48 protein-coding genes and 5 pseudogenes (1 of these 53 running past the window's edge) are annotated in these 57,671 nt (G+C 64.7%); 41 read left to right on the top strand and 12 right to left on the bottom strand.

All coding sequences use genetic code 11. The features are described 5' to 3' along the window. The 8 genes from AC2W7L_RS12770 to AC2W7L_RS12735 all read left to right on the top strand — a co-directional run. Positions 1-345, top strand: partial view of a hypothetical protein gene (locus AC2W7L_RS12770; RefSeq protein ID WP_486004761.1) — the 3' portion only. Its footprint begins 276 nt before the window's first position; the window shows 345 of its 621 coding nt (coding positions 277-621); its start codon lies off the left edge, out of view; the stop codon is at positions 343-345. Beyond that, entirely contained in the window at positions 335-706 is a 372-nt protein-coding gene (locus tag AC2W7L_RS12765; protein WP_486004760.1) for a hypothetical protein, read from the top strand. The genes AC2W7L_RS12770 and AC2W7L_RS12765 overlap by 11 nt, the downstream gene beginning before the upstream one ends. Before the next feature lie 90 nt (positions 707-796). Then, positions 797-1,318 (top strand): adenylyltransferase/cytidyltransferase family protein, encoded by a 522-nt coding sequence (locus AC2W7L_RS12760; RefSeq protein ID WP_486004759.1) that lies wholly within the window; start codon positions 797-799, stop codon positions 1,316-1,318. Further along, the gene (locus AC2W7L_RS12755) at positions 1,281-1,733 is read left to right on the top strand and encodes a riboflavin kinase (protein ID WP_486004766.1); all 453 of its coding nucleotides are present in this window, start codon (positions 1,281-1,283) and stop codon (positions 1,731-1,733) included. Before AC2W7L_RS12760 ends, AC2W7L_RS12755 begins: the two co-directional genes overlap by 38 nt. A gap of 91 nt (positions 1,734-1,824) precedes the next feature. Next, complete coding sequence (gene rpsO / locus AC2W7L_RS12750; protein ID WP_039210907.1) at positions 1,825-2,094, top strand: 30S ribosomal protein S15; 270 nt, start codon at positions 1,825-1,827, stop codon at positions 2,092-2,094. A gap of 392 nt (positions 2,095-2,486) precedes the next feature. Then, on the top strand, positions 2,487-4,709 hold the full coding sequence (locus AC2W7L_RS12745; RefSeq protein WP_486004758.1) for a polyribonucleotide nucleotidyltransferase: 2,223 nt from the start codon (positions 2,487-2,489) through the stop codon (positions 4,707-4,709). 62 nt (positions 4,710-4,771) lie between these two features. Then, the gene (locus AC2W7L_RS12740) at positions 4,772-6,085 is read left to right on the top strand and encodes a M16 family metallopeptidase (RefSeq protein ID WP_486004757.1); all 1,314 of its coding nucleotides are present in this window, start codon (positions 4,772-4,774) and stop codon (positions 6,083-6,085) included. Positions 6,086-6,162: 77 nt separating this feature from the next. Further along, positions 6,163-6,750, top strand: coding sequence for a TetR/AcrR family transcriptional regulator (locus tag AC2W7L_RS12735; protein WP_486004756.1), 588 nt, complete (start codon positions 6,163-6,165; stop codon positions 6,748-6,750). A 105-nt stretch (positions 6,751-6,855) separates the two neighbouring features. Here AC2W7L_RS12735 and AC2W7L_RS12730 read toward each other — a convergent pair whose 3' ends face one another. Then, the gene (locus tag AC2W7L_RS12730; RefSeq protein WP_486004755.1) at positions 6,856-7,521 is read right to left on the bottom strand and encodes an SDR family NAD(P)-dependent oxidoreductase; all 666 of its coding nucleotides are present in this window, start codon (positions 7,519-7,521) and stop codon (positions 6,856-6,858) included. 115 nt (positions 7,522-7,636) lie between these two features. Here AC2W7L_RS12730 and AC2W7L_RS12725 point away from each other — a divergent pair. From AC2W7L_RS12725 to AC2W7L_RS12690, 8 genes and pseudogenes are all read left to right on the top strand, one after another. Beyond that, positions 7,637-8,532, top strand: a pseudogene (locus AC2W7L_RS12725) (Glu/Leu/Phe/Val dehydrogenase dimerization domain-containing protein); the annotation flags it as partial. Positions 8,533-8,616: 84 nt separating this feature from the next. Next, positions 8,617-8,796, top strand: coding sequence for a hypothetical protein (locus tag AC2W7L_RS12720; protein WP_486004767.1), 180 nt, complete (start codon positions 8,617-8,619; stop codon positions 8,794-8,796). Positions 8,797-8,830: 34 nt separating this feature from the next. Then, the gene (locus AC2W7L_RS12715; protein ID WP_486004754.1) at positions 8,831-10,462 is read left to right on the top strand and encodes a thiamine pyrophosphate-binding protein; all 1,632 of its coding nucleotides are present in this window, start codon (positions 8,831-8,833) and stop codon (positions 10,460-10,462) included. 201 nt (positions 10,463-10,663) lie between these two features. Further along, on the top strand, positions 10,664-11,290 hold the full coding sequence (locus AC2W7L_RS12710; RefSeq protein WP_039210893.1) for a superoxide dismutase: 627 nt from the start codon (positions 10,664-10,666) through the stop codon (positions 11,288-11,290). Between the two features lie 132 nt (positions 11,291-11,422). Further along, complete coding sequence (locus AC2W7L_RS12705; RefSeq protein WP_486004753.1) at positions 11,423-11,716, top strand: GNAT family N-acetyltransferase; 294 nt, start codon at positions 11,423-11,425, stop codon at positions 11,714-11,716. A gap of 6 nt (positions 11,717-11,722) precedes the next feature. Then, the gene (locus AC2W7L_RS12700) at positions 11,723-12,001 is read left to right on the top strand and encodes a GNAT family N-acetyltransferase (protein WP_486004752.1); all 279 of its coding nucleotides are present in this window, start codon (positions 11,723-11,725) and stop codon (positions 11,999-12,001) included. A gap of 199 nt (positions 12,002-12,200) precedes the next feature. After that, a complete protein-coding gene (gene dapB, locus AC2W7L_RS12695; protein WP_486004751.1) occupies positions 12,201-12,947 on the top strand; it encodes a 4-hydroxy-tetrahydrodipicolinate reductase in 747 nt (248 codons plus the stop codon). Then, the gene (locus AC2W7L_RS12690; RefSeq protein ID WP_486004750.1) at positions 12,947-13,405 is read left to right on the top strand and encodes a tetratricopeptide repeat protein; all 459 of its coding nucleotides are present in this window, start codon (positions 12,947-12,949) and stop codon (positions 13,403-13,405) included. Before dapB ends, AC2W7L_RS12690 begins: the two co-directional genes overlap by 1 nt. Here AC2W7L_RS12690 and AC2W7L_RS12685 read toward each other — a convergent pair. Beyond that, complete coding sequence (locus AC2W7L_RS12685; protein ID WP_486004749.1) at positions 13,368-14,648, bottom strand: heparan-alpha-glucosaminide N-acetyltransferase domain-containing protein; 1,281 nt, start codon at positions 14,646-14,648, stop codon at positions 13,368-13,370. The two genes, AC2W7L_RS12690 and AC2W7L_RS12685, sit on opposite strands and share 38 nt — an antisense overlap. A 68-nt stretch (positions 14,649-14,716) precedes the next feature. Here AC2W7L_RS12685 and ypfJ point away from each other — a divergent pair, with 68 nt between their 5' ends. After that, positions 14,717-15,598 (top strand): KPN_02809 family neutral zinc metallopeptidase, encoded by an 882-nt coding sequence (ypfJ, locus tag AC2W7L_RS12680; protein ID WP_486004748.1) that lies wholly within the window; start codon positions 14,717-14,719, stop codon positions 15,596-15,598. Positions 15,599-15,612: 14 nt separating this feature from the next. Here the strand turns inward: ypfJ and AC2W7L_RS12675 are convergent, their stop codons facing one another. Both AC2W7L_RS12675 and AC2W7L_RS12670 read right to left on the bottom strand, forming a co-directional pair. Beyond that, positions 15,613-17,673, bottom strand: coding sequence for a GmrSD restriction endonuclease domain-containing protein (locus AC2W7L_RS12675; protein ID WP_486004747.1), 2,061 nt, complete (start codon positions 17,671-17,673; stop codon positions 15,613-15,615). A 1-nt stretch (position 17,674) separates the two neighbouring features. After that, positions 17,675-19,111: a DUF262 domain-containing protein gene (locus AC2W7L_RS12670; protein ID WP_486004746.1), complete on the bottom strand. Its 1,437-nt coding sequence runs from the start codon at positions 19,109-19,111 to the stop codon at positions 17,675-17,677. Positions 19,112-19,164: 53 nt separating this feature from the next. On the opposite strand from AC2W7L_RS12670, the gene AC2W7L_RS12665 reads away from it, so the two are divergent. From AC2W7L_RS12665 to AC2W7L_RS12655, 3 genes and pseudogenes are all read left to right on the top strand, one after another. After that, the gene (locus AC2W7L_RS12665) at positions 19,165-21,183 is read left to right on the top strand and encodes an oxidoreductase (RefSeq protein WP_486004745.1); all 2,019 of its coding nucleotides are present in this window, start codon (positions 19,165-19,167) and stop codon (positions 21,181-21,183) included. Then, a pseudogene (locus AC2W7L_RS12660) lies at positions 21,180-21,359 on the top strand (TetR family transcriptional regulator); the annotation flags it as partial. The gene AC2W7L_RS12665 and the pseudogene AC2W7L_RS12660, both read left to right, overlap by 4 nt. An 89-nt stretch (positions 21,360-21,448) precedes the next feature. Next, a complete protein-coding gene (locus AC2W7L_RS12655) occupies positions 21,449-21,802 on the top strand; it encodes a TetR family transcriptional regulator C-terminal domain-containing protein (protein WP_486004744.1) in 354 nt (117 codons plus the stop codon). 9 nt (positions 21,803-21,811) lie between these two features. On the opposite strand, the gene AC2W7L_RS12650 is transcribed toward AC2W7L_RS12655, so the two are convergent. Continuing rightward, a complete protein-coding gene (locus tag AC2W7L_RS12650) occupies positions 21,812-23,125 on the bottom strand; it encodes an ATP-binding protein (protein ID WP_486004743.1) in 1,314 nt (437 codons plus the stop codon). Positions 23,126-23,299: 174 nt separating this feature from the next. On the opposite strand from AC2W7L_RS12650, the gene dapA reads away from it, so the two are divergent. Further along, positions 23,300-24,223 (top strand): 4-hydroxy-tetrahydrodipicolinate synthase, encoded by a 924-nt coding sequence (gene dapA, locus AC2W7L_RS12645; protein ID WP_062244047.1) that lies wholly within the window; start codon positions 23,300-23,302, stop codon positions 24,221-24,223. Between the two features lie 34 nt (positions 24,224-24,257). Continuing rightward, positions 24,258-25,904, top strand: a complete 1,647-nt coding sequence (locus AC2W7L_RS12640) for a ribonuclease J (protein WP_259358734.1) — start codon at positions 24,258-24,260, stop codon at positions 25,902-25,904. A 293-nt stretch (positions 25,905-26,197) separates the two neighbouring features. On the opposite strand, the gene AC2W7L_RS12635 is transcribed toward AC2W7L_RS12640, so the two are convergent. Beyond that, positions 26,198-28,099 carry an L-lactate permease gene (locus AC2W7L_RS12635; protein ID WP_486004742.1) on the bottom strand — a complete coding sequence of 634 codons (1,902 nt, stop codon included), beginning with the start codon at positions 28,097-28,099 and terminating at the stop codon, positions 26,198-26,200. Between the two features lie 281 nt (positions 28,100-28,380). Between AC2W7L_RS12635 and aceB the strand changes: the two genes are divergently transcribed. Further along, positions 28,381-29,985, top strand: a complete 1,605-nt coding sequence (gene aceB / locus AC2W7L_RS12630; RefSeq protein WP_062244053.1) for a malate synthase A — start codon at positions 28,381-28,383, stop codon at positions 29,983-29,985. Between the two features lie 204 nt (positions 29,986-30,189). Next, positions 30,190-31,392 carry an FAD-binding oxidoreductase gene (locus AC2W7L_RS12625; RefSeq protein ID WP_486004741.1) on the top strand — a complete coding sequence of 401 codons (1,203 nt, stop codon included), beginning with the start codon at positions 30,190-30,192 and terminating at the stop codon, positions 31,390-31,392. Here the strand turns inward: AC2W7L_RS12625 and AC2W7L_RS12620 are convergent. Then, on the bottom strand, positions 31,352-31,813 hold the full coding sequence (locus AC2W7L_RS12620; protein WP_486004740.1) for a universal stress protein: 462 nt from the start codon (positions 31,811-31,813) through the stop codon (positions 31,352-31,354). The genes AC2W7L_RS12625 and AC2W7L_RS12620 overlap by 41 nt on opposite strands. A 13-nt stretch (positions 31,814-31,826) precedes the next feature. Continuing rightward, entirely contained in the window at positions 31,827-33,332 is a 1,506-nt protein-coding gene (locus AC2W7L_RS12615) for a CitMHS family transporter (protein WP_486004739.1), read from the bottom strand. Between the two features lie 143 nt (positions 33,333-33,475). Here AC2W7L_RS12615 and AC2W7L_RS12610 point away from each other — a divergent pair, with 143 nt between their 5' ends. Then, the gene (locus AC2W7L_RS12610; RefSeq protein ID WP_486004738.1) at positions 33,476-35,194 is read left to right on the top strand and encodes an ATP-binding protein; all 1,719 of its coding nucleotides are present in this window, start codon (positions 33,476-33,478) and stop codon (positions 35,192-35,194) included. Further along, a complete protein-coding gene (locus tag AC2W7L_RS12605) occupies positions 35,194-35,850 on the top strand; it encodes a response regulator (RefSeq protein ID WP_486004737.1) in 657 nt (218 codons plus the stop codon). The genes AC2W7L_RS12610 and AC2W7L_RS12605 overlap by 1 nt, the downstream gene beginning before the upstream one ends. A gap of 106 nt (positions 35,851-35,956) precedes the next feature. Here AC2W7L_RS12605 and AC2W7L_RS12600 read toward each other — a convergent pair whose 3' ends face one another. After that, a complete protein-coding gene (locus AC2W7L_RS12600) occupies positions 35,957-37,294 on the bottom strand; it encodes an MFS transporter (RefSeq protein ID WP_486004736.1) in 1,338 nt (445 codons plus the stop codon). A 150-nt stretch (positions 37,295-37,444) separates the two neighbouring features. Between AC2W7L_RS12600 and AC2W7L_RS12595 the strand changes: the two genes are divergently transcribed. After that, entirely contained in the window at positions 37,445-38,029 is a 585-nt protein-coding gene (locus tag AC2W7L_RS12595) for an ArsR/SmtB family transcription factor (protein ID WP_486004735.1), read from the top strand. Beyond that, on the top strand, positions 38,019-38,813 hold the full coding sequence (locus AC2W7L_RS12590) for a methyltransferase domain-containing protein (protein ID WP_486004734.1): 795 nt from the start codon (positions 38,019-38,021) through the stop codon (positions 38,811-38,813). The genes AC2W7L_RS12595 and AC2W7L_RS12590 overlap by 11 nt, the downstream gene beginning before the upstream one ends. A 94-nt stretch (positions 38,814-38,907) precedes the next feature. Here AC2W7L_RS12590 and AC2W7L_RS12585 read toward each other — a convergent pair whose 3' ends face one another. Next, positions 38,908-39,714: a hypothetical protein gene (locus AC2W7L_RS12585; protein WP_486004733.1), complete on the bottom strand. Its 807-nt coding sequence runs from the start codon at positions 39,712-39,714 to the stop codon at positions 38,908-38,910. Positions 39,715-40,216: 502 nt separating this feature from the next. Here AC2W7L_RS12585 and AC2W7L_RS12580 point away from each other — a divergent pair. The 11 genes and pseudogenes from AC2W7L_RS12580 (at position 40,217) to dapF (ending at position 52,018) form a co-directional block, all read left to right on the top strand. Then, a pseudogene (locus tag AC2W7L_RS12580) lies at positions 40,217-42,969 on the top strand (FtsK/SpoIIIE family DNA translocase). 125 nt (positions 42,970-43,094) lie between these two features. Further along, the gene (gene pgsA / locus AC2W7L_RS12575) at positions 43,095-43,745 is read left to right on the top strand and encodes a CDP-diacylglycerol--glycerol-3-phosphate 3-phosphatidyltransferase (protein ID WP_486004732.1); all 651 of its coding nucleotides are present in this window, start codon (positions 43,095-43,097) and stop codon (positions 43,743-43,745) included. Further along, complete coding sequence (locus AC2W7L_RS12570; RefSeq protein WP_486004731.1) at positions 43,738-44,289, top strand: CinA family protein; 552 nt, start codon at positions 43,738-43,740, stop codon at positions 44,287-44,289. Before pgsA ends, AC2W7L_RS12570 begins: the two co-directional genes overlap by 8 nt. A gap of 177 nt (positions 44,290-44,466) precedes the next feature. Further along, complete coding sequence (locus AC2W7L_RS12565; RefSeq protein ID WP_062244061.1) at positions 44,467-44,796, top strand: helix-turn-helix domain-containing protein; 330 nt, start codon at positions 44,467-44,469, stop codon at positions 44,794-44,796. Then, positions 44,796-45,023 carry a DUF3046 domain-containing protein gene (locus AC2W7L_RS12560; RefSeq protein WP_025779743.1) on the top strand — a complete coding sequence of 76 codons (228 nt, stop codon included), beginning with the start codon at positions 44,796-44,798 and terminating at the stop codon, positions 45,021-45,023. Before AC2W7L_RS12565 ends, AC2W7L_RS12560 begins: the two co-directional genes overlap by 1 nt. Before the next feature lie 120 nt (positions 45,024-45,143). Next, positions 45,144-45,551, top strand: a complete 408-nt coding sequence (locus AC2W7L_RS12555) for a VOC family protein (protein WP_486004730.1) — start codon at positions 45,144-45,146, stop codon at positions 45,549-45,551. A gap of 191 nt (positions 45,552-45,742) precedes the next feature. Further along, positions 45,743-46,834 (top strand): recombinase RecA, encoded by a 1,092-nt coding sequence (gene recA / locus AC2W7L_RS12550; protein WP_062244064.1) that lies wholly within the window; start codon positions 45,743-45,745, stop codon positions 46,832-46,834. Next, positions 46,815-47,870 (top strand): regulatory protein RecX, encoded by a 1,056-nt coding sequence (locus AC2W7L_RS12545; protein ID WP_486004729.1) that lies wholly within the window; start codon positions 46,815-46,817, stop codon positions 47,868-47,870. Before recA ends, AC2W7L_RS12545 begins: the two co-directional genes overlap by 20 nt. A gap of 35 nt (positions 47,871-47,905) precedes the next feature. Continuing rightward, positions 47,906-49,378: pseudogene (gene miaB, locus AC2W7L_RS12540) on the top strand (tRNA (N6-isopentenyl adenosine(37)-C2)-methylthiotransferase MiaB); the annotation flags it as partial. Between the two features lie 695 nt (positions 49,379-50,073). Then, on the top strand, positions 50,074-50,982 hold the full coding sequence (gene miaA / locus AC2W7L_RS12535) for a tRNA (adenosine(37)-N6)-dimethylallyltransferase MiaA (RefSeq protein ID WP_486004765.1): 909 nt from the start codon (positions 50,074-50,076) through the stop codon (positions 50,980-50,982). A 46-nt stretch (positions 50,983-51,028) separates the two neighbouring features. Continuing rightward, on the top strand, positions 51,029-52,018 hold the full coding sequence (gene dapF / locus AC2W7L_RS12530; protein WP_486004728.1) for a diaminopimelate epimerase: 990 nt from the start codon (positions 51,029-51,031) through the stop codon (positions 52,016-52,018). Positions 52,019-52,028: 10 nt separating this feature from the next. Here the strand turns inward: dapF and AC2W7L_RS12525 are convergent. Further along, positions 52,029-52,645, bottom strand: a pseudogene (locus tag AC2W7L_RS12525) (class I SAM-dependent methyltransferase). 82 nt (positions 52,646-52,727) lie between these two features. On the opposite strand from AC2W7L_RS12525, the gene hflX reads away from it, so the two are divergent. Beyond that, positions 52,728-56,165 carry a GTPase HflX gene (hflX, locus tag AC2W7L_RS12520; RefSeq protein ID WP_486004727.1) on the top strand — a complete coding sequence of 1,146 codons (3,438 nt, stop codon included), beginning with the start codon at positions 52,728-52,730 and terminating at the stop codon, positions 56,163-56,165. Positions 56,166-56,231: 66 nt separating this feature from the next. Here the strand turns inward: hflX and lexA are convergent, their stop codons facing one another. Continuing rightward, positions 56,232-56,987 (bottom strand): transcriptional repressor LexA, encoded by a 756-nt coding sequence (gene lexA / locus AC2W7L_RS12515; RefSeq protein ID WP_092012603.1) that lies wholly within the window; start codon positions 56,985-56,987, stop codon positions 56,232-56,234. 234 nt (positions 56,988-57,221) lie between these two features. On the opposite strand from lexA, the gene AC2W7L_RS12510 reads away from it, so the two are divergent. After that, positions 57,222-57,560 (top strand): LysM peptidoglycan-binding domain-containing protein, encoded by a 339-nt coding sequence (locus tag AC2W7L_RS12510; protein WP_486004726.1) that lies wholly within the window; start codon positions 57,222-57,224, stop codon positions 57,558-57,560. The last annotated feature ends 111 nt before the right edge of the window (positions 57,561-57,671 follow it).

Below are 57,671 nucleotides of genomic sequence, written 5' to 3'. Positions count from 1 at the left end.
GCCCGCCGGGCGGTCGAAGCGGCCAAATCCGCACCCGCCCACCTCGTCGTGAGTGCCGATCCGGACGGTGACCATCGTGGGCTGGCCGAGGCGGCTCTGCGGCTCCTGATCAGCACACTGACCGAGCTGCGCGGACACTCCCGCGGCTACGTCGGATACCGACTCGACCATCCGGACGCCACACAGGCCGAGATCGCCGCGGAATTCGACGTCTCTCAACAGGCGGTCTCCCGGGTGCTGGCGGCCGGTCCCGCCGAGATCATCGCCGGGGCCGAGCGTCTGGCCCGACATCATCTCGACCGGCTCCAACGAGCCCTATCGGAAGGAGACGCACATGTGGACTGACGTGCTCATCGCCATCGCCGCCGCCATCATCGCGGCCCTCATCGGCTGGCCACTCGTCCCGCTTCTCCTCCGTCTGACCCATGCGGGCCCGGGCTCCAAGCCCGAACGCACAGGAGCCGAGGACGTCGAAGTCCTGCGCGGCGGACTGTGGATCGGCATCGTCGAACGCGCACTCATCGCCGGAGCGATCGTGCTCGGTCGCCCCGAACTCATGGCCGTGGTCATCGCGGTCAAAGGGCTCGGACGCTTCGCGGAGATCAAGTCCTCGGCGGCCGCGGGGGAGCGGTTCATCATCGGCACCTTCGTCTCCATCGCCCTGGCCTCCCTCCTCGGCGTCATCGGGTGGTCGATCATCGCCTGAACCCGTCCTCCCGCCTCGGCGAGGTGCGGGTTAGGAGGCGGAAGATCTCTGCGATAATCTGAGTCGGTGCACGGAAGGAGCGAATGTCTGGTGGAGCTGTATCACGGACTCGGTGAAGTCGAGGTCGACGGTGTCGGCACCGTCGTCACCCTCGGCAACTTCGACGGTGTGCATCGCGGGCACCAGACGGTGCTGACCACCGTCGCCGCCCTGGCCCGGCAAGAGGGCCTGCGCTCGATCGCGATGACCTTCGACCCGCACCCGCGCACGGTCCACCGTCCCGAAGATCCGACCGTGATGATCACCTCGACCCGGCAGCGCGCCGATCTCATCGCCGCCACCGGCATCGACGGCCTCCTCATCCAGCCCTACGACCTCGACTTCGCCGCCCAGTCGGCCGAGGAATTCGTGCGCCGTTACTTCGTCGAAGCCTTGCGCGCGAAGATCGTCGTCGTCGGCGACGATGTCCGCTTCGGCAAGGACAACGAAGGCACGATCGAGACGTTGCGCCGCCTCGGCGAGAAATTCGACTTCCGGACCGAGACGATCGACGAGGTCGGGCGCGGGGGACGGTATTCGTCCTCCGATCCGGGAGCAGCTGGGCGCCGGTGATGTCGCCGAGGCGGCCGACCAGCTCGGGCGCTACCACGCACTCCACGGCACCGTCGTCCACGGCGATGCCCGCGGACGCGACCTGGGATTCCCGACGGCGAACCTCTCGGAGAATCCCGACGGACTCGTCCCCGCCGACGGCGTCTACGCCGGCTGGGCGACGTTCTCGGGTGAGGATCAGGCGTACCCGGCCGCGATCTCCGTGGGCACGAACCCGACCTTCCAGGGACAGGTCCGACGGGTCGAGGCGTACGTGCTCGACAAGGAGTTCGGCGAATTCGACGTCTACGACCGTGAGATGACTCTCGAATTCGTCTCGCGCATCCGCGGGCAGGTCGCGTTCACCGGGATGGACGACCTCATCGTGCAGATGCATGAGGATATCGCCGATGTGCGCGAGGTCCTGCACACCTGATAAGCTGATTTCTGCCGTTTTCACCGGCCGCGGTCCCATAGGGCAGAGACTTCAGGTCCCTGCGCCGCGCAACGACACGAAGGAGAACTCCATGGCTCTCGATACCGCTGTGAAGCAAGAGATCATCAAGGAATATGCAACTCATGAGGGCGACACCGGTTCTCCCGAGGTCCAGGTTGCACTGCTGACCCGCCGGATCACCGATCTGACCGAGCACTTCAAGGATCACAAGCACGACCACCACTCGCGTCGTGGCCTGCTGCTCCTCGTCGGCCAGCGTCGCCGCATGCTCAAGTACCTCGCGAAGGTCGACATCGAGCGTTACCGTTCGCTCATCAAGCGCCTCGGCCTGCGCCGCTGATTCGAGTCTGCTGATCAGCACCGTCTGATCATCGTCTCCAGCTGTTCGGAAGCGTCCCGCCTCTCGGTGGGGCGCTTTCGTGCTTCTGCGGTAGACTCATGCGTGGACGCACATGCCATGGACGTTTCGGTCTTCGGTAGTGGCCTCCGGAGGAATGCGCGCTGACACAGGCTTGCAGATGCAAGTTGTTGCCGGCACCGGTTCCGTGGGCCCCGATCGATGACCGGCGTGGATCCATGCATCGTCCACTGCCAATATCCCGCCGGAAGGGCGCGGGGTCTCGCACTGCGCAATGCAGAGCGCTGCCTCTTGACGTCGGGGGACCTCCCTCGAGCGTTGCAGGTCTTGCCATCATGAGGACCGCCGCGCACCGGCACAAACTAGGAGACTACGTGGGACTCAACCCTGAATCCGCCGTTGCCCATATCGACAACGGCAGCTTCGGCAAACACACCATTCGCTTCGAAACCGGTCGGCTGGCCCAGCAGGCCGCCGGCTCCGCCGTCGCCTACCTCGACGACGACACCATGCTGTTCTCGGCCACCTCGGCCGGCAAGAACCCCCGTGAGGGCTTCGACTTCTTCCCCCTGACCGTCGACGTCGAAGAGCGCATGTACGCCGCCGGACGCATCCCCGGCTCGTTCTTCCGCCGCGAGGGTCGCCCCTCGACGGACGCGATCCTCACCTGCCGCCTCATCGACCGTCCGCTGCGCCCGTCCTTCGTCAAGGGCCTGCGCAACGAGGTCCAGGTCGTCGTCACCGTGATGTCGGTCAACCCCGACCACATCTACGACGCTCTGGCCATCAACGCCGCCTCGATGTCGACCCAGCTCTCGGGTCTGCCGTTCTCCGGCCCCATCGGCGGTGTGCGCATCGCGCTCATCGACGGCCAGTGGGTCGCCTTCCCGAACCACTCGCAGCTCGAGGACGCCGTGTTCAACATGGTCGTCGCCGGTCGCGTGGTCGGTGACGACGTCGCCATCATGATGGTCGAGGCCGAAGCCACCGACAACGCCATCGACAAGATCAAGACCGGCGCCCAGGCCCCCACCGAGGAGGTCGTGTCCGAAGGTCTCGAAGCTGCGAAGCCGTTCATCGCCGAGCTCTGCCGTGCGCAGTCCGAACTCGCCGATCGCGCTGCGAAGCCGACCGTCGAATTCCCCGTCTTCCGCGACTTCGAAGACGATGTCTTCGAAGCGGTGAAGGAGCTCGCCGAGGCGAAGCAGACCGAGAACTTCACGATCGCCGACAAGCAGGAGCGCGAAGCCGCCGGTGCCGCTCTCCTCGACGAGCTCTTCGAGAAGCTCGGTGAGCGCTTCGAGGGCCGTGAGAAGGAGATCGCGAACGCTCTCAACGCCCTGACGAAGCAGGTTGTGCGCAAGCGCATCCTCACCGAGCAGGTCCGCATCGACGGACGTGGACTCAAGGACATCCGTCCGCTCACAGCCGAGACCAACGTCATCCCGCGCGTGCACGGTTCGGCGATCTTCGAACGCGGCGAGACCCAGATCTTGGGTGTCACCACCCTGAATATGCTCAAGCTCGAGCAGACCATCGACTCGCTCTCACCCGAGACGTCGAAGCGCTACATGCACCACTACAACTTCCCGCCCTATTCGGTCGGTGAGACCGGCCGCGTGGGCAGCCCGAAGCGCCGCGAGATCGGCCACGGTGCTCTCGCCGAACGCGCCCTCGTGCCTGTTCTGCCCAAGCGTGAGGACTTCCCGTACGCGATCCGTGAGGTCTCCGAGGCCCTCGGTTCGAACGGTTCGACCTCGATGGGCTCGGTCTGTGCCTCGACGCTGGCGATGCTCTCGGCCGGTGTGCCGCTGCAGGCGCCCGTCGCCGGCATCGCCATGGGTCTCGTCTCCGACGTCATCTCCACTGATCAGGGTGAGCAGACCGCCTACGCGGCTCTGACTGACATCCTCGGTGCCGAAGACGCCTTCGGCGATATGGACTTCAAGGTCGCCGGTACGCGTGACTTCATCACCGCGATCCAGCTCGACACCAAGCTCGACGGCCTTCCCGCCTCGGTGCTCGGTGCCGCTCTCAAGCAGGCCCGCGAAGCACGCATGGTCATCCTCGACGTCATCGCAGAGGCCATCGACGCCCCGGCCGAGATGGCACCGACGGCACCGCGGATCATCTCCGTGAACATCCCCGTCGACAAGATCGGTGAGGTCATCGGGCCCAAGGGCAAGATGATCAACCAGATCCAGGAGGACACCGGTGCGGACATCAGCATCGAAGACGACGGAACCGTCCTCATCGGTGCCACGGACGGACCGGCCGCCGAGGCCGCCCGTTCGATGATCAATGCGATCGCGAACCCGCAGGTTCCCGAGGTCGGCGAACGCTACCTGGGCACCGTGGTCAAGACGATGAGCTTCGGCGCATTCGTGTCCCTGACCCCGGGCAAGGACGGCCTGCTGCACATCTCCGAGCTGCGCAAGCTCAACGACGGCAAGCGCGTCGAGGACGTCGAAGACGTCGTCGGTGTGGGCCAGAAGGTCCAGGTTGAGATCACGAAGATCGATGACCGCGGCAAGCTCTCGCTGGCTCCGGTCACCGACGAAGACGAGAAATCGGACGAAGAGGGATCAGACAACTGATACTGAGCAGTTCGCACACCGGGGAGGGCAGCCGAATCGATCGGTCTGTCCTCCCCGGTGGTTTGACGCTGACCACCGAACACATGCCGGGTCTGGCCTCGGAGACGATCGGGATCTGGGTTGCAGCCGGGTCCCGTGACGAATCCGCAGAGACCGCCGGCTCGACGCATTTCCTCGAGCACATGCTGTTCAAAGGCACCGGCAGCCGCGATGCGAAGACCATCGCCGCGGCCTTCGACCGCACCGGCGGGGATTCGAATGCGATCACCGCCAAGGAGCTCACCTGCTACTACTCCCGGTGCCTCGTGACGGATCTGCCGAACATCACCGGTCTCCTCGTCGATATGGTCTCGAACTCCCAACTCGACGTCGAGGAGTTCGAACGCGAGCGCGGTGTCATCATCGAAGAGCTCGCCATGTCCGCCGACGATCCCGGAGACGTCCTCTTCGACGACTTCGATTCTCTGGTCTTCGGTTCGCATTCGCTGGCCCGGCCCGTGGGTGCGACGAAAGATCAGATCCGCGTGCTCGGCCACCACACGGTCATCGACCACTATCAGTCGACGTATATCCCGCCACGTCTGGTCATCGCCGCCGCAGGCGGTGCGACCCATGAAGAGGTCCTCGCGATGGTTGAGGATGCCATCGCCGAGGCGGGGCTCGGGTCCCGTGCCGATGTGTGGTCGGGGGCCGGGAACGGCGTTGCCGGTGCAGGCTCGGTGGGCACGGCCGACGCCGACGGCGGGGCCGCCTCGGTGGCGAAGGGATCGCATCTCGGCGGGGCCGCACGTGTGCGTCCGGAGTTCCAATCCGGAAAGTCGCACACGGTCAAGGACATTGAACAGCTGGGCATTCTGCTCGGCTGCGAAGGCCTGGAAGAAGGCCATGATGACCGGTTCATCTACTCGGTCATGCTCACCATGCTCGGCGGCGGAATGTCGTCGCGGCTGTTCCAGAGCGTGCGCGAGGAGCGGGGACTGGCCTATGCCGTCAACTGCGTGGCCAGCCAGTTCACGGATACCGGCACGTTCGGCATCTATGCCGGCTGCACGGCCGAGAACGCTCAGGCCGTCGTCGACCTGGCCGTGAGCGAATGGGATCGGTTGGCGCAGGAGACTCCGAGCCAGTTCGAGCTCGACGAGATCGTCTCCCAGCTGTCGGGGTCGATGGTGCTCGGACTCGAGTCCTCGGCGGCGCGGATGAATCGTCTGGCCCGGTCGGAGATCTTCGGTCTGCCGCTCGAATCGCCGATGGATCTCATCGAACGCGTCCGTTCGGTCACGGCCGAGGATGTCAGCGAGATGGCCGGACGGCTGCTGTCACGGCCCAAGGCTCTGGCCTTGGTCGGACCGGCTGCCGAGGTCGAACTGCCCTGAGCGCATGGCTGCGGTCGGGGCTTCGGCCTTCGAGCGCGGGATGCCCGTCGGCAGGAACTTGAAGGGAGACAGGCGAGATGGCGAGGAAGAAGGCAGCGGTCCGCCGGGAGGAGATCCTGGTGGCCACGGTCGAGGAGATCGAATCCTCCGGCCTGCGTGCGCTGCGCGTCTCCGATGTCGCTGCCCGACTCGGGCTGAGCGCCAGCCTCGTCATCTACCACTTCGAGACGAAGGAAGCCCTCGTCAACGAGGCCTTCGACTTCGCCGGGCGGCAGGACATCGACCGGGCCCGGGAGCTGGCTGCCGGGCAGGTCTCGGCTCTCCAGCGATTGCGGGACGTCGTCGGCTGGTACCTGCCCCGCGGGTCCTCTCGCAGCTGGAAGATCTGGATCGACGGCTGGTCGGCCGGACTCGTCGACGACGCTCTGCGGTCGACATTCGCCGCTCTCGACCAGGAGTGGAAGTCGATCCTCAGCAGCCTCATGGACGAGGCCATCGCGGCGGGGGAGTGCACGGCACCTGAAGGCGGCACCGCGTCGGGCGCGACCCGGGTTCTCGCCTTCCTCGACGGCCTGGCTATCCAGGTGATGGTCAATTCGGAGACCGTTGACACAGAGGCGCTGAGCACCTGGGTCGACGACTTCCTCACCCGCGAACTCGGCTGAGGGTGATTGTTGGGTCGATCCACGGCGGTCTGGACGTCCAGAACACCGTGGATCGACCCAACAATGCTTCCGTGCGGTCATGTGGCCGACTGCCGTGCGCTTATTTCAGTAGCGAGCGGAGAACCCTCCGTCGGCAGACAGCAGTTGGCCGCTGATCCACCGACCCTCACCAGAGAGCAGAAATGCAGTGACTCCGGCGATGTCGCGAGGAGTGCCCATACGGCCGAGCGGCTGATAAGGGATCATCCCGGTTCTCGTCTCGTCGTCCATCCAGCCCGTATCGATCGGCCCAGGATTGACGACGTTCGCAGAGATCCCCTTCGGTCCGAGTTCCCGCGCAGCGGAGATGACGATTCGATCGAGCGCGCCTTTCGATGCTCCATAGGGCAGATTACCCGTGGCGTGATCGCTGGTGAAGGCGACGATCGCGCCTCCCGACTCGCCGATCTGTCTCGCGAACGCTGCGATGAGGAGCAGCGACGCACGAGCGTTGACAACCATGTGGCGGTCGAAGCTGTCGGCGGTGGTGTCGAGGATCCCGGACTCTTCGCCGTGAGCGTGGCTGAGCACCAACCCGTCGATGGTGCCGTGATCCCTGCTCACCCGACCGACCAGCTCCTGCGCTTCGTGAGCGGATGACAAGTCGCATGGGTAGTCTCCGCGATCGAGATCGCTCGTGCACACGGTCCAGCCGTCGGACGACAGTCGTGCGGCCACTCCCGCGGCGATGCTGTTCTCTCGTCCGGCTCCGGTGATGAGTGCTGTCGGCATGCTTCGATCCTAGCGGCCTTGACGTGGTGGCCCTCACCCGGACAGACTGGAGTCACATGTCTTACTGAATAGCGGTTCAGTAAGAGTCTTGAGACGCCGATCTTTTGGGAGCCCCATGTTCATGGACATCACCTGGCAGGACCCCGTCACCGGCGCGGCAGGGTACGTCGTCATCGACACCCTCGTGCGCGGCACCGCCTCGGGAGGACTGCGCATGCGCAAAGGCTGCACCCTCGAGGAGGTGCGCGGACTCGCCCAGGGGATGACCCGCAAGGAAGCGATCCATCTGCGCGAGGGCCGACACTATGTGCCCGTCGGCGGAGCCAAGGGCGGAATCGACTTCGACCCCCGCGCACCCGGAGCCACGGACGTCCTCGAATGCTTCCTCGTCGACATCAACCCGATCATGCACGCCTACTGGGCCCTCGGCGAAGACCTCGGCGTCCGCCAGAACGACATCGACGAGATCCTCGCCCGCCGTGAACTCGGCTCCGGGCTCTCCGCCGTCGACAAACTCGTCGACGATCCGGCCGCCGTCGAAGCTCGCGCGGACAAGGCCTTCTCCACCATCGTCGACGGCGTGTCCCAGGACGAACTCGTCGGCGGCCTCGGCGTGGCCACCTCGGTGCTCGCCGCCCTCAGCGAAGCCGGCCGCGACCCGGCCGAATCCACCGCCGTCATCCAAGGATTCGGGTCGATGGGCGGAGCCACCGCCCGCTACCTCGCCGAGGCGGGACTGCGGATCGTCGGCATCGCCGACGCCGACGGCTTCGTGACCAACCCCGCCGGCTCGACGTCGAAGCCCTGCTCGCCACCCGCGACCAGTTCGGAGGAATCGACCGCGGAGCACTGCGCCCGGAGGACCAGGACGGCGATCGCGACGACTGGCTCGCCGCCGACGCCGACGTCCTCGTTCCTGCCGCCGTCAGCTACTCGATCACGCCGGACAACTGCGACCGCATCACAGCCTCGCTCATCGTCGAAGCCGCGAACATGCCCGTCCTGCCCGAAGCCGAAGAGACGCTGCTGGCCCGCGGGGTCACCGTCGTCCCCGACTTCCTCGCGAACTCGGCGACGAACGCCTGGTGGTGGTGGGTGACCTTCGGCGACGTCGACGGCACCTGGGATGACAGCCATGCCATCGTCACCACCACCCTGCGCGAACTCACCGCCGAGGTGCTCACCGCAGCCCGGGACCAGGGCATCAGCCCCCGCGCGGCCGCGCAGGCGAAGGTCGATGCGAACCTCTCCGCACTCCACGCGGATGATCAGTGAACACCGGCGGGACCACTCGAACGGAGGAGAAGTCATGACGGAACTCACCGGCGGCGCCCACCTGGCCAGAGCCTTGAGGGCCGAAGGAATCACACGCGTCTTCGGCATCCCCGGCACCCACAACCTCGAGATCTTCGCTCAGTTGAGCGCCCACGGCATCGACATCATCTCACCGCGCCACGAACAGGGTGCCGGCTATATGGCCGACGGTGCGGCCCGGACATCCGGTGAGGTCAACGTCGTCGTCACGACCACCGGCCCGGCCGTGCTCAACGCACTTACCGCCCTGCTCCAGTCCTTCACCGATTCGGTTCCCGTCCTCCTCGTCTGCCCCGGTATGCCGCTGACCCACCCCGGGCGCGGCAACGGGCTCCTCCACGAAGTCCGCAACCAGACCGGTGCCCTTGCGGCAGTCCTCACCGAGGTCCAGCGAGTCACCAGCCCGGGCGAGGTGTCTCTGGCCGTCGGGCAGAGCCTGTCGGCCATGCGCGCGGGACGCACTCGGCCAGCGGTCATCGAGATTCCCCTCGACCTCATCGAAGCCACCGGGCCCGGCAGCCTCCATCCGTCGATTGCTCGGCCGCATCCGACCGCCGACCCGGAGGCCGTCGACACCGCCGCCGAGGCGGTCGCTGACTCCCGGCGCCCGCTCATCTTCGTCGGCGCCGGCGCACGCAACGCCGGTCCTGCGATTCTCGACCTGGCCACGACGCTCGGAGCCGGGATCATCCTGTCCTCGAACGCGAAGGGCATCATCGACGACAGCGAACCGCTGTGCTTCGGTGCTGTCGGCGTCCTCGACTCCCTGCCTCAGCTGCTCGACGGCGCGGATGCCGTCATCGCCATCGGCACCGAACTGGCAGCGAGTGACTTCTGGCCCGAACCGCTGCCACTGCCGCAGACGGTCGTGCGCATCGATATCGACGAAGTCCAGATGCTCACGAACGCCCAGGTGAGCCACCCGATCCTCGCCGACGCGACGGCAGCGACGACCACCTTGGACAGTGCACTGAAGTCGCGTCGTTCCGACGAGGCGACCTGGGCGGCTGCGGTTTGGGCGGAGCAGAAGAAGGCGGCGGCCACCTCGGCGGCCAAAGTGTCTGGACGCCCTTGGGCGGACCTGTGCGGTGCGCTCAACTCCTTCACCGCCTCGGCGGACATACCGGTGATCGTCGCGGCGGACTCGACGATGGCCTGCTACTACGGAGTGCAGACAGGATGGTCGGCCAGGGCGGGGGACCGGTTCCTCTACCCCGCCGGGGCCGGGACGCTCGGCTACGGGCTGCCGGCAGGGATCGGCGCGAAGCTGGCGGCCGCCTCGGCGAGGGTCATCGCGATCGAAGGCGACGGCGGATCGATGTTCACGATCGCCGAACTCGCCGCCGCCGTGCAGGCGAAGGTCCAGGTCACCCTCATCATCGTCGACAACGGCGGGTACGGGGAGATCCGCAATGAAATGGCCGATCGCGGCGATGAACCCTCCGGGGTCGTCCTCAGCGGGCCGGACTTCCCGGCCCTGGCGCGGGCGATGGGTGCTCGCGGTGCCCACGTCGACGGTGAAGACGCACTGCTGTCGGCTCTGCACCAGGCCGACGAGCATGCGGGTCCCACCCTCATCCACATCACCGAGAGGTCGCGAGCGGGGGAGGCCATGCTTGCGGAGTGAGGGCCTTGAGTCAGTCTCAGGGTTTGAGACATCAGGGGTGCTGAGTCATCGGATCGGGGTTGCGGGGACAGGTTTGCCGTTCTTTTCGCGTGTGAGGGAATAGGTCCCGAGGGGCTCTTGTTGTTCGAGATGAGACCCTGGGATAGGGTCGAAATGAAGCCACCGATGTGGTGGTCATCAAATCTGATCAGGAGGAATCTCATGGCTGAGCAGTACACACTTCCGGAACTGCCCTACGACTACTCCGCTCTCGAGCCGCATATCTCGGCTCGCATCATGGAGCTGCACCACGACAAGCACCACGCCACCTACGTCAAGGGCGCGAACACTGCCGTTGAGCAGCTGGCCGAAGCTCGCGAATCCGGCAACCTCGCCGCTGTGCCGAAACTGACCCGCGATCTCGCGTTCAACCTGGGCGGACACGTCAACCACTCGATCTTCTGGAACAACATGTCCCCGGACGGTGGAGACAAGCCGGTCGGTGAACTCGCCGCAGCCATCGATGACCAGTTCGGTTCCTTCGATAAGTTCCGCGAGCACTTCACCACCGCAGCCACCACGATCCAGGGCTCCGGCTGGGCCGTCCTCGTCTACGACCAGCTCGGCGGAAACCTCTTCATCGAGCAGCTCAAGGACCAGCAGTCCGATATCCAGCTCGGTGGCACCCCGGTTCTGCAGCTCGACATGTGGGAGCACGCCTTCTACCTCGACTACCAGAACGTCAAGCCCGACTACGTCAAGGCTTGGTGGAACATCGTGAACTGGGCCGACGCCGGTGCACGCTTCGACCGCGCAGTCGCTCAGACCAAGGGCCTCCTCCTCGGCTGACACTAATTGCTACCTGACGGCGGCCCAGCTACCTCGCGCGAGGTAGCTGGGCCGCCGTCACGTTGTTTGGGGGAGCTGTGAGGGCGCCGATGGAAATGCCGTCAGACCTGCGGCTGCGGATAGGGTGACCGGATGAGCGCAATTCTCAGACCGAGGTGCTCAGGCGATGCCGAGGCGCTGGCCGAGGTGTACGAGCGGGCCGATGACGCCCTGCTGAGCAACATCCCCGACGACCGCACGATCGCCGGTGCCCGGACTTGGATCACGACCATCACCGACGCCGAGGCGGCCGGTGACCTCTGCGCCCGGGTAATCGTTGATGACGGGGAGGGTGTCGGTGACGGTCAGGGATCGGAACGACGAATCCTCGGCAACGTCATGGCCTCCGGGATCGAGCGCCGGCACTCGAGTGCATGGATCTCTTAATGGTCCGTGGCCGAGGCTCGCGGACAAGGCCCGGTGTCGGCGGCCCTGCGCAGCCTCGTCGATCTCCTTCACGACGATCTCGGGATCTACCGGCTCGAGCTCGGCTACCGCGTGAACAATCCGGCCTCGGCCGCAGTTGCAAGAAATGCGGGCTTCATCCTCGAAGGCCGAGAACGAGAGAAGCTGCTCTACGACGGCGTCCGCTACGACACCGAGGTCTGTGCGCGTCTCAGTGGAGACCCGCGGCACCCAGGACCACGCCTGCCGATCACCGCACCTCACTGACCCCGCTCCCGTGCTTCTAGAACTACCTGACGGGGGCTGAGATACCTGCGCAGGTATCTCAGCCTCGTCAGGTAGTAATGAGGAGTGTTCGGATGGTCACTGGATGCGCGGTGCCAGCGGTGGAGTCGCTAGACTGGCTGGCGGAGATCGCAGGGATCGACTTACCCCGCGGGGATCGTCACACAAGGAGTCACAGCATATGAGCATTCGCGTAGCCGTCATCGGAGCCAAGGGTCGGATGGGATCCCACGCCGTCGATGCGATCAATGACGCCGAAGGACTCGAACTCGTCGCCGCACTCGGCAGCAGCGACTCCCTGGAGACCCTGCTCGAGCAGAACATCGACGTCGCCGTCGAACTCACCGTGCCGAAGTCCACCGAGGACAATGTCACCTTCCTCGTCGAAAACGGCATCGACACCGTCGTCGGCACCACCGGCTGGGACAACGACCGACTGGCCCGACTCGAAGCCACGCTGAACAACCACCCGAAGACCGCGGTGCTCATCGCCCCGAACTTCTCGATCGGTGCCGTCCTGGCCATGCGCTTCGCCGAACTCGCGGCCCCCTACTTCGACTCGGCCGAGGTCGTCGAAATCCACCACACCCGCAAACTCGACGCCCCGTCGGGAACCGCGAACCACACGGCCCAGCGCATCGCCGAGGCCCGCAACGCCGCCGGACTGCCGGCCGTTCCCGACTCCACCGAATCCGATCCGCAGGGAGCCCGCGGGGCTGTCATCGACGGAATCCACGTCCACGCCATCCGACAGCAGGGCATGAACGCCCACGAGGAGATCCTCTTCGGCTCCGACGGCGAAGCCCTGACCATCCGCACTGACTCGCACTCCACCTCGGCGTTCATGCCCGGCATCGTCACCGCCGTGCGGTCGATCGCCGACTACACGGGGCTCATCCACGGCCTCGAGAACATGCTCGACCTCTGATGTCGAAGGCCAAGATCGGAGCGATCGTCGTCTCCGTCGTCCTCGTCTTCTATTTCGTCCTCATGGGACAGCGGGCGTGGATCCTCGTGCGCGAACCTGCGATGATTCCGAAGATCATGGGCATCGCCCTGTTCGTTCTGCCCGTCATCGGTGCATGGACGCTCGTCGTCGAACTCATCTTCGGCGCTCGCACTGAGAAGCTCGCGCGCATCCTCGGCGAGGAAGGCGGACTGCCCGTCGACGATCTGCCCAGGACCCCGGGCGGGAAGATCATCCGCGAGGCCGCGGACGAGGAATTCGTGAAGTACCAGGCCGAAGCCGAGGCCGCTCCCGACGACTGGCGATCATGGTTCCGGCTCTCGTGCGCCTACGACGCCAGCGGAGACCGCAAGCGGGCACGGGCGACGATGCGCAAGTCGATCAGTCTCTTCCGGGAAGGCCAGAAGCAGGGCGCTTAGGTCCTGGCGACGCCACCCGGATGATGCCCGCGATCCCGCCCTCGAGCGGGCCGCGTGTGCTGACAAATGCTTTCCACACCAGCGGCAGCAGCACGAACGTGAGCGCGTGGATGACGAACTCGAGCGTCTGCTCGCCCGTCGTCGCGGACTCCTCCATCGGATTGCCCACGATCTGACGGCGCGTGATCTCCAGCAGAACGACGTGCGCCGAATACACGCTCAACGGCATCGATCCCGGCGCCGACAGCGGCGCAAGCAGCCACGACCGACGGCCCAACAGCACCGCCGCAGCCTGGCACGCCGCGATCGTCATCACCGCGGTTCCGCCCGTGGAGAGCAGGTCGAACGGCGTCCCCGAATGCGGACCCGCGATCGCCAGCCACCACCACGACGTCGCCGGAGTCACCCCGTAGTTGCCGGTGAACAGAGCCGCCGTGAGATCCGTGCCCCACATCTGCGAGACCTCCACTAGTGCGGAATCACCGCCGAAGACGTTGAGCAGAATCCACGAGACACCGCGTCCGAGGACGAAGAGTCCGAGCCCGGCCGTGAACAGCGCGAGCAGATGGCGACCGATGTCGAGCTTCGCCACGGCCATGCCGAGCAGAATGTACGACAGCCATTGCAGCACCGGGTAATAGCCGGTGAGGAACAGGTCGGTGAGCATCGTCCCCGGCGTCGCCAGATCGAAGAAGCCCATCGGCAGGTAGCTCGGCTCGAGGAGGAACGTCGAGCGCGCCCACATCGACACGATGGGGGAGAGAACCATCCACGCCCCGGCGATCGCGAACAGTGCACCGGTCCGCAGCCGCAGGAAGAACAGGGCGAGCGCGAACATGATGCCGTAATTGACGAGGATGACCGCCAGCAGCCCGGAGATCGATCCGAGGCAGAGCCCGATGAGGACGATAGCTGCCGCCCGGATGAGCACGCTCGGCGCCGCATCCCGCAACCGCCCCGACCCCGCCATCCGGGACCGGGTCGAGAGCACCAGGGAACAGCCGGCCAGGACCGCGAACAGCGCCGAGGCGCGACCGGCGAAGACCGCTGCCCAGGTCGGCATCCCCGTCTCGTCGCCGAGCGCGAAGATGTGCGTGACCATCATCGCCAGCAGCGCGATCCCGCGGGCGACATCGAGTCCGATGAGCCGCCCGTCGGGGCTGAGCCGACGGACCACCCTCGCCGAGGAGGCCGTGGAGTTCGCGTCGTGCGCTCGGTGGGGATCCGCCGGGTGAGAGCTCATGGAACGATTCTCACACGACTTCGCATGAGCTCGCCCTCCCGCGTACGCTCCCGGGGTATCTTTATGCCATGACCTTCAACCCGAACGCCGATATCAGCGGCAACAGGACGAGCAAACGCGGTCGCAACACCGCGATCGTCGGAGGCGGCGGCGTGGGCATCGTCGGCCTGCTCGTCTTCCTCATCGGACCGCTGCTCGGTGTTGACGTCACCGGACTGATGGGCGGAATCACCCCGGAAGGCGGTGGCAACCAGAACCATTCGAGCGGGACCAGCATGTCCCAGTGCGATACGGGTGAAGACGCGAATACGAACATCGACTGTCGAATGGCCGGAGCACAAGTCGTGCTCGATGACTATTGGGCGCAGAAGGTCGACGGCTACGAACCGCCGGCGATGACTCTCGTCGACGGTCAGACATCGACGGCCTGCGGAACTGCCTCGAACCAAGTCGGTCCGTTCTATTGCTCGGCCGATCAAGGCGTCTACATCGACCCGAGCTTCTTCGACATTCTGCGCCAGCAGTACGGTGCCCCGGCCGATGAACTTGCCCAGCTCTATATCGTCGGGCACGAATGGGGACACCACATCCAGAACACCACCGGCGTGATGAGCGAGCACCCGAACAACGGCACCGGACCGGAGAGCAACGGCGTGCGCACCGAACTCCAAGCCGACTGCTATGCCGGCGCCTGGCTGGGCAATGTCACCACCCTCACCGACGACAACGGCACCCCGTACCTCGAGGAGCCCAGCAAGGAACAGCTCGACGACGCGCTCAACGCGGCCTTCGTCGTCGGCGACGATCACATCCAGGAGCAGTCCGGATTCGTCAACCCGGAATCGTTCACCCACGGTTCGAGCGAACAGCGCCAGAACTGGTTCACCACCGGCTACAACGAGGGGCTGAACAGCTGCGACACCTTCGCAGTCTCCGGCGATCAGCTGTGAGAATAGCCATCTACCTAATCGAGTGTTCTCTGCCTACTATCTAGTGAATCAGAAGGTAGCTCTTCGACCGCTCGCTCGAGCAGACGCACCATGTGGGCGTGATGTTCTTGGATGTCTGCGTCATTCCAGCTTTGTCCGCCCTTCTCTTCGGCCTGCCGAGCCATCAGCTCAAGTTTGAGACTCTGCTTACGAGCAGCAGTGTTGTGGGCTTTTTGCGCGGGCGTGTAGTTGCTGAATTTCGAGTTCGCGCTCACCGTGACCAGCGCTAGATTTCCAAGTTTGTCCAAATTTTCTCGGTTGGTGACGTGGTATCGATCCGACCGATGTTCTACGTCTTCAGTGACCGGAGAAAAGTGTTCGATCGAGGTTCGATAGCTGAAAGTGAATTCCCATTCGTTCATTTCTTCGACGAGCAGGTAGTCGAGCATAGTGAATATGATCCGAGGGATTGCGAAGCCTTCGGGCAGATGGAACGTGCCCGCGTGTTTGTCATGTGCGTCCGTAAGCATGGCCTCACGCAGTCGAGCCAATGCATGTTTGTTGAGACAATCTAGCACCCCGCTCGCAGTGACCGTCGCATTTTGTCGATGGCAGTCGGTGACGTACCTCAGGAGTTCGGTGATCCAATGCATAGTGCGCGGTGAAGTGTAGGTGATTCGCAGGGCGGATTGAAGGAGAAGAATCCTCCGCTGTGGTGTTCCGGGGCCCTGCTGGACCTCGGCGGCTGCGAAGGTCGAAGCATATCTGGGGGTGCTTCGGCGTTTTCCTTTGCTCTTCGACTCTCCTCTGACCAGCTTGGCCAGAGACCAGCTCCCGGGTTCTTCATCGGTCGTCGAATCTACTCCGGTCGTCAGCGTGGAGTCGCGTTTGAGGACGTAGTTGTCAAATAGGAATCGGGTCAGCAGCAGATCGGCAGTGAACGTGCGGACCCATTCGCGGCGTTCCGAATGGTCGACGGAGGACAATTCGGCCGAAAATCGCTGTACCAGCTTTTTGTCATCGAGGTGGCGATCGAGACTGGTCTCGACTGCGGATTCTTTCCGAACCGCAAGGACCTGCAGAAGTAGAGTCGGAAACGTCAACTGAGAAGTGAATCGTTCTTCGTCATCGCTCTCAACTTTTTCGGCACGCAAATCCGCCTTGGAATAGTTTTCAATTGCTTCATTGATAGTGAGAGCAACGGGTTCGGAGGTCTCATTCCTGTCCGCAGGTTGGTCCGAAGTGCTGCCGTCAGTCTCAGAGAGCTGAGCTCGCAGTGTCATGAAATCAGAAGAGGGAGAGCTGTCCCAATCTTCGCCGAACACCTGTGACCGGAGCTGCGGGTCTTTGGGTGTCAGGCCCATTGCTACGTAATGGTCCATGTCTGAGCAGGCTGTCCACACTCGGTTGAGGAGCTGTCTGTCCAAAGGATCGTCGAGATGACGCAACAGTCTGGCTTTGACGATATCGACAGGGCTGAGTTGGGCACCTCGCGTATTCATGATCTCGAAATAGCGGTTGAGATCGGTAGAACTGTCGACCGGCATCTGGATGAGCAAGACCTGATGCAAAAGGTAGCTGATGAACTTCTCAGTGACGGCTCGGGCACCGATGTCGGGATCGTCGAGGAGCTGATCGATGATCCCTGCTGCTCGAAATATTCCTGAGTCTTCTCTACTCTCATCGTCGGGTCGCAGAGAGTTCGCGTCGAAAAGATGCTTCAATGCGCGAGTAGCTTTGTCTCGTGCTTCGTAGGTCAGCGGATTCTCGAGGACGATCTCGTGACCCAACTTCGTGCGACTTTGGAGCTTCCGCAACAGAATGTAGAGAGTAGTGAGTCTTTGCTGGCCGTCGATAACGCTGAGACTTTCGTCGGCTCCGCCCGAGTGAGCGACTACGAGGTTGCCGAGAAAGTAGTCCTTGTGCGATTCGCTCTCGGCCTCGTCGAGGATGTCAGCGATGAGCCGGTGAATTTGCTCTTCGCCCCAGGTGTAATTGCGTTGGTAGATGGGCACAGAGTAGCGGCGACCCGACTCGCTGAAGAGCCTCCCCACCGGGATAGCTTGGACTTCGAGCGAAGAAGCTACAGAATCCAATTCACTTCACCTCATTGAACATAGAGAACAACCTCAGGTCATGGGCATTGCTCGTGCGGGGTTCATCAGGGATAACGAAGTTCTCGAGGTCGAGTGCTCGCGGGTTCAAATTGTCTCGAATCGAAGAGAACAAATTGGTTGGTTCTTCTGTAGCCGAGTATGTCTGGCGACCGAGAGCGTAATTGTCGACAGTTCTCCAAGCGACGCGTTCATAGGACAGGCGGATAGCGTATGCCCAGCGGAATAGTCTCCAACGCTGCTCCTCCAGATCATTGTCTGAGTACTTATTGGTGTAGAAGAGGGCTGCGGCGAGGTAGAGCTCTCTGCAGTACTGAAACCGCGTGCTTGTACGGAACTCTTGCATATCGGCTGAACTGACATCATGGGATTCAGCGAAGAGCTCATTGTCAAGGTCGTTGACTTCGTTGAGCATGAAATCGGTGAAATCGAAGAACGCTCTGCCAGCAACTACGGGGGTATCAAGTTGGTGCCGAGTCCTACGAGTGTTGCGAGATCGGTCTGTTCCATTGTCCTGATTCGCCCATTCTTGAAGAGCAGGCAGAACTGATTTCGCCGCTCGATGGTAGTCGGCTCCAGGCAGGTCGTTATCTTGACGACCGATTCCTTTGAATATGTCGAGGTCGTCACTCGTGAATCTGCGGGCCGGGAGATTCCTACTCCACCAGTGGATTCTTGAGAGATACCGTTCAAAAAGGCTGGCCAGTTCTACCTCGTCGGCCGTCTCCCGTTGCTCGACCACCGCACGCAGCTCAGCGCTACTTGAATCGTGCATTTCGCGAAGGTGAAACGCCTTGAGCAGATCGTGAGGGCGCAGTGCTTTACCGCGGAAGTTCTGAGAATCGAAGAACTGAAAGGCTTCATCGTCGTCGTCAGTGACAATTCGAAGGACTTGAGCATAGGACCCGAGGAAACTTCTGAAGCATTCGAAGGTGTCGTGGTCGTCGTGAAGGCGGGCAACCAGTCGTTCGAGTTCTCGACTTACCTTGTGCATCGGGGTGTTCCCGTGTTCCAAGGAGGGCAAGTGTCTTCCTGCAATGATGTTGCGGATCAACTGCAGCGTGATAATTCTCTGCTGCCCGTCGACGATTTCGAAGTGGTCATCGTCTGGCCGTTTCAGAAGGATGACAGTTCCCATGATGTACGGACGATCTGTGTGCAGTTCCTTGGCATCCCGACGGGGCATTGCATTCTTGATGTCATTGAACAGTTCAGAAGCATGACGTGGAGTCCACGAATAGGGGCGTTGAAAATCGGGAATTCGGAGTTCTGTAGCGTCTTCGCCCAATAGTTCGTCGACGCTGACAAACCGCAACAAGTCTGTGTTGATCGCCATATGTAAGAACCTAACAGACGTTGTTGCAGTGGCCTCGCGGTGAAGATTGACGACGGTAGATTCACCCTTGCCGCCGTTAGTCATACGGTGATATGAATAACCGTGTCAGCCCCATTCGCGAATGATCAAGGACGATCATGTCAAAGCTGTTCCCGCACCTCTTCGAACCCATCACGCTGGGCTCCGCGACGATCCGCAACCGCATCGTCTCCTCCGGCCACGACACCGTCCTCGACGACCACGGCCACATCGGCGACGACCTCGTCGCCTACCACGAAGCCCGCGCGCAGGGCGGGGTCGGGCTCATCGTTCTCCAGGTCTCCGGCGTCCACGAAACCGCCCGCTACACCAGCCACGTCCTCATGGCCACCGACGAATCCTCCGTGCCCGGATACCAAGCCGTCGCCGAGGCGGTCCACCGTCACGGTGCCACGATCTTCGCCCAGCTCTTCCACCCCGGCCGCGAAGTCATGGACGGCGAGCGCGGAATGGCGCCCCGCGCCAAAGCCCCGAGCGACGAACCGCAGGAGCGTTTCAAGGTCGTCCCCGAAGCGCTGTCCACCGCCGAGGTCAAGGACATCATCGCCGGCTATGGACGCGCCGCAAAGCGCATCGCCGACTCCGGAATCGACGGCGTCGAGATCGTCGCCAGCCACGGCTACCTGCCCATCCAGTTCTTCAACCCGTCCGTGAACACCCGCACCGACGAATACGGCGGCAGTCCGGAGAATCGCCGCCGGTTCCTCGCCGAGGTGGCCCAGACCGTCCGCGAATCCGTGGGCCCCGACGTCGTGGTGGGCCTGCGGATCTCAGGCGAGGAGAAGACCGAGGACGGTCTCGTCGCCACCGAAATCCTCGACCTCATCGGCCACCTCGATTCCCTCCAGGCCGACGACGTCGATTGCCTCGACTACTACTCGATCACTGCCGGCGATTCCTCCACATTGCAGGGCGCCGTCCACATCGTGCCGTCGATGCAGATCGACCCGGGCTACGCCGCGAGCCTGTCCGAGCAGGTCAAGAAGATCACGGACAAGACCGTCATGGTTGCCGGCCGCATCAACCAACCCCACGAAGCCGAAACCGCGATCGCCGAAGGCCGCACCGACATGGCGATCATGACCCGCGCGATGATCTGCGACCCCGAGATCGCGAACAAATCCTCTGCCGACCGAGTCGATGAGATCCGCGCCTGCATCGGCTGCAACCAGGCCTGCATCGGCCACTTCCAACAGGGCGTGCCGATCTCGTGCATCCAATACCCCGAATCAGGTCGGGAACTGACCTTCCTTCCCCGACCGACAGTCCGCACCCGCCGCACAGTCCTCGTCATCGGCGGGGGACCGGCCGGACTCAAGGCCGCCGCGGTCGCCGCCGAACAGGGCGATGACGTCGTCCTGTGCGAGAGGGAGCCCCACCTCGGCGGGGCTGTGCTGCTGGCCCAGGAATTGCCGTACCGGTCCGAATTCGGGGGAGCAGCGACGAACCTCTCCGCCGAGGCGGCCCGCGCCGGAGTCGATATCCGCACCTCCGCACCGGCCACCCAGAACCTCATCACCGAGGTGGCCCCCGACCATGTCATCATCGCCACGGGAGCCGAGCAGCGCATGCCCGCCCTCGAGATCGCCGACGACGCCTTCGTCATCGGCGCCCGCGACTTTCTGCGCGAGGACCCGGTCCTGCCTCCCGGCCGTGTGCTCGTCACGGATTGGAAGGGCGATTGGATCGGACTCGGGATCGCCCTGCGCTTGGCCGAAGCCGGTCGACAAGTGAGTCTGGCGACGGCGGCGAACTTCGCGGGAGCCGCAATCCAGCAGTACACGCGGACCCTGCTCGTCTCTCAGGCACTGCGTTCCGGTCGGATCGACTTCATCAACGACTCCCGCCTCGTCGGCGTCGACGCCGATACCGGCTACCTGCAGTCCACACTCTGCGAAGTCGTCCACGAGGTCGACGATGTCGCCGCGACGATCGTGTCGGCGGCACCCAGGTCGGTTCCGGTCGACCTTGACTTCGGGGCCGCCTCGGTGACGGTGATCGGAGACGCCTTGGCCCCGCGCACGGTCGAGGAGGCCGTGTACGAAGGACTGACCGCAGCCACCGATCTGGCCACCAGGGAGCAGGTAGTCGCAGACGAACAGGCGGTCACGGCATGACCCCGCGTCCGGCTCAGCCGCCCGAGCAGGCCGAGGCGAAGAAGTTCGCGATCATCCAAGCGACCCTCGACTCCATCGTTGCCAGAGGACCCTCCGCCGTCCGGCTCGGAGACGTGGCGAAAGCGGTCGGCATGTCGATCGGCACCGTGCAGTACTATTTCGAGTCCCGTGACGACCTGCTCGCCCAGGCGTTCTCATTTCAGACCGCGACGGTGCTGCTGCACCTCGAAGAGATGGCGAAACAGGGCGATGACCCGCGCGACGGATGGCTCGCTATCGTCTCCACAATGCGTTCGCCGCCGTGCAAGGGGTGGGAATGCATGAGCAGCGGTCGCGGATCTGGCTCGAGCTCGTCACCGCCGCGCGTACAGACGAAGGCCTGCAGAACTGCGTCGATGCTGTGTTCGCAGGGTGGCGGAAGCTGTTCAGGACGATCGTCGACGACGGACTGGAGAGGCACGAATTCGAACTCTTCGACCTCTCCGCCACCGAGGTGGTCGACACGTTCATCGCCATCATCGACGGCTTCGACCTCGCCACCGTCGCCGGCCACGGACCTGATCCGCGCACCATGACGCGGATCCTCATCGAGACCGCGGACCGCCTGCTCGAAGGATAGGAAGTCGGGTCACAGCCGCGCGATCGTGTCGACGTCCTCGCTGAACTCCCGGGCCGTCTCCTCGGACACCGTCGCCCGAGTCGCTCGCAGCGCCTCGAGGTAGTCATCGGTCGAGAGCACTTCTGTGCGGGATGAGATATCGACCTGCTGTTGGCGCAGCGACGACGCCAGAGCTTCCTGCGATGCACGCCTCGCCGCATATTCGATATCGGCCGGGGTCAGCCCGTCACTGGCATGGACGAGCACCTCGAGATCGACACCGGCGATCGTGTGTTCGGGAATGTAGCGCGACCAGATCGCCTCCCGGGCGGTCGCATCGGGCAGTCCGATGGGAATGACGTAGTCGAAGCGCCCGTGCCGCAGGAACGCCGCATCGAGGGCGCGGACGAAATTCGTGGCACAGATGAGCAGCCGGCCCTCCCGATCCCGGAACTCCGCAACCTGCTTGAGCAGCTCGTTCGTCACCCCCTGCGTCGGCGACGGCGGCTCACCCCCGCGCTTCGACGCGATCTCCTCGACCTCATCGATGAACACCACGGCATGCTCGAGCTCGTTGATCTGCTCGAACGTCGTGCGCAGACCCGCGGCCACACCGCCGGGCTCACCGGACAGACGCGACGGAAACACCTCGACGAACGGCCAATCCAAGCGCGACGCCACGGCCTTCGCAAACGTCGTCTTCCCCGTCCCCGGAGGACCGAAGAGCATCACCGCCCGAGGCGGGACCACCCCGAAATGATCTGCGAGATCCGGTTCGGCCAATGGCACGACGAGGCGGTCCTCGAGCATGTCCTTCTCCTCCTGCATCCCACTCACCCCATCCCAGAGGTGGCGCGGCAGAATCCGTCCCCCGACCGCTTTGAGTCGGTCGAGTTCGCGACGCTGGACGGGCAGATGCCGTTCGACGTACTTCAAGCCGGAGCGGGTCTCGAAGCCATTGGCCACCAGGCCATCGCAAGCCGAGGTGCCTGCGGGAATGAGCATCGACAGCTTCCCCAACCCCAGCGGCATGAGACGACGTTCGAGCGCATCGAGCAGTCCCGCCTCGGCGCGGGTGCCCTGCTCCGGATCGGCACGCACCGCCTCGAGGACATGGAAGAACACGAGCACCCCCTGACCGTGGGCGGCGCGACCGACGGCGGCACCGACGATCTCCTCATCGCGGACGGCCACGACGGCCTGATTGCGCTGGCAGGCGGCCAGCACCTCGGAGAGCGGATAGAGCGGGGGAGCGGTTGCAGATTCCGGGACGGCGGCTTCGAAGAGACGGATGATTCCGTCGAGATCATCGTCATGGAAATCGCGGATGCGGGTGCGGGTCATCGAAAACTCCTTTGTTTCGGTGGCGGGCAGAGCTCAAGAGTAGACGATCGGGCTGGTGCGGGTGTGATCCGTCTCTCAACGTGACCGCATTAGCGCCGCAGGGGAGGCGAACGACATCCGCAACGCGGGTGGACCACTGCACTGATGACAGGACGTGGGCGCTATCCTGGATCTATGGCGATTCTCGGTGACCAGGCAGCAGCGACTGCCATTGACGCTTTCGGTTCCGTCGGCACGGCAATGGTGACCCCATTCAAACGCGACGGCAGCATCGACTATGCGTCTGTGGAGAAGGTGGCGAACCACCTCGTCGAGCTCGGCAACGACATGCTCGTCGTCTCCGGCACCACCGGCGAGTCTCCCACGACGACCGACGATGAGAAGGTCGAACTCATCCGCGTCGTCCGCGGTGTCATCGGCAAGCGGGCGAAGATCGTCGCCGGCACCGGCAACAACGTCACCGCACACACCATCGACCTCTCCCGCCGCTCGGCCGATGCCGGAGCCGACGGGATCCTGCTCGTCACCCCGTACTACTCGAAGCCGACCCAACCGGCGATCGAAGCTCATATGCGTGCGGCCGCCGACTCCACCGACCTGCCGGTCATGCTCTACGACATCCCCGGCCGCGCCGGTGCCCCGATCATCACGGACACCCTCCTGCGACTCTCCGACCACCCGAACATCCTCGCGGTCAAGGACGCCAAGGGCGACCTCTTCGCCTCCTCGTTCGTGATGAACAACTCCTCGCTCGTGTACTACTCCGGCGAAGACGCGCTCAACCTGCCGCTGCTGTCCCTCGGCGCCCTCGGGCTCGTGTCCGTGGCCGGGCACGTCTGCTCCGATCGGTTCGCCGCCATGGTCGCCGCAGTGGCGAACAACGACCTCAACACCGCACGCACCCTTTCCCGCGACACCGCGGACGTGGTGGATGCGCTCATGAACCACATGCCGGGAGTGATCTCGGCGAAGGCCGCTCTGCAGGCCCAAGGAATACTCGACAACCGCGACGTGCGTATGCCGCTGCTCCCAGCTGATGAGGACCAGATGGCGTTCGTCGCCGCCCAATTGACCAGGAGTGGTTACCTCAGTGAATAATGCATTGACCCAAGAACTGTCCCTCCCGCCGAGGATGGACAAAGAAGCCGTCCGCATCGTCGCACTCGGCGGACTCGGCGAAGTCGGCCGCAACATGACCGTCTTCGAATACCACGGCAAACTCCTCATCGTCGACTGCGGTGTGCTCTTCCCGGAAGAGGACCAGCCCGGCGTCGACCTCATCCTCCCCGATTTCTCCTACCTCGACGACCGCCTCGATGACATCATCGGTCTCGTCCTGACCCACGGCCACGAAGACCACATCGGCGCCGTTCCCTACCTGCTGCGCCGCAAGGGCGACATCCCGATCCTCGGCTCGCAGCTGACGATCGCGCTCATCGAAGCCAAGCTCAAAGAGCACCGCATCAAGCCCATCACCCGCGTGGTGAAGGAAGACGACGTCGACCAGCTCGGTCCCTTCGACCTCGAGTTCGTCGCCGTCAACCACTCGATCCCCGACGCCCTGGCCGTGTTCATCCGCACCGGCGCCGGAAACATCCTGCACACCGGTGACTTCAAGATGGACCAGCTGCCGCTCGACGGCCGCATCACCGACCTGCGCGCCTTCGCCCGCCTCGGCGAAGAGGGCGTCGACCTGTTCATGACGGACTCGACGAACGCCGAGGTCCCCGGCTTCACTGCGCTGGAGAAGGACATCGGGCCCGTGCTCGAGAACCTCTTCGGCACCGCCGAGCGCCGCATCATCGTCGCCTCGTTCTCCTCCCACGTCCACCGCGTGCAGCAGGTGCTCAACGCCGCCACCGCCCACGGCCGCAAGGTGGCCCTCGTCGGCCGCTCCATGGTGCGCAATATGAAGATCGCCGAAGACCTCGGCTACCTCAACGTGCCGGCCGGAACGCTCATCGACATCAAGAAGGTCGACGACTACCCCGAGGACCAGATCGTCCTCATGTGCACCGGCTCCCAGGGTGAGCCGATGGCCGCCCTGTCCCGGATGGCCAACCGCAACCACCGCGTCGACGTCGGCGACGGCGACACCGTCATCCTCGCCTCCTCGCTCATCCCCGGCAACGAGAACTCCGTGTTCAAGGTCATCAACGGCCTGATGAAGCTCGGCGCTCGTGTCATCTCGAAGGCCGACGCGAAGATCCACGTGTCCGGCCACGCCTCCGGCGGCGAGCTGCTCTACTGCTACAACATCGTCAAACCCCGCGGCGTCATGCCCGTCCACGGCGAATGGCGTCACCTGCTGGCCAACGCCCGCCACGCCGAGGCGACCGGAGTCGACCCGAACAACATCGTCCTGGCCGATGACGGCTGGGTCGTCGACCTCAAGGACGGCCACGCCGAGGTCGTCGGCGCTGTCGACTGCAACTACGTCTTCGTCGACGGTTCGTCGGTCGGTGAGATCACTGAGGCGGACCTCAAGGACCGACTCGTCCTGTCCGGCGAGGGCTTCGTGACGATCTTCATGGCCGTGAACTCGCAGACGAAGTCGCTCATCGCCGGACCCGAGATCCACGCCCGCGGTGTAGCCGAATCCGATGACGTCTTCGACTCGATCGTCCCGAAGGTCCAGAAGGCCGTCGAGGATGCGCTGCGCGACGGCACCACCGATCAGTACCAGCTCCAGCAGGTGGTGCGCCGCACCATCGGCCGCTGGGTGTCCTCGAAGCTGCGTCGCAAGCCGATGATCGTCCCCATGGTCGTCATCGTCTGAGACCCAGTCTTCGAGCGGCTCCGTCGGCGGTCGGCTCGACGGTCGGTCTGCTGCACAGACGAAACCGCGAACGCCCGCAGATGCCTCCTCGTGAGGCTCTGCGGGCGTTGTCGTGTTCTGGGCGAATCGCCTTTTGATCGGCACATCGTGTTTGAACCCGATGCGTGGATCAAAAGGCGATGACTCCGGCGGCAGTCCGCTCCGGGCGGTGTCGCCTGGGGCAGATCCGCCTCGAAATCCCGATGGAAATCGCGGAGGATCCACCCGCAGGAAGCAACTGCTGAGCGCAGCGCTCAGGCGCGGGCGGTGGGCTCCTGCTCGTCGTCGGGGTCCGCGCTGCGTATGTTGTCGGCGGCTGCGTCGCCTGCCGCGTCGCCCGCGCCAGCTCCTGCCTCAAGGCTCGGCAGCGGCTTGCCCGGGGAGCGGCGGATCATCACCACGACGACGGCGAGGCCGACGATGATCGCGGTGAGGACGACGGTGCCCGCATTGAAGCCCAGCCCGTTGAGGCCGACGAACGCCAGAGCACCCGCGGCCAGCGAATAGACGAGCATCGGGATCGAGGTCCGACGGATGAGCTCGCCCTCGCGACCGATGAGACCCACCGTCGCCGAGGCGGCCACGACGTTGTGCACGGCCACCATATTTCCAGCGGCCCCGCCGACCGCCTGAGCAGCGACCACCGTTTCGGGGCTGGCCGCGCCGATCGCGGTGCCGGTGGAGAACTGGAACTGCGAGAACATAACGTTCGAGACCGTGTTCGATCCCGCGACGAACGCACCCAGAGCGCCGACGAAGGGGGCGAACAGCGGCCAGGCGTCGCCCACGGAGCTGGCGGCCGCCTCGGCGAGGGTGACCGGCATCGAATCGAGACCCGCACCGTTGTAGTCGGCACCGGAGTTGATGAACACGCGCACCAGCGGCAGGGAGCACAGCAGGGCAACGGCGGCGCCGGCGATCTGCGAACCGGCGATCTGCCACGAGCCTGCGATCTGCTTCTTCGTCATCCGGTGGATGAAGTACGTCAGCCCGCAGGCGAGGACGAAGATCGCGCCGGGCGACCACAGCAGATCCATGTTCTGGCTGATCGGAGTGCCGAAGATGTTGTTGATCTGGATGACGGCGGGACCGTTGAGGAACTCTTTGATCGCGGGCACATTGCGCGTGATGAGCAGCAGTGCGACGACGATGAGGTAGGGCGACCACGCACGGGCCAGCGACATCTTCTTGGTCAGCTGCGCCTTCTCCTTGTTCGGGTCGACCGTGCCCATCCAGAACGCCGGCCACGTCTCACGCGGTGCGAAGTCCCAGGTCTTCTTCGGCATGAGGAAGCCCAACCGCGAGGTCGTCACGACGATGGCCAGACCGATGAGGCCGCCGAGCAGCGACGGGAACTCGGGTCCGAGCACATTGGCCACGATGAGGTAGGGGACGATCATCGCCAGGGCCGCGTAGATGGCGAACGGAGCGACGGCCAGTCCGTCGGCGAAGCGCCGATTAGCACCGAAGTACCCCGTCATCATGCAGGACAGGAGCAGGGGGATAAGAATGCCGCAGCAGGCGTGGATGAGCGCGACCTGGGTGGCGGTGTGAGCGACGAACTCGGCCTGGCCGAGGCCGAGCTGACCGGCGCGTTCGGCGACGTCGGCCGACATCGAGCCGTCCTCCTGAGACAGTCCGGTGCCGATGCCCACGACCATCGGGGTGCCCACGGCGCCGAAGCTCACCGGTGTCGACTGGATGATGAGACCGGCGAGGACCGCGGCGATTGCGGGGAAGCCGAGGGCCAGCAAGAGCGGGGCGACCACGGCCGCCGGAGTGCCGAAGCCGGCGGCACCTTCGATGAAGGAGCCGAAGAGCCACGCGATGATGATGACCTGCACGCGCCGGTCCGGGGAGATGGCGATGAAACCGGAGCGGATCGTCTCGATCGCTCCGGACCGCGTGATCGTGGCCAGGAGCAGAAGCGCGCCGAAGACGATCCACAGCAGTCCGATCGCGACGAGGAGGCCCTGGACGACCGATGCGCCGATCGTCACCCACTCGATCTGCCAGGCGAAGTTCGCCACGAGCGCGGCAGCGATCAGTCCGATCGGCATGGCGTATTTCGCAGGCCAGCGGAAGCCGATGAGAAGGATTCCGGCCAAGAGAATGGGGGAGAGGGCCAAGAGAGCTGCAACAGCGAGGTTGTCCACTTTTCAGTCCGATCCGCGGCGTCGTTGCCGCATCGGCGAGTCCATGAGAGATGTTCTCCTTATCCTCTCCAGCCCCACGGGCAGAGTCAATGAACGCACCGTCTCGAATGCAGGATAGGGTTTGACGAGACGTGCATCACCTCATATTCTTTCGTTGTGTGAACAAACGTTTTCACGATGTGAAAATGTCGCAGTCAAAACCCCGTTGACCAGCGAACATATCGCATCACCAGATGTGGATAAGGATGCAGCACCGATGTGCTGACTAAGGAGAACCATCGATGACCGCTCATATCGAAAACCTGGACATCCCCGCCGGGATGGAGATCACCGGTGAGCTGCCGGACGGGGCTGAGAAGGTCCTGACGCCCAAGGCGCTTGAGCTCATCGTCGACCTGCACCGGAAGTTCAACGGCGACCGTCTCGAGCGCCTCGAGGCGCGCAAGAAGCGCCAAGCCGAGATCGCCGCAGGCAAGGATCTCGACTTCCTCCCCGAGACCGCCGAGATCCGCAACGATCCCTCCTGGCAGGTCGCCCCTCCGGCACCCGGCCTCGAAGACCGCCGCGTCGAGGTCACCGGCCCGACCTACAAGAAGATGACGATCAACGCGCTCAACTCCGGCGCGAAGGTGTGGCTGGCCGACCAGGAAGACGCGAACACCCCGCAGTGGGATTCGGTCGTCCAGGGCCAGATCAACCTGCTCGATTCGCTCACTCGCGACATCGACTTCACTTCGCCCGAGGGCAAGGAATACAAGCTCGCCCCCGACGAGGAGCTGCCGACCATCGTCGTGCGCCCCCGCGGCTGGCACATGCCCGAGAAGCACATCCTCATCGACGGTGAGGAGACCTCCGGTTCGCTCGTCGACTTCGCGCTCTACTTCTCGACCGCCGGCCAGATCCAGATCGAGAAGGGCCGCGGCCCCTACTTCTACCTCGCGAAGATGGAGTCCCACCTCGAGGCCCGTCTGTGGAACCAGGTCTTCGAACACGCCGAGGACGCCTTCGGCCTGTCCCGCGGCACCATCCGAGCCACCGTGCTCATCGAGACCTACACCGCGGCCTTCGAGATGGAGGAGATCCTCTACGAGCTGCGCGAACACTCCGCCGGACTCAACGCCGGCCGCTGGGACTACATCTTCTCCGTGATCAAGAACTTCCGCTCCCGCGGCTCCGATTACCTGCTGCCGGACCGTTCGGACGTGACGATGACGGTGCCGTTCATGCGCGCCTACACCGAACTGCTCGTGCGCACCTGCCACAAGCGCGGGGCACATGCCATCGGCGGAATGTCCGCATTCGTTCCCTCGAAGGACGAAACCGCGAACAAGGCCGCTTTCGACAAGGTCCGCGAGGACAAGTCGCGTGAGGCCTCCAACGGTTTCGACGGCTCCTGGGTCGCTCACCCCGGAATGGTTGCACTCTGCAAGGAGGTCTTCACGGAGACCCTCGGCGACAAGCCCAACCAGATCGACAACAAGCGCGAAGACGTCAACGTCACCGCCGCCGATCTCCTCGACGTGAAGTCGACCCCGGGCGCGATGACCGAGGCCGGTCTGCGCACCAACGTGTCTGTCGGCATCCAGTACCTGCGCGCCTGGCTCGAAGGCAACGGCGCGGTCGCCATCAACGGACTCATGGAGGACGCCGCGACCGCCGAGATCTCCCGCTCCCAGGTGTGGCAGTGGTGTGATGCCGGAATCACGCTGGACTCCGGTGAGAAGGTGACGAAGGAACTCGTCGAGCGCATCGTCGCCGAGGAGGTCGCCAAGCTGCCCGGGGACGACGCAGGTTGGAAGGACGCCACCGACACCTTCGTCTCGGTCGCCCTCGACCCCGAGTACGTCGACTTCCTCACCCTGCCGGCCTACGCCCGCATGCCGTGATCCGTACGTCGCGATCTGCGCGTCGTGAGCGACTCCGGCCGCACCGCGCGCCCTGACCAGGGCATGCAGGTACGCGGTCGGTGACGACGCCGAACGCCTCCGAAATCTGTGCCTCGCGCACCGATTTCGGAGGCGTTCTTCGTTAAGCTCGACATACACACGCGCGCAGCGCAGCGCCCGAGACAGCAGGAACGGAAGGTGCGGATGAGCCTGACCACAGACGAACTGCCCCGACTGGCCAGTCCCGGCAGCATCGCCGAACTCTCCGAACTCATGGCCCGCGCGCACGCCGAGAACCGCACCGTGGCCGTGTTCGGCGGCGGCACCGCCTTCGATGATCATCCGCCCGCGTCGACTCCGGGCCTGCTCATCGACCTGACCTCGATCGCCGAGGTGGCCGACCATTTCAACGCCGGCGATGCCGTCCGCGCCGGAGCCGGAACCCGGATCAGCGCGCTCAACAGGTCCGCGGCCCCATCGGGACGGGAGATCCTCGCCGACCTTCCCCCAGACCGCATCGATGCCGGCGCCACCCTCGGCGGAATGATCGCCACCGCGGCCACCGGGCCGCGCCAACTGCGCCGGCCGCGGCTGGCTGAGACAGTCCTGTCCGTGACGACCGTCGCCGCCGACGGGACCATCGCCCGCACAGCCCACGGCCTCCACCCGGATCTGAGCAGCCGGGATCTGCGCCGACTCGTCACCGGATCGTGGGGGACCCGGGCGATCATCGCCGAGGCCGAGATCCGTCTGACCCGGCGACCCGAAACTCAGCGGTTCGTGTGGATTCCCGGCACCGAGGCGGCCGCCGACCTCGTCATCGCCCGCCGTGTCCCCGATGCGGTCGTCATCGAACGCCCACCCGGTTCACCGGCGGCGACGGTGGTCCTCATCGAAGGGGAGGCCGACGAGGTCGAGGCCGAGGTGAGCCACCTCGTCGAATGGAATCCGGGAGCGACCACGTGCGGGGAGCCGGAATGGTGGGGGAGCAGAGCGCGGCTGGCCGCAACCACCGGGGTGTCCGTGGCACCGGGTTTCATCCCGACTCTCATCGATGCCGTCGACCGGTTGGAGACGACGATCGGCTACCCGCTGCAGCTGCGCGGAAATGCGACAGGGTCGTTCGAGCTGGGCATCGGGGCCCCGGAATCCGAACCGGGAATGGCCACGCGCGTGCCCTCGAACATCTGCGCAGCTTCGGCCTGCACTTCCTCGCCGCCCGGCTCATCCACGCACCCGCACCGGTCTGGGATGAGGTCGACGCATGGGGTCCGCAGCCGGGACGACGGGGTTTGGAAGAGCTCAAGGCGCTCGTCGATCCGCGCGGGATCTTGGCCCCGGGTCGCGGAATCGCCGGAGTCTAACCTTACTTCACCAACAGCACGGGGCATTCGGCCTCGAGGATGACCTGCTGCGCGCTCGATCCGAGCAGCAGCTTCACCACGGGTGAGCGTCGCTTCGTGCTCATGACGATGAGCGCAGCGTCGTGCTCGTCGGCCAGGCCGAGGATCTGCTCGGCCGGATCGGGACCGGAGCGGTGGACGGCATACTCGAGTCCCGCCTCGGCGAGGGCGGCACCCAGCTTGGTGCATTCGGCCAGGGGAGACGTCGACGGTGCCGTCGTCGTGTCCGTGCCGAACACGACCGCCTGCACCGCCGCGTTCTCACGACGGGCCGCAGCGATCGCCTGCTCGAACACTTCGTCGGAGGAATCCGAACGCAGAGCCAGGACGACGGTCGCGGACGCCGAATCGATGTTCGGCGAGGCGGTGACCTGCAGGGACGGGGCGGGGAAGCGGCGGTGTGGAGCCGAATAGAGATCAGTCATCGCAGGTCTCCGTTCAACCGATTCCGATGACGCCGACGGCGACACCCACGGCGAGCATGACGAGGGCGACGATGAGCGCACGCCACAGCACCTTCTTATGGTGATCGCCGAGCTCCACACCGGACAGGGACACGAGCAGCAGGATCGCGGGCACCAGCGGTGACTGCATGTGCACGGGCTGGCCGGTGATCGAGGCACGGGCCATATCGGCGGCGGAGATGCCGAAGTGGGAGGCGGTCTCGGCGAGGACGGGCAGGATGCCGAAGTAGAAGGCGTCGTTGCTCATGAAGAACGTCATCGGGATCGACAGCAGGCCGGTGATGACGGCCATGTAGGGTCCCATCGAGTTCGGGATGACCTGGACGAGCCATTCGGCCATCGCGTCGACCATTCCGGTGCCGGACATGATGCCGGTGAGCACGCCTGCGGCCATGACCATGGCGACGACGGAGATGATCGCGGTCGCGTGGGAGGCGAGCTCCTCCTGCTGGTCCTTCATCTTCGGGAAGTTGACCATGAGTGCGATGACGGTGCCGATCATGAACAGGTACGGCAGCGGCAGGATGTCGATGATGAGCAGGACCATCACGGCCACGGTCAGGGCCAGGTTGAACCAGAACAGCTTCGGACGGAGGGTCGCGCGGTTCGGATCGAGCGCGGTGTTCGACAGGCCCGTACCCGAGCCGGACGCAGTGGGTGCGTCGTCCACGGAGCCGGGTCCCGTCTCGGTGGCGGTGTCATCGTTCGCCGAGGCGGCCGAGTCGGATCCGTGCCCGTGACCACCCGTGGTCGCACCGTTCCCGGTCCCCGCGGACGATCCCGCGGTCGTGCCGGCACCGGCCACGGCGCCGACGAGGTCCTTGCGGCGGTTCGATCCGCGGTCCTCGACCCAGGCGACGCCGTTCTTGGCCAGGCGGCGGCGTTCGGAGATGCCGAGCACATAGGCGAAGACGAAGCACACGAGCAGGCCGGCCACCAGGGACGGGACCATGGGGACGAAGATCTCGTTGGCGTCGATCTGCAGCGCCGAGGAGGCACGCGCCGTCGGTCCGCCCCATGGGACGATGTTGAGAGTGCCGTTGATGAGACCGGCCACGCAGGTGAGCACAACCGGCGACATCTCGAGGCGCTGGTAGATCGGCAGCATGGCCGCAGTGACGACGATGAACGTCGTCGATCCGTCACCGTCGAGGGACACCGCACCAGTGAGCAGCGCGGTGCCGAGGACGACCTTGACGGGGTCGTTGCCGGCGACCTTGAGGATGAACTCGACGAGCTTGTCGAAGAGGCCGACGTCGATCATGATGCCGAAGTAGATGATGGCGAAGAGCAGCAGGGCTGCCGTCGACGACATCGAGGCGATCGCGTCCATGACCATTTCCCCGATGCCCAGACCTGCTCCGGCGAAGAGGCCGAAGATCGTGGGCACGAGGATGAGCGCGAGGATCGGCGAGAGGCGTTTGGTCATGATCAGCGTCATGAAGACGAGGATCATGGCAAAACCGAGAATGACAAGCACGAGCTTCTCCTTCGAAGGCGAATGTGAGGCTCGAAACACCGTAGGGCCCAGGTCACGTGCTCCGCGCGTTTGTGTGCGCTGATGACTTTTAGATCGTTGCGTGCCTTTTGCGCATTGCGCTCAAACGCGGCTACGCTGAGCGCGTGCCCCGGCCCCATCGTTCGTTCTCCCGTCGTGTGCTGATCTCTCAGCTCGCGCTCGTCATCGTGATCCTTACCCTGGTCACCGGCGTGTTCGCGTGGATGGGAGCGCGCACCGTCACCGAGGTGACCGAGACGAAAGCGCTGGCCACCGCCCGCACGCTGGCGATCGATCCGGACGTCCGAGCCGCCGCCACGCAGGCTTCGGCCGAACACGCCGACGAACCCGATGAACAGCTCGTGACCTCCATGCTCAAGATCACCGATGATCTGCGCGACCGGTCGGGCATCACCTTCGCCGTCATCACCGACGACCGCGGCATCCGACTCACCCACCCCGACCGGTCGAAGATCGGGCACAAGGTCTCGACGTCTCCGGATGAGGCGCTGGCCGGACGCGAGAACGTCTCCCACGACTCCGGAACCCTGGGCGAGACGGTGCGGGCGAAGGTCCCGATCTATTCGAGTGAGGACGGAAAGACCGTTGTCGGTGAGGTCTCGGTCGGCATCTTCGCCTCCGTGCTCGATGCCGACGTCCGCCGCGAACTCATCCTGCTCGGCACGGTTGCGGTGTTCGCCCTGGCGCTCGGCGGGGTCGTGTCGGTCATGCTCGGGCGCCGGCTGCGGAGGGAGACGCTCGGCGTCGGGCCCGAAGAGCTCGCCGAGATGGCCCGCGATCAAGGCGCCGTGCTCCACGGCCTCGACGACGGGGTGCTCGGGTTCGACACGAACGGAAAGCTCACGCTGAGCAACTCGAACGCGAAGGAGCTGCTCGGGACCGCCTCGGCGAGGGAATCTGACGACCTGGTCGACGTGCCCGACGAAGTCACCGCGCTCATGGCCGAAGCCCCGGCGGACGGAGCTCTGCGGCGGCGGATCACGTTAGGCGACCGGATCCTGTTGGCCACGGCCGTGCGGGTGCAACGCGACGGGGTCTCCGTCGGCGGGGTCGTGACCCTGCGCGACGAGACTCAGATGCTCACGATGGCACGCCAGCTCGAATCCGTCACCGCGATGGCCAGGGCACTGCGCACCCAACGTCACGAGTTCGCCAACCGGCTGCACACCGTGCTCGGCCTCGTCGACACGGGCGCGACGGACGAAGCCCACACCTATCTGTCCTCCCTGTTGGGCACTGGTCCGATCACGACCCCGGTCGAGGACATCGACCTCATCTCCGACCCGTACCTGCGCGCCGTGCTGGAGGCGAAGGGCACGACCGCCGCCGAGGCGGGAGTGAGCCTGGCCGTCACCCCCGACTCCCTGGCCGTTGGGGCGGTCCGCGACCCGGAGGCGGTCACGCTCATCCTCGGCAATCTCATCGACAACGCAGTGCGCGCGGCCGTCGCAGGTCAACGGTATGCCGAGGACGGGGGACGAGTCGAAGTGCATGTGCTCAGCTCCGGGACGGAACTCCACGCGGTCGTCACGGACACCGGTGACGGAATCGATGACGAGGTGGCGGGGAAGATCTTCGACGAGGGATTCTCGACCTCGACGGCCGCCTCGGCGCCGGATTTCGGGATCGGACTGACCACGGGCACGGGCACCGGGGACGGTCACGGACTCGGCATCGGGCTCGCGCTCAGCCGCCGGGTCGCGGAGAAGGGCGGGGGAGCGGTGTGGCTCATTGACGGCCACGACCCGGACCTCGGCGGGGCGAGCTTCGGCATGCGCCTGCCCGATGCGCTCGAGGAATTTCAGCAAGATGAGGAGAGATGATGGTCAACGTTCTCGTGCTCGATGACGACTTCTTCGTCGGGCAGATCCACGCCCGGTACGTCGACGAGGTGCCCGGCTTCACGGCACTCGAACCCGTCCGCGACCTGAAGGCGGCCCGCGAGGTCATCGCTGAGAACGAGGTCGACCTGCTTCTCGTCGACTATGTGCTGCCCGAGGGCACCGGGGTCGAACTCATTCGCGAGACCGATATCGATGCGATCGTGCTCTCGGCGGTCACTGATCCGCAGGTGGTCCGTTCGTCGCTGCGCGCGGGGGCGATGACGTACATCGTCAAGCCCTTCGCCGCCGAGGTGCTGCAGAACTTCCTGCGCCGCTACGCTCGATTCCTCCGCTATTGGGAGCGGGATAAGGTTGGGCAGACCGACCTCGAGCGGCAGCTGCGCAACCTCCACGATGCCGCGGCCGTCGGCGGGACCGGAGCGAGCCCGGCGGGATCGTCGACGACGACTAGGATCCTCGCCGCACTGGAGGAAGCGAGCGGTCCGATGACTGCTCTCGAAGTCGCCGAGGCGGTCGGTGCTTCCCGTGCAACCGCGCAGCGTCATCTGGCGAAGCTCGCCGAAGCCCGTACGATCACGGTGTCTCTGCAGTACGGCAACACCGGTCGCCCCGAGCACCTCTACGCGACCCGCTGAGGTGGGGAGCATCTCGCTGTCAGCTTGGTGAACCTGCATCAGCTCGGTCCCTGCACCGAGCTGATGCAGGTTCACCAAGCTGGCGATTCGCAACGCTCCTTCGTCATCACTCTCGATCAGCCGTTGCACTGGTGTCGAGCAGATCGAGTTCGCGGGGGAGCTCGCGCATCCGCAGCAGCCGGGACGCGATCACCGGCAGTGAGCCGAGCAGCGCACATGTCGCCAGGACCCACATCGTCGGCGTCACTCCGAGCCGGTCACCGAGGATGCCTGCGAGGAAGGCGCCGAGCGGCATTGGTCCCCACACGAGGAAGCGGATCGAGGCGTTCATCCGGCCCAGCAGCGGTTTCGGGCACAGGCGCTGGCGGAAGCTCACCTGCGCAATGTTGTAGACGACCACGGCCCAGGTCACGACGAACCAGCTGATCAGCAGGGTCGGCAGAGCAGGCAGAACGGTCGCGAGCGGAACACCGAGGAAGCACAGGCCGCTGACCAGCGCGGACACGGCGATGCTCGTTCCCTCGCCGAGGATCTTCTGGACCCACGCGGCAGTGAGCGCACCGAGGATGCCGCCGGCGGAAGCGACGGACATGATGATTCCGAGTTCGACCTGGTGGAGTCCAAGCGTGGTGAGAGAGAAGAGCACGAGGAGAGCGAAGATGCCAGACGATGCGAAGTTCGTCAGTCCCGTGCACGCAGTGATCCGCCGCAACAACGGGTGGCCGAGGACGAAGCCGAGTCCCTCTCGGATCTCGGCGACGAATCCAGCCCGATTCTCTGCTGGCTGTGGGGTCTCGCGGTGGCGGATGAGTCCGACGAGGATGCTGGAAAGTCCCATGCAGATGCTGGTCAGTCCGATGGTGAGCGGGGCGCCGATCGCGGTGACCAAGCCGGATGCGAGTGTGGGGCCTGCGACTCCGGCGGTCTGTTGGCTGGCTTGGAGCTTGCCGTTGCCGTCCGAGATCGCGTCCCCGTCGACGATCTCGGGCAGATAGGACTGATTGGCGATGTCGAAGAAGACGCTGACGATGCCGACCCCAGCTGCTACGAGGTAGAGCTGGACCATGCTCAGGACGTCGAACATCCAGGCCAGCGGGATGGTCAGGAGGATTGCGGCGCGGAGGATGTCGCCGGAGACGATGACGGGCTTCTTCGGCAGTCGGTCGACCCAAGCACCGGCGGGCAAGCTGATGAGCAGGAACGCCGCAGATTCCAGAGTCGCGAGCACGCCCATTTCGAAGGCATCGGCGTGGAGGAGCTGTACGGCGACGAGGGGGAGTGCGAAGAGGACGAGTTCGGAGCCGAACACGGAGACAGTGTCGCCTGACCACAACTTCATGAAGTCACGGTGTCTCCACAGCGAGACGTGTTTCGGCCGCTGCGATGAAGCGGGACCGTGCTGCTGTTGTGGTTCGCTCGACGGCGGTTGGTCGGATGTGGCCATGGCTCTTCCTCGAGACGGCGGGCGGAGGATCAATGATTGAGCGTCAGTGATTGAGTGTTATCAATCAGTAATGCTCCATGAGCGATTGGGAAAAGTCAATCACTTTGGGGGATTGATTGACTTCTCCCGATCGCTCGCTAGCGTTGAGGCATGAACGATGACACTCCTGCGGCCGGGCAATCGCCCGACCCGAGTTCGACAGGGCAGACACCCGCCGCGGCCTCCCTCGCCCGAGCAGTCGAGCGCCGGGACGCCACCGAGGCCGAGGCCAAAACGCTGGCCTCGAGTATTCGCATCCGAATCCTGCGGCTGTGCCTGGACGAAGCCCTGAGCAATCGTGAGATCGCCGAGGCGACCGGCCTCAATCCCGCGACCTCGCTCCACCACGTGCGGATGCTCGCCGACACCGGCTTCCTCGAAGCGCAGGAGGCGCGGCGGGGCAAGCGCGGGTCCAGGGAGATCCCGTACCTCGCCACGGGCAAAAGCTGGTTCCTCAACACCGGCGATATGACGACCGAAATGCTCGAGGCCTTCACCACCGAATTCACCGCCGCGCCGTATGAGGATCGGACGATGGGGCGGATGGCCGCGATGCTCACCGAGGATGAGGTTGAGGAATTCCGGTCGCGGATCGATGAGCTGTTCGAAGAGTTCCGCAGTCGGCGCAAGAAGGACGGCGCCACTCAGTGGGGTCTGTTCATCGCCATGCATCCGAGTGATCCGCATGCCCGCTGACGGCGCTCGGAATCCCGCTGATGACGCCGGGGACAGCTATGTCGACGCGCGCAGTGCGGCCGTCTATGACATCTTCGAAGGGCCCGAACGGGACGACCTCGACGTCTACGCGGCGATGGTCGAGGAGTTCGGGGCCGCCTCGGTGGTGGATGTGGGATGCGGAACGGGTACGTTCGCCACGATGCTCGCCGGTCGGGGAGTGGAGGTCGTGGGCGTCGATCCCTCGGCGTTGGCGTTGGACGTGGCGCAGTCGAAACCCCATGCCGGCAAGGTGACGTGGGTCCACGGGATCGCAGCGGACCTGCCTCCGCTGCAGGCCGACATGGCTTTCATGACAGCCAACGTGGCGCAGGCGATTCTCGGAGGTGAAGCCTGGGCGGAGACGTTGACGGCGATCCGCCGGAGACTGTCGCCGGGCGGACTCCTCGTCTTCGAATCACGCGACCCCGAGAGGCAGGCGTGGCTGGAATGGACGAAAGAGTACACCTATTCGACGGCCGAGGTCGGCGGTGAGGGTACGGTCAAGTCGTGGGTGGAATTCGACGCCGCGCACGGCGAGTTCGTCGATTTCGTTGGAATGTTGGTCTTCGAACGGGACGGCCGTCGCGTCGAACAGAGGAGTCGCCTGCAGTTTCGTGACCGCGCTGAGCTGACGAAGTCACTGGAGGACGCCGGATTCGTCGTCGATGAGATCCGTGACGCCCCGGACAGACCAGGCCGCGAGTTCGTCTTCATCGCTCGGGTTCCCCTACAGGCGGGTACCGACCTGGACCAGCCGCGCTGATTCTGCCGCGAACGGCAAGTTAGGTGTGCGCAGATTGCCAAAAATGCAAAGAAAACGTGCAATCTGAGCACACTTAACTCGCCCAGCGCTGGCCTTATTCCGGGCCAGCCGCCATGTCTGCCTTCTTAAGTGCAGTCGGGAGAAGCTCTTTGGTCAGGTATTCACTGACACCGTCCATCGCTTCCTCGTCGATCGCGAGGCTGGTCTCTGCGTCGAATGCCATCTGATGGACTGTCATCAGCTCTCCCGCCCAAGAAACGTAGCACTCTGACATCGCGATCTTCCCTTGGCCCAAGAACGTTCCGTTGTATGCCGTCGTGCAGAAGCCGTCGCCCTTGTTTCCTTCGGGTTCGAAGACTTCTACCGACTCGGCCGGGTCCGCATTGATCGATTCCTGGCAGCCGTCCACAGTGTTACGGAGATCCTTGAGCAGCTCCGTGGATCCCCGTTCGGGTCTGGTCAGCGAGGTCAGAACATATGTGCCGTTGCTGTCGTCGGACTGATCAAAGGATCGTGCAGCGGAAACTCCGTCCAGATCCGATGAATAGGCGGACATGGCGCCGATGACGCACTCGGATTGTGTGGATTGATCCTCGGACGAGGACTCGCCAGAGTCGAACGGATTGGCCGACTGCTCATCCTTTTCCCCGAACTCGACGTCATCCTCAAGCGTGAAGCCATCGGGCAAGTCATCGAGCGAAAGGATCCTGTTGCTGTATTGGTCGCCGCTCATAGCCGCTCGTTCGTCGGCTTCTTGCGATTCAATCGCTGCTGGATCCGGGGAGGCCTCCTCCTGCTTCCCACCTTGCTCAGCCTGATCTCCGGATCCGCCTGAGCAAGCTGAAAGTGAGAATGCGCAGGCCGCGGCCATGATTCCGATCGTGAAGCGGTTCAACATCATGCCCTTTCGTGTGCGAAGTTCCAGCAGGAGCCTACAATATTTGTTGTCTTCTCGATCGCTCCTGTCAGTTTGGGGCGGATCCGCCGTCTTTCCCCTCTAGCGGCACGGCCACTTCACCGAGAAACGGGTCAAGCGTCGAGAAACGCATGTGTACACACGTGTCTCGACGCTTGACCCGTTTCTCGGTGAAACGTGTGGCCTGACGTCGGAATTCACGCGAAACGGTCCGTCCGCGAACGCCAAACGGCCCTCCTGCAGAACTCGCAGACGCCCGCCTGCGCACACCTCTGTCGCCCGCCGCGCCACACGCCGAAACCTGCGGATTTGCTGGGCAGGAGTGCAATATCGTCCTAAGATGAGAGGTATGGCGACCAGAACGACTTCCCCCGCTTCTGGTTCCGGGAAACGCACAGCGCGCAAGAACGCTGGTCGGTCCGGCAAAGCGGGGACTGAAGAACCCGGGACAAACGTTGTCACCGGTGCATGGAGGGGAGTGGCCCACATGGCCGGAAACCGTGCGCGAAAGACTCTCAGCAACGAACCGACCGATCAGTCACCGACGAAGCGGGACGGCACTGCCTTCTTCCTCATCGGACTCTCGGTTATCATCGCCGCCTTCGAATGGTGGAACTTCCCCGGCGCGATCAGCGACGGCGTCCGCGGCATCGTCGAAGGCACCTTCGGCCGGGTGGCACTCGTCCTGCCGGTGGTCTTCACCTGCTATGCGATCCGCCTGTTCCTGCGCGGCGACGACAACCGCGGCAACAACCGCATCCTCATCGGGATGATCTTCGGCCTGCTCGCCGCCTCGGGCCTGGCCCATATCGCCGCCGGCAACCCGACCTTCACGAACTCCCGCGAGGCCATGGCCAACGGGGGAGGCGCGCTCGGCTTCGTCGTGTCCTCGCCGCTGGTCATCGCGACCACCGTCTACGTGGCCGTGCCGCTGCTCGTCCTCCTCGGACTGTTCTCCCTGCTCGTGGTCACCGCGACACCGGTGCGGGCGATACCCCGTCGCCTCACCGACCTGTACTACCGCCTCACCGGCGGTGTCCGACCCGAATCCGGCACCGAGGCGGGTGACACCAAGCAGTCCGACCTCGTTGCCGAGAACGGCCGCACCTCCGACCTCAAATCCGTGACCGGTGCCAAGCGCCGGAGCCGGAAGAAGAAGACCGAGAACCCCGACGCCGAGTCCACCGACGAAGATGCCGTGACGAAGGCCTACGACAAGGCCTACATCCACGAGAACGACGTCAGCGACGAAGAAGCCGACACCACCCGCATCGAGACCGACCCGGAGCCGAAGCTCAAGCCCGGTCAGCGCCGCCCGACCAAGGCCGAGCGCGAGATGGCCGAGCTGAAGAAGACCATCGGGATGGACGACGACGCCGCGAACCAGGCGAAGAAGTCCGACCCTGCTGCCGCCTCGGCGCCGGTGCCGATCACGAACGCACCCGCACCTCCGCCCACGGAACAGCTGCCCGAACGCGTCGAGCAGCTCACCCTGGCCGGCGACGTCACCTATACTCTGCCCGCCTCGGACAACCTCCAACCCGGACCTCCCGCGAAGGAACGGTCGGAGGCCAACGACCGCGTCGTCGAGGCCCTGCGCGATGTGCTCGAGCAGTTCAAGATCGACGCCGAGGTCACCGGATTCTCCCGTGGGCCCACAGTCACCCGCTACGAGGTGGAACTCGGGGCCGGAACGAAGGTCGAGAAGGTCACGGCGCTGTCGAAGAACATCGCCTACGCCGTGGCCAGCGCCGACGTGCGCATCCTCTCGCCGATCCCCGGCAAGAAGGCCATCGGCATCGAGATCCCGAACACCGACCGTGAGAACGTCGCCCTCGGCGATGTGCTCCGTTCGAAGGCCGCCCGCAAGACCGACCACCCGATGGTCATGGGTGTGGGTAAGGACGTCGAAGGCGGATTCGTCGTCGCCGACCTCTCGAAGATGCCCCACCTCCTGGTCGCCGGTGCCACCGGTGCCGGTAAGTCGAGCTTCGTGAACTCCATGATCACCTCGATCATGATGCGGGCGACCCCCGACGAGGTCCGCATGATCCTCGTCGACCCCAAGCGCGTCGAGCTGACGATCTACGAAGGCATCCCGCACCTGATCACCCCGATCATCACGAACCCGAAGAAGGCCGCCGAGCGCTCGAATGGGTCGTGCGCGAAATGGACGCCCGCTACGACGACCTCGCGAACTACGGGTTCAAGCACGTCAAGGAGTTCAACAAAGCCGTCCGTGAGGGTCGCATCCTGGCGCCCGCCGGATCCGAACGCGTCCTCCAGCCTTACCCATACCTGCTGGTCGTCGTCGACGAGCTCGCCGACCTCATGATGGTCGCCCCGCGCGACGTCGAAGCCTCGATCCAGCGCATCACGCAGCTGGCCCGTGCCGCAGGCATCCACCTGATTCTCGCCACCCAGCGACCCAGCGTCGACGTCGTCACCGGCCTCATCAAGGCCAACGTGCCCTCGCGTCTGGCGTTCGCGACCTCGTCGCTGGCCGACTCGCGAGTCGTGCTCGACCAGCCCGGTGCCGAGAAACTCATCGGTCAGGGTGACGCGCTGTTCCTGCCGATGGGTGCGGCGAAGCCGATGCGTGTCCAGGGAGCCTGGGTCAACGAGTCCGAGATCGAGAAGGTCGTCGAACACGTCAAGAGCCAGCTGACCCCGAACTACCGCGAAGACGTGGCCGTCGAAGCGCCGAAGAAGCAGATCGACGAGGACATCGGCGACGACCTCGAACTGCTGCTCCAGGCGATCGAGCAGGTCGTGACCACGCAGTTCGGCTCGACCTCGATGCTCCAGCGCAAGCTGCGCGTCGGCTTCGCCAAGGCCGGTCGCCTCATGGACCTCATGGAGTCCCGCGGAATCGTCGGACCATCCGAGGGATCGAAGGCCCGCGACGTGCTCGTGCGCCCCGACGACCTGCCGGGCACCCTGGCCATCATCAAGGGCGAGACCCCGCCCGAGGGCGACTCGTCCGGTGATGCAGCCGAACCCGCGGGTCAGGATCACTCCGGACACGCCTCGGCGGCGGGGGACTATGACGAGGAGTTCGAGGACTTCGGTCAGCCGTCCGGCAGCGGAACGGCGGCCAGCGGCTCGGACAACTCCGATCGCTACGCCAACGGCGTCGGCCATGCCGGCGACCTCACCGTCGGCGATGTCGACCCGGAGACCGGACTCGAGGTCGTCGAAGCCAGCGGAGAGGACGCCTGGCAGCTCACCGGCCGCTGACCCGATCCGAACCCCACCCCTCGCCGAGGCGGCGCACCGTACCGACGGTGTCGCCGCCTGGCGATTGTGGTTGAGGTACCCATGGTTGGAATGATCTGCTCAGCTCACTCCGATAGGCTGGATGTGTGAACGATCGAGTCGAGGCCGGAGCCTCCCAGCAGCCCTCTGCAGAACCGAGTCCGTGGAACATTCCGAACGCACTCACGGTGCTGCGCATCCTCATGGTGCCCCTGTTCCTCGTGCTCCTGCTGGCGGACGGCGGCAATGATGTGACCTTGCGCTGGTGGGCGCTCATCGTGTTCCTGCTGGCCATGTTCACCGATTTCGTCGACGGCTATCTGGCCAGGCGGAACAACCTCATCACGAACTTCGGGAAGATCGCCGATCCCATTGCCGACAAATCACTCATGGCAGCCGCACTCATCGGTCTGGCGATCATCGTCGAACTGCCGTGGTGGGTGCCGGTGATCATCCTGGTCCGCGAATTCGGCATCACCGTGCTGCGGTTCTTCATGATCCGCATCGCCGTCATGCCCGCATCGCGCGGAGGCAAGATCAAGACCGTTCTGCAGACCGCGGCGATCGGACTGTTCCTGCTGATCTTCCCGCTCTCGGCCGTGGTGCCCTCCGTCGTCTACGTCATCCTGCTCGTCTTCGCCTGGATCATCATGACCGCAGCTATCGTCGTCACAATCGTCACCGGCGTCGACTACTGCATGCAGGCGGCGAAGCTGTACAAGGACGCGAAGAACGGCGGGAACACGCAGCGTGGCTGAATCCGAGCTGATGGCGACCGCTCGTCGCATCATCTCCACCTGTTCTCAGTTGGGGATCTCCCTGGCGTCGGCGGAGTCGCTGACGGGAGGACGATTCGTCGCCTCACTCGTCGATGTGCCGGGTGCCTCGGCCGTGGTGCGCGGGGGGCTGGTCACCTACGCCACCGACCTCAAGGCCAGCCTGGCCGGAGTCGACGCCGACCACCTCGAGGAGACCGGACCGATCGACCCGGTCGTCGCAGCGCAGATGGCCGTCGGTGCAGCTGTGCAGTGCGTCGCCGATATCGGGATCTCGTGCACGGGAGTCGCCGGTCCCGATCCGCAGGACGACAAGCCCGTCGGGCTCGTCTACACCGCGATCGCCTTCGGTGGGAAGGCGAAGGTCTTCGAGCACGAGTTCACCGGTGACCGCGACGGCATCCGCAGCCAGACGGTGCAGGCGATGGCGGTCAACCTCGACGAATTCGTCGGCGACCTCGCCTTCGGGCCCGAGTCAGGGTCCGGAACGGGTCGCGAGACAGGTAGCGAGACGGACGCGGAATAAGATCGTCCACCGCGGGGTTGACCGAGTGATGACCATCGGACGAAAATTCTCCAAAGTCTTCGAATGGACTGGCAATACCATCCGCTCGGGGCACCGGGTTGGTGCTGTGTCACGGCCAGGTTGTAAGGTTGTTGGTACTACATTGACGGGACGCGCTGACAAAGGGAGGGCCGCGTTATGTTACTGAGAGTCGAAATCGGCGACGCACTTCGGTCTGCCCGCCGTCGTCAAGGACGCACCCTTCGCGATGTCTCGACCGGAGCCAGCGTTTCGCTCGGCTACCTCAGCGAGATCGAACGTGGACAGAAGGAAGCCTCATCGGAGCTGCTGTCCGCGATCTGTGAAGCACTCGACCTGCCGCTGTCGGCACTGCTGTCGTCCGTGTCGGATCGCTTCGCGCTCGAAGAAGGCGTGCAGATCCCCGACACCATTCCGCAGGAGCTCTCGGACAAGATCCTCGGTCACCCCGAGGGATACTCTTCTCCGCGCCTGGCCGCTAAGCCCTGATGCGGCACACGCTCTACTGGATCCTCATGAACGAGGAGTTCGGTGAGGCTCGTGCCGCCTCCCTGCACACCGACCTCACTCTGAGCTCCCTCGGTTCGCGGACCGCTGCGCAGGCATTCGAAGCCGGCGTCGAACCCCGCGACATCTGGATCGCCGTGTGCGACTCCATGGGCGTTCCCGAATCCCGTCGCCTCGGCAAAGAGAAGCCGCGCTCGACGCCGTTCTGACCGAGGTTCGAGGCCGTTCTGCTGGATCGGAGCTGCCTCGCGCCGTCGGTGGCTCTGTCTGGTCGGTACAGCGCTGGCCTTTACTGTCGGCGCCGTGCCGGCCGAGTGTAGACTGACCGCATGAATCAGGCCATCCCGTTCATCACCTTCCAGCCCAGTCGAGGACAGAGCGCCGCCGAGGCCATGGAGACCTACCTCGAGGTCTTCGCCGACGGGCGAGTGACCCTCGACAATCGCTATGGTCCCGATGGTCCGGGCGCCGAAGGCACGGTCATCATGTCCGAGATCGAGATCGCCGGACAGAGACTGCGCTTCAGTGACAGCTTCGTCGCACATGAGTGGGACATCACTCCCGGCGTGTCACTCATGGTCGACTGCGAATCGGCCGAGGAACTCGAACGCATCTTCACCGCACTGAGCGCAGACGGAACTGTGTTCATGCCGCTCGACGACTACGGATTCGGACCATTCGGATGGGTGGGGGACCGGTTCGGCCTCACCTGGCAGCTGGGCCTGGCCCAGGCCTGACTCTCGCGGAGACACGCGACACACCTGAATATATAGAACACCTGTTCCCATGTGGGTTAACCTGGTGAGGAATCACGGGACCTGTGACCATGAGTGGCTGGTTATCCACGGGGGAATCGCATCCTCTGTCGTTATGTCAGTGCCATCTTCTAGCCTTGGTCTCAACGGAAAAGCAACGAAGAGGAGACGTCATGGCACGTACACCCAAGAACCTTCAGGTTCCCACCGGCGGAGACAAGTCGAAGGCACTTGAAGCCGCAATGGGCCAGATCGATCGCAACTACGGCAAGGGCGCGATCATGCGCCTCGGCGACGGTGTGCGTGAGCCCATCGCCTCCATCCCGACCGGTTCGGTCGCTCTCGACATCGCACTGGGCATCGGCGGTCTGCCGCGCGGCCGCGTCGTCGAGATCTACGGCCCGGAATCCTCCGGTAAGACGACCGTGGCCCTCCACGCCGTGGCGAACGCTCAGAAGGCCGGCGGAATCGCCGGGTTCATCGATGCCGAGCACGCCCTCGACCCCGAGTATGCGAAGAAGCTCGGTGTCGACACCGATCAGCTCCTCGTGTCCCAGCCGGACACCGGTGAGCAGGCGCTTGAGATCGCCGATATGCTCATCCGCTCCGGGGCCCTCGACGTCATCGTCATCGACTCCGTCGCGGCACTCGTGCCCAAGGCCGAAATCGAAGGCGAGATGGGCGACAGCCACGTCGGTCTGCAGGCTCGACTGATGTCGCAGGCTCTGCGTAAGATCACCGGTGCCCTGGCCCAGTCGAAGACCACCGCCATCTTCATCAACCAGCTGCGTGAGAAGGTCGGCGTCTTCTTCGGTTCCCCGGAGACCACTTCGGGTGGTAAGGCGCTGAAGTTCTACGCTTCCGTGCGCATCGACGTCCGCCGCATCGAGACCCTCAAGGAAGGTCAGGACGCGGTCGGCAACCGGACCCGGGCGAAGATCGTCAAGAACAAGGTCGCCCCGCCGTTCAAGCAGGCCGAGTTCGACATCCTCTACGGTCAGGGCATCTCCCGCGAGGGCAGCCTCATCGATATGGGTGTTGACAACGGCATTGTGCGGAAGTCCGGATCCTGGTTCACCTACGACGGCGATCAGCTTGGTCAGGGCAAGGAGAACGTCCGCAACTTCCTCCGCGACAACCCGGGCCTGGCCGAAGAGATCGAGCTGAAGATCAAGCACAAGCTCGGTCTGATCAAGGTCGACGAACCCGAAGAAGACGCCGAGGCGGCCGGAGAAGCACAGACGGATGACGTCGAAGTCTCCTGACGTCTCGTCGACTGACGACGAGTTCACCGGCAACGAGTCCACCGCATCGACCAGCGAGGTCGGCGCGGGGGACTCCGGCCACGGTGGCTCGCCTCAGACCGAGACGCTCTCGCAGCTGCGCAGCGCGATCTCGGAGATCGACCAGCGCCATGCCGAAGGAGAGGCCGGTTTCTTCGCCGGTTTCTCCGGACTCAACGACGGTGATGTCACCGGCGGAGACCGAACCGGCAAGCGTAAGAGTTCAGGTTCGCGAACCGGCGGAGGATCGGGAACGCGGTCGGGCAAGTCTGCACGAGTCGGTTCGAAAACCGGTTCCAAGCGGAAGAAGAAGTCCGGCGACTGGAAGCGACCGTCGAAAGAACCGGACAACGGATGGGTCGAAGGCGGCACCGAATCGACTCCTGACTTCATCGACGTCCCGGACTTCCTGGCCGCGGACGACAGCACTGGACCAGATTTCCTCGCCGGGGACGATAGTGCCCCGGACTTCCTCGACAGTGGGGATGACGGCGGAACGGATTTCGTCGCCGGACCCGGGCTGAGCTTCGACGAGGACGAAGACGACGGCCCCGACTTCGACGAGGACTACTCCCAGGCGAAGAAGACGGCGATGAACATGCTCGCCATGCGCGACCATTCCAGTGACGAACTGCGCAAGAAGCTTCTCAAGCGCGATCTCATGCCCGAAGCGATCGATGTCCTCATTGAGAAGCTGCAGAATTCGCGTCTGCTCAACGACGAAGAGTTCGCCCACCGCTTCGCGCGTGCACAGCGTGAGAACCGGAAACTCTCCCGGTCCGTGCTCAAGCGCGAACTGAGCAAGAAGGGCATCAGCCCCGAACTGGCCTCCGATGCAGTGGCCGACATCGACGGTGAAGAAGACCTCGCTCGCGAAGTCGCCCAGAAGAAGGCCAACTCCACTCGGCGCCTCGACTATGCGGTGCGGGAGCGCCGGATCCTCGGTATGCTCGCCCGCCGCGGCTTCCCCTCAGCGATCTGCATCAAGGTCACACGGGAAGTGCTCGCCGAAGACTGAAACGGCGCGAGCCGAACGGCTAGAATGGGTGCGCCATGACTGAACTGATTGAATCCCCGACGACATCCGGCGCCACCCCTCGCAGCTACGAGGTCAAGACCTACGGATGTCAGATGAACGTGCACGACTCCGAGCGTCTGTCCGGACTGCTCGACGACGCCGGCTACGTTCAGGCGACCACCGACGACCAGGCTGACGTCGTCGTCTTCAACACCTGTGCCGTCCGCGAGAACGCGGACAACCGCCTCTACGGCAACCTCGGCCAGCTCGCGAAGGTCAAAGAGAACCACCCCGGTCTCCAGATCGCCGTCGGCGGATGCATGGCACAGAAGGACCGCGACACCATCGTGAAGAAGGCCCCCTGGGTCGACGTCGTCTTCGGCACCCACAACATGGGATCCCTGCCGGCGCTGCTCGAACGCGCCCGCCACAACGAGGAAGCCCAGGTCGAGATCCTCGAAAGCCTCGACGTCTTCCCCTCCACGTTGCCCAGCCGCCGCGAATCCCAGCACTCCGGCTGGGTGTCGATCTCGGTCGGCTGCAACAACACCTGCACCTTCTGCATCGTGCCCAGCCTGCGCGGCAAGGAGAAGGACCGCCGTCCCGGCGACATCCTCGCCGAGGTCGAAGCACTCGTCGCAGACGGAGTCGTCGAAGTCACCCTGCTCGGCCAGAACGTCAACTCCTACGGTGCCGAGTTCCGTGACAAGGGCGCATTCGCGAAGTTGCTGCGTGCCGTGGGCAATGTCGAGGGCATCGAGCGGGTCCGCTTCACCAGCCCGCACCCGGCCGCCTTCTCCGACGATGTGATCGACGCGATGGCCGAGACTCCGACAGTCATGCCGCAGCTGCACATGCCGCTGCAGTCCGGGTCGGACACGATCCTCAAATCCATGCGCCGCTCATACCGGACCAAGCGGTTCATGAACATCCTCGACACCGTGCGCGAACGCATCCCGCACGCCGCCATCACCACCGACATCATCGTCGGCTTCCCCGGCGAGACCGAAGAGGACTTCCAAGACACCATGGACATCGTCCGCCGCGCCCGGTTCTCCCAGGCCTTCACCTTCCAGTACTCCATCCGCCCCGGCACCCCGGCGGCCACGATGGACAACCAGGTGCCGAAGGACGTCGTTCAGGAACGATTCGAACGCCTCACCGCGCTGCAGGACGAAATCGCCTGGGACGAGAACAAGACCCAGATCGGCCGTGAGGTCGAAGTTCTCGTGACCAAGCTGCCCCACGACGATTCCCCACGGCTGAGCGGGCGCGCCGAAGACAACCGCCTCGTCCACGTCGGAATCCCCGAAGGCGCCCAGATGCCGCGACCCGGCGATTTCGTCACCGCCACCGTCACCGAGGCGAAGCCCTACTTCCTCCTCGCCGACTCCGGATACTCGGTGCGCCCGTCCCGCGCTGGTGACGCCTACGACCGGGCACAGGCCGAGAGCTGCGGTGCACCGAGCCCCGGCCAGGGCTCGGCAGGATCGACGAACCTCGGCATGCGACCATCCGCCCACGCGGCTGAGATGGGCGCCTTCGCCATCATCCCGGCAGCCCCAGTGCTGCTCGAGAAGATCGACCGCAGTGAGGCCACCCGAATGGTCGAACTGCGGACTGCCATTCGCGACACCTTGAGGACACAGACGCGTTGGGCGCTGCCGATCGAGACCCTGCCGCCCGTGGCTGGACTCGGCGGGTGGGGGATCGACCGCGGAGTCGATACTCGCACCGGCCGGCTCTTGTGCGGCCCGGACTGGGTCGAGACCGTCGGGGCCCTGACGGTGGAAGCACGCAGACTCGCCGAGGCGGCCGACCCCGCGATCATCGTCGCGATCCTTCACGCTCACGCCGCCGGCGTCGACATCGGCCCGCTCGGATCGAGCGAGAATCTTCTGCTGCCCATCGACCTGTCGGGAGCCGCAACCGAGGACGCCCCCTTGGCCCCGATCGACGGTGCCGCGGAATTCGATGCCGCCGTCGTAGAGACACTCACCTCCGGCACCACCATGACACCGAAAGATTGCTCGAACACTGTGAGCGCGCGGAAACCGTGGCCGCGAATCTCAGTGGCCTTGCCGCCGGGATCCGCTACACCGTCGACCGGGGCGCTCGTGTTTCGACGCTTGTGCCAGCCGTCGACGAATCCGTTCACGAAGTGCGCACTCTCTGCGGCACCGGGACCTGGGAGTGATCGCCGGTGGCTGAGGACGTTTCGCCGATCATCACCGTCGTCGGCGCCACTGCCACCGGGAAATCGGATCTGGCGCTGGATCTGGCCGACCGCCTCGGCGGGGAGATCATCAACACGGATTCGATGCAGTTCTACCGGGGGATGGACATCGGGACGGCGAAGCTGCCGGTCGATGAGAGGCGGGGGATTCCGCACCACCTCATCGACATCCTCGACGTCACCGAGGAAGCGAACGTCCAAGATTTCCAGGCACGTGCTCGGGCAGCGATCGCGGACATCCGAGAGCGCGGACTGCGGCCCATCCTCGTGGGCGGGTCCGGGCTCTACGTGCGTGCCGCGGTCGATCATATGGAGTTCCCGGGCACGGACCCACAAGTGCGTGCGCGCCTCGAAGCCGAGGTCGCAACCGACCGCTGGGCGCTCCATCAGAAGCTGCGCGAACTCGACCCGACAGCGGCCGAGAAGATCACCGTCAACGACCAGCGACGGATCGCTCGAGCCCTCGAGGTCATCGAACTCACGGGGCGTCCCTTCAGCGCCCAACTGCCGGACTATCAGGAGATCGAACCGACCGTTCACCTGGGGTTGAGCATGGACCGGGCCATTCTGCATGAGCGGATCGCCACCCGAGTCGAGCTCATGTGGGACCACGGCTGGGTCGACGAAGTGACGCGACTGCTCGACGCCGGGTTGGCCGAAGGCAAGACGGCGTCTCGCGCGATCGGATACGCCCAGATCCAGCGCCACCTGGCCGGAGAGCTCACCGCCGCGGAGGCGAAGGAAGAGACGACGATCCGCACCCGGCAGTTCGCACGCCGACAGGACACCTGGTTCCGTCGCGATCCGCGAATCCACTGGATCGACGCAGCGCTGCCGACCCCGAGCAGAACCTGGCGGCAGCACTCGTCGCCCTGAACGAGCGCTGAAGACCTGACACGGCCGTCACCGATAAGATGGAGCCATGAGCACTCCGGATACCCCGTTCGCCGCCTGGACCGATGTCACTTTCGTCAAGGGGCACGGCACCCAGAACGATTTCGTTCTGCTTTCCGACGACGACAGCCAACTGGAGATGCATCCCGAATCTGTTGCCACGCTCGCTGATCGACGGGCCGGACTCGGTGCCGACGGCATCATCCGCATCGTCCGCTCCGCCGCCAGCGGCATCCCGGGAGCGGCCGAGCAGGCCGAGGCCGGTGCCGAATGGTTCATGGACTATTACAACAACGACGGCAGCCTCTCCGAGATGTGCGGCAACGGCGTTCGCGTCTTCGCCCACGCGCTCGTGACCAGCGGCCGTGTCTCCGCCAATGCCCGCGACATCCTCGTGGGTACGCGTGACGGCATCAAGACCGTGCGCACCACCCTCAACCCGGCTCTCGGCGTCCAGACCGGAGACGACGTCGTCGGCACCGGCACGCCCGGCCCTGGATCCGCCAGCGATGCCTGGTACACGATCGACATGGGCGAATGGTCACTCGACCCTTCGAACAGCGTGCTCGTGACGACCGGCGGCATCGAGGTCGCCCGTCCCGGACTGAGCGTGGCCACCGGCAACCCGCACACCGTCGTCGCCTTGGCAGAGAACGCTGAACTCGCAGCCGCCGACCTGCGTGACGCACCCGTCCTCGACCCCGTCCCGGCCCAGGGATCCAATGTCGAATACATCGTCATGGAACCCGCCCGATCCGATGTGGCCGGGGGAGAAGGCGCCCTGCGCATGCGCGTGTTCGAACGCGGTGTCGGTGAGACCCGCTCCTGCGGAACCGGTGCCTGCGCGGCCGCGATTGCCGCCCACCACTGGGCCGGCGAGAAGTCGCCTCTGCAGTGGCGAGTCGACGTCCCCGGAGGTCAGCTGCGCATCGAGATCGACCCCAACGCCGAAGGCACGAGCGGACGCGTCAGCTTGGCTGGGCCCGCGGTCCTCGTTGCCAGCGGCACGATCAGCTGAGAAGTCCCACTCAGTCGCGTTCGATCGTGAGCACGCGGAAGCCCTTCGACGACCCCGTCCGGGTGACCGAATAGCCATCTCCGAGCATCCCGGCGATCCACTTCTGCAGGAATCGGCACCGAGGTTCTTCGACACGACGAGATCGGCGCGGCCGCCCGGCGCCAGGCGCGGCAGCCACGTCTCCAGGAGTTCGTGCAGCGCCTCCTTGCCGATGCGGATCGGCGGATTCGACCGGATCGCGGCGAACTGCAGGTCCTCGGGAACATCTGCGGCCGTGACGGTGTTGATCGTCGTGAGACCCAGCCTGCGCGCATTCGCCGCGGTGGTCTCCAGGGACCGGGAGTTGACGTCGAGTGCCCACACTCGCACAGCCACCTCGGCGTCCTGGGCATCCAAGGCCGTGTGCAGGGCGATCGGCCCCCACCCGCAGCCAAGGTCGAGGATGTCGCCGGCCGGCGGCTGAGGCAGATGCCGCAGCAGCACAGCCGTCCCGAGGTCGAGGCGAGTGGGCGAAAACGTGCCTGATACGGTTTCGACGGTGACGGCGCGGCCGGCCAGATCGAGGTTCAGCTCGCGCGACTTGGCCTCGCTGCTCGGCGATTCGGTGAAATAGTGCTCTGACACCATTTCAGTCTAGACGGCTGTGGGAGAATTGATGGACACCATTGTCGGTGCGAATCGTCACCGACGGCAGAGAACAAAGGAATGAATGACGTCTGAAGACAAAGAGCGTCGCAACGCGATGCTCGACCGTGTGCTCTCCCGAGGCGCCCAAGCCCTCGATGATCACGAAACCACCCCCGAGGACGACCAGTTCGACCTCGCCGAGCGCGCCGCGCTCACCCGTGTCGCCGGACTCTCCACCGAGCTCGAAGACATCACCGAGGTCGAATACCGCCAGGTCCGCCTCGAACGCGTCGTCCTCGCCGGCATCTGGAACGGCACCCAGGCCGAAGCCGAGAACTCGATCCGCGAACTCGCCGCACTCGCCGAAACCGCCGGTTCCGAAGTCCTCGACGCGCTCATCCAGCGCCGCGACAAGCCGGACCCAGGCACCTACCTCGGCAAGGGCAAAGCCGCCGAACTCGCCGACATCGTCGCCAGCGTCGGCGCCGACACCGTGATCATCGACTCCGAACTCGCCCCCAGCCAGAGGCGCGGACTCGAGGACGTCATCAAGGTCAAGGTCGTCGACCGCGTCGCGCTCATCCTCGACATCTTCGCCCAGCACGCGAAATCCCGCGAAGGCAAGGCCCAGGTCGAACTCGCCCAACTCGAATACCTCCTGCCACGTCTGCGCGGTTGGGGCGAGTCGCTGTCCCGACAGGCCGGCGGCCGCGTCGCAGGCGGTGCCGGAATCGGCTCCCGCGGACCCGGTGAGACGAAGATCGAACTCGACCGTCGCCGCATCCGTGCCCGCATGTCCAAACTGCGCCGCGAGATCAACGCCATGGCGCCCTCCCGTGAGACCAAGCGGAAGAACCGCGCCCGCCACCACGTGCCCTCCGTCGCGATCGTCGGATACACCAACGCGGGCAAGTCCTCCCTGCTCAACCTGCTCACCAACGCCGAGGTGATGGTGCAGAACGCCCTGTTCGCCACCCTCGACCCGACCGTCCGTCAGGCCAAGACCGCCGACGGCATCGTCTTCACCTACACCGACACCGTCGGATTCGTCCGCAACCTGCCCCACCAGCTCGTCGAAGCCTTCCGCTCGACCCTGGAGGAGGCCGCCGGCTCGGATCTGCTCCTCCACGTCGTCGACGCCTCCCACCCGGATCCGCACGGGCAGATCCAAGCAGTGCGCGATGTCCTCGGAGACGTCGATACCGGAGACATCCCCGAACTCCTCGTGTTCAACAAGTCCGATCTCGCCGAGGAGGCCGTGATCACCGGGCTGCGCACCGAGTATCCCGATGCGCAGTTCGTTTCCGCCGTATCGAAGGAAGGCATCGACGACCTCATCGAGGCCATCGAGAACCGCCTTCCCGTCCCCGACATCGACATGACCGTGCTCATTCCCTATGAACGCGGTGACCTCGTGTCGAAGATCTACGCCCTCGGCACAGTCGAACACGAATCGCACGGCACGGAGGGCACCAGCCTGCAGGTCAAGGTGCCGACCGAACTCGTCGACGAACTGCGCGAATTCCACGTCCGGACTGGTCATCGACGAGTGAAGGCTGTCGACACCCTCCTCGAATCCGCTGTCGGCGCCATCGGCGGATCGCCACGAGAGGGGCAGCAGGAGATGGCGCAGGCGGTCGCCTCGTCGCTGGACAAAGGAATCCACCTGCTCGTGCAGGCGGGAACCGGCACCGGCAAATCCCTGGCCTATCTTGTGCCGGCAGCCGAATACGCCACCCGCACCGGCGGAAAGGTCGTCGTGTCCACGGCGACCTTGGCTCTGCAGACGCAGATCATCCACCGCGACCTGCCCAGGCTGTTCAAGGCCGTGAAGAAGGACCTCGATCCGTTGCCCCGGGCGGCACTGCTCAAGGGGCGCCGGAACTATGTGTGCAAGCACAAGCTCGCCGGCGGGTACCCCGATGAAGGGGAGGGCATGCTCTTCGACCTCGGTGCCGACGCCGAGGCGGGACGCAAACCCACCGAACGCTCCGGCCTGGGGGAGGAGATCCAGCGGATCCGCACCTGGGAGAAGACCACCGACACCGGCGACCGGGACGATCTTCTGCCCGGCGTCAGCGATCGTGCCTGGTCACAGGTGTCCGTCAACGCCTTCGACTGCCTCGGTTCGAACTGTCCGCTGTTCACCGAATGCTTCGCCGAAATCGCCCGGAACAAGGCCGCCGAAGCCGATATCGTCGTGACGAACCATGCCTTGTTGGCCATCGACGCCTTCGGGGATTCGAACGTGCTGCCCGAACACGATGTCATCATCATCGACGAGGCCCATGAGCTCAAGGACCGAGTGACCAGCGCCCTGTCCGGGCAGATCAACACGAGCATGCTCTCGGCCGCGACGAGTTCCGTACGCAAACACACGACGGTCCAGGACGGTGTCGTCTCCCTGCTCGACTCCGCGGCGGCGGCACTCGAACGCGCACAGAAATCGGTACCCGAGGGACTCATCCTGCATATGAGTGAGGCACTCGGACTGGCCCTGGCACAGATCCGCGACTCCGCCCGGCAGATCATCAACGACATCGGCGGCAAGACCGAGGACGCCGACGCCGGCCGGCAGATGGCCAAGGCGCGCTGCCAGGAGATCTTCGAACTCGCCGAACGCTTCTGCGACCCTGGCAAGAACGACGTCATCTGGCTCTCGCGCTCGACGTTCAGAGAGAAAGAGACGACGAACCTCGTCGTCGCACCCCTGAGTGTGGCCGGCACCATGCGCAACGGCATCTTCGAGGAATCAACGGTCGTGGCCACCTCGGCGACCCTGTCCCTGGGTGGGAACTTCGACGCGGTCGCAGCCTCGTTGGGACTCTTCGGACCCGATGCCCCGAAATGGGACAGCCTCGATGTCGGTTCCCCGTTCGACTACGGCAAGCAGGGAATCCTCTATGTCGCCTCCCACCTGCCCAAACCCGGACGCAGCGGGCTGAGCGAAGAAGCGCTGACCGAACTCGAAGAACTCGTCGAAGCCTCGAACGGCGGTGCACTGGGACTGTTCTCCTCGCGGGCGGGCGCGAACGCGGCAGCCGAACATCTGCGGAAGAGGTTCGATTTCCCGATCCTGCTCCAGGGCGATGACGGACTGCCCGCCCTCGTCTCCCAGTTCACGGCCGACGATCAGACGTGCCTGTTCGGGACGATGTCGCTGTGGCAGGGAGTCGATGTGCCGGGTCGGACGAACCGCCTGGTCATCATCGACCGACTGCCCTTCCCTCGCCCCGACGATCCGCTCATGCAGGCGCGAGCACGCGATGCCGACCAGCGTGGAGTCAACGGCTTCATGGCAGTATCGGCCACGCATGCCGCCCTGCGGCTGGCGCAGGGGGCAGGTCGCCTCATCCGCTCGACCGGTGACAGGGGAGTGGTGGCCGTGCTCGACTCGCGGCTGCGCTCGGCCCGGTACGCCGGGTTCCTCGTCAATTCGATGCCGCGGATGTGGCCGACGACGAACTCCGGTCTCGTTCGCAAGAGTCTGGCCCGCCTGGCCGAAACCGACGAAGGATGACACAAAGGCCCGCGACCGAATCGGTCGCGGGCCTTTGTGTTGCGGCAGCGGAGTGCCGGCCGAGGGTCAGAGGCGGCGGATGACGGCGACGACGAGACCCATGATCTGCGCGTAGGTGCCGTCGATGGGCTCGTAGTTCTCGTTCTGCGGCATCAGCCACTGCTGACCCGCCTTGCGCTTGAGGGTCTTCACCGTGGCCTCGCCGTCGAGCAGGGCGGCGACGATCTGACCGTTGTCAGCGGTGTGCTGCTTGCGCACGACCACCCAGTCGTCGTGGCAGATGGCGGCTTCGATCATCGAATCGCCGACGACCTTGAGCAGGAACATCTCACCGGAGCCGACGACCTGCGTCGGCAGGGAGAAGACATCGTCGACTTCCTGTTCGGCCAGGATCGGGCCACCGGCGGCGATGCGACCGACGACCGGCACCTGCACAGTGTTGTTGGCCAGCTCCTCGTACTTCGCGCGCTCGGCCTCTTCCTCTTCGAACGGATTGACCACTTCGATGGCACGCGGGCGTTTCGGGTCACGGCGGACATAGCCGAGGCGTTCGAGCTGGGAGAGCTGATGGGCGACGCTGGAGAGAGAGGCCAGCCCGGCGGCCTTGCCGATCTCGCGCATACTCGGCGGGTAGCCGTTGGTCACGACCGCGCGTTCGATGGTCTCGAGGACGAGACGCTGACGGGGAGTGAGGCGGAAGTCGCCCTCACCGGATGAGCCCTCAGGGATCTGGACGACGTCGTCATCGGTGCGAGCGGCAGCGATCTCGCTGGCAACATCTTCGTTGCGAGGCCTGCCTCTGCCTCGTTTGTTCTGAACCATTGCTCGTTCCCCTTCGTTCTATTCCCTGCCGCTGAACGCCGTGATCTCCGCTTCGGAAATTCTCGTGTCAGTGCCGACTGAGATGGTTCTGACAGATCAATCAACAACGCTGGTTCCCTCTCATTGTCGCATAGATGTTCGAGTTGGACTGGACATTTGTTCGATTGGCATGTTGAATAGAACATACGTTCTACCGATTACTGGTGGAATCGTACGAATGAAAGAGGTAATGCGATGTCTGCACAGAACACCGAGCTGCACCTGACCCCTCGTGGACGCCAGGCTGTGCGCCTTCTCCGGACCCTGCTCGTCGCTCTCGTCGTCATCGGCGGGGCGGTCCTCCTCGCCACCCAGTCGTTCTCGGCCGCTGCTGTCGCCGAATCGGAGACGGAGAGCATCGGCATCGACGCCGAGTCAGTCGTCGTTGGTGAGGGCGAATCGCTGTGGACCGTGGCTTCGAGCCTCGGCATCGACCGCGACACCCGCGATGTCGTTGCCGATATCGTCGAGATCAACCACCTGGACACCCCGACGGTTCACCCCGGACAGACCCTCGACGTCCCCGTTCGCTGAGGTCGAACCCTGCTCGACCGGCATGGCGCCGGCCCGACCGGCAGCGCGCTGACCCGTCCGATCGGGTGAGCCGACCGGCCGATCTCGATGCCCGACCGCGCCGGCCGGCGG

The organism is Brevibacterium sp. LAARM3_SD1, from assembly GCF_057364765.1.
This window is presented reverse-complemented; position numbering and strand designations above follow the sequence as displayed.

What these genes read in the sequence shown, in the direction of transcription:
- AC2W7L_RS12765 (WP_486004760.1), top strand. Translation starts at nt 335, where the DNA reads ATGTGGACTGACGTGCTCATCGCCATCGCCGCCGCCATCATCGCGGCC.
- rpsO (WP_039210907.1), top strand. Translation starts at nt 1,825, where the DNA reads ATGGCTCTCGATACCGCTGTGAAGCAAGAGATCATCAAGGAATATGCA.
- AC2W7L_RS12735 (WP_486004756.1), top strand. Translation starts at nt 6,163, where the DNA reads ATGGCGAGGAAGAAGGCAGCGGTCCGCCGGGAGGAGATCCTGGTGGCC.
- AC2W7L_RS12730 (WP_486004755.1), bottom strand. Translation starts at nt 7,521, where the DNA reads ATGCCGACAGCACTCATCACCGGAGCCGGACGAGAGAACAGCATCGCC.
- AC2W7L_RS12715 (WP_486004754.1), top strand. Translation starts at nt 8,831, where the DNA reads ATGACGGAACTCACCGGCGGCGCCCACCTGGCCAGAGCCTTGAGGGCC.
- AC2W7L_RS12710 (WP_039210893.1), top strand. Translation starts at nt 10,664, where the DNA reads ATGGCTGAGCAGTACACACTTCCGGAACTGCCCTACGACTACTCCGCT.
- AC2W7L_RS12705 (WP_486004753.1), top strand. Translation starts at nt 11,423, where the DNA reads ATGAGCGCAATTCTCAGACCGAGGTGCTCAGGCGATGCCGAGGCGCTG.
- dapB (WP_486004751.1), top strand. Translation starts at nt 12,201, where the DNA reads ATGAGCATTCGCGTAGCCGTCATCGGAGCCAAGGGTCGGATGGGATCC.
- AC2W7L_RS12690 (WP_486004750.1), top strand. Translation starts at nt 12,947, where the DNA reads ATGTCGAAGGCCAAGATCGGAGCGATCGTCGTCTCCGTCGTCCTCGTC.
- AC2W7L_RS12685 (WP_486004749.1), bottom strand. Translation starts at nt 14,648, where the DNA reads ATGAGCTCTCACCCGGCGGATCCCCACCGAGCGCACGACGCGAACTCC.
- ypfJ (WP_486004748.1), top strand. Translation starts at nt 14,717, where the DNA reads ATGACCTTCAACCCGAACGCCGATATCAGCGGCAACAGGACGAGCAAA.
- AC2W7L_RS12670 (WP_486004746.1), bottom strand. Translation starts at nt 19,111, where the DNA reads ATGACTAACGGCGGCAAGGGTGAATCTACCGTCGTCAATCTTCACCGC.
- AC2W7L_RS12665 (WP_486004745.1), top strand. Translation starts at nt 19,165, where the DNA reads ATGTCAAAGCTGTTCCCGCACCTCTTCGAACCCATCACGCTGGGCTCC.
- AC2W7L_RS12655 (WP_486004744.1), top strand. Translation starts at nt 21,449, where the DNA reads ATGGCTCGCTATCGTCTCCACAATGCGTTCGCCGCCGTGCAAGGGGTG.
- AC2W7L_RS12650 (WP_486004743.1), bottom strand. Translation starts at nt 23,125, where the DNA reads ATGACCCGCACCCGCATCCGCGATTTCCATGACGATGATCTCGACGGA.
- dapA (WP_062244047.1), top strand. Translation starts at nt 23,300, where the DNA reads ATGGCGATTCTCGGTGACCAGGCAGCAGCGACTGCCATTGACGCTTTC.
- AC2W7L_RS12640 (WP_259358734.1), top strand. Translation starts at nt 24,258, where the DNA reads ATGGACAAAGAAGCCGTCCGCATCGTCGCACTCGGCGGACTCGGCGAA.
- aceB (WP_062244053.1), top strand. Translation starts at nt 28,381, where the DNA reads ATGACCGCTCATATCGAAAACCTGGACATCCCCGCCGGGATGGAGATC.
- AC2W7L_RS12625 (WP_486004741.1), top strand. Translation starts at nt 30,190, where the DNA reads ATGAGCCTGACCACAGACGAACTGCCCCGACTGGCCAGTCCCGGCAGC.
- AC2W7L_RS12620 (WP_486004740.1), bottom strand. Translation starts at nt 31,813, where the DNA reads ATGACTGATCTCTATTCGGCTCCACACCGCCGCTTCCCCGCCCCGTCC.
- AC2W7L_RS12605 (WP_486004737.1), top strand. Translation starts at nt 35,194, where the DNA reads ATGGTCAACGTTCTCGTGCTCGATGACGACTTCTTCGTCGGGCAGATC.
- AC2W7L_RS12600 (WP_486004736.1), bottom strand. Translation starts at nt 37,294, where the DNA reads ATGGCCACATCCGACCAACCGCCGTCGAGCGAACCACAACAGCAGCAC.
- AC2W7L_RS12595 (WP_486004735.1), top strand. Translation starts at nt 37,445, where the DNA reads ATGAACGATGACACTCCTGCGGCCGGGCAATCGCCCGACCCGAGTTCG.
- AC2W7L_RS12590 (WP_486004734.1), top strand. Translation starts at nt 38,019, where the DNA reads ATGCCCGCTGACGGCGCTCGGAATCCCGCTGATGACGCCGGGGACAGC.
- AC2W7L_RS12585 (WP_486004733.1), bottom strand. Translation starts at nt 39,714, where the DNA reads ATGATGTTGAACCGCTTCACGATCGGAATCATGGCCGCGGCCTGCGCA.
- AC2W7L_RS12565 (WP_062244061.1), top strand. Translation starts at nt 44,467, where the DNA reads ATGTTACTGAGAGTCGAAATCGGCGACGCACTTCGGTCTGCCCGCCGT.
- AC2W7L_RS12560 (WP_025779743.1), top strand. Translation starts at nt 44,796, where the DNA reads ATGCGGCACACGCTCTACTGGATCCTCATGAACGAGGAGTTCGGTGAG.
- AC2W7L_RS12555 (WP_486004730.1), top strand. Translation starts at nt 45,144, where the DNA reads ATGAATCAGGCCATCCCGTTCATCACCTTCCAGCCCAGTCGAGGACAG.
- recA (WP_062244064.1), top strand. Translation starts at nt 45,743, where the DNA reads ATGGCACGTACACCCAAGAACCTTCAGGTTCCCACCGGCGGAGACAAG.
- AC2W7L_RS12545 (WP_486004729.1), top strand. Translation starts at nt 46,815, where the DNA reads ATGACGTCGAAGTCTCCTGACGTCTCGTCGACTGACGACGAGTTCACC.
- dapF (WP_486004728.1), top strand. Translation starts at nt 51,029, where the DNA reads ATGAGCACTCCGGATACCCCGTTCGCCGCCTGGACCGATGTCACTTTC.
- hflX (WP_486004727.1), top strand. Translation starts at nt 52,728, where the DNA reads ATGACGTCTGAAGACAAAGAGCGTCGCAACGCGATGCTCGACCGTGTG.
- lexA (WP_092012603.1), bottom strand. Translation starts at nt 56,987, where the DNA reads ATGGTTCAGAACAAACGAGGCAGAGGCAGGCCTCGCAACGAAGATGTT.
- AC2W7L_RS12510 (WP_486004726.1), top strand. Translation starts at nt 57,222, where the DNA reads ATGTCTGCACAGAACACCGAGCTGCACCTGACCCCTCGTGGACGCCAG.